General features: G+C 71.3%; 55 protein-coding genes and 2 tRNA genes (2 of these 57 cut by a window edge). 29 read left to right on the top strand and 28 right to left on the bottom strand.

The window, feature by feature from the left end; translation table 11 throughout:
- The 4 genes from AMETH_RS28120 to AMETH_RS42255 all read right to left on the bottom strand — a co-directional run.
- Nucleotides 1–176, bottom strand: the 5' portion of a protein-coding gene (locus AMETH_RS28120; protein WP_017984541.1) for an alpha/beta fold hydrolase. It extends 397 nt beyond the left edge of the window; only the first 176 of its 573 coding nucleotides appear in the window; the start codon lies at nucleotides 174–176; the stop codon falls past the left edge of the window.
- A 15-nt stretch (nucleotides 177–191) separates the two neighbouring features.
- Nucleotides 192–563, bottom strand: coding sequence for an ester cyclase (locus tag AMETH_RS28115; RefSeq protein ID WP_209436817.1), 372 nt, complete (start codon nucleotides 561–563; stop codon nucleotides 192–194).
- A gap of 77 nt (nucleotides 564–640) precedes the next feature.
- Nucleotides 641–1,369 carry an NADP-dependent oxidoreductase gene (locus AMETH_RS28110; RefSeq protein ID WP_017984539.1) on the bottom strand — a complete coding sequence of 243 codons (729 nt, stop codon included), beginning with the start codon at nucleotides 1,367–1,369 and terminating at the stop codon, nucleotides 641–643.
- A gap of 12 nt (nucleotides 1,370–1,381) precedes the next feature.
- On the bottom strand, nucleotides 1,382–1,567 hold the full coding sequence (locus AMETH_RS42255; protein WP_017984538.1) for a hypothetical protein: 186 nt from the start codon (nucleotides 1,565–1,567) through the stop codon (nucleotides 1,382–1,384).
- Between the two features lie 115 nt (nucleotides 1,568–1,682).
- On the opposite strand from AMETH_RS42255, the gene AMETH_RS28105 reads away from it, so the two are divergent.
- From AMETH_RS28105 to AMETH_RS28095, 3 genes are read left to right on the top strand one after another with little or no spacing between them, the layout of a single operon-like run.
- Complete coding sequence (locus AMETH_RS28105; protein ID WP_026153440.1) at nucleotides 1,683–2,327, top strand: TetR/AcrR family transcriptional regulator; 645 nt, start codon at nucleotides 1,683–1,685, stop codon at nucleotides 2,325–2,327.
- A gap of 53 nt (nucleotides 2,328–2,380) precedes the next feature.
- On the top strand, nucleotides 2,381–3,457 hold the full coding sequence (locus tag AMETH_RS28100; RefSeq protein ID WP_017984536.1) for an NAD-dependent epimerase/dehydratase family protein: 1,077 nt from the start codon (nucleotides 2,381–2,383) through the stop codon (nucleotides 3,455–3,457).
- 11 nt (nucleotides 3,458–3,468) lie between these two features.
- The gene (locus AMETH_RS28095; protein WP_017984535.1) at nucleotides 3,469–5,058 is read left to right on the top strand and encodes a phytoene desaturase family protein; all 1,590 of its coding nucleotides are present in this window, start codon (nucleotides 3,469–3,471) and stop codon (nucleotides 5,056–5,058) included.
- Between the two features lie 240 nt (nucleotides 5,059–5,298).
- On the opposite strand, the gene AMETH_RS28090 is transcribed toward AMETH_RS28095, so the two are convergent.
- Complete coding sequence (locus AMETH_RS28090) at nucleotides 5,299–5,739, bottom strand: SRPBCC family protein (RefSeq protein WP_026153439.1); 441 nt, start codon at nucleotides 5,737–5,739, stop codon at nucleotides 5,299–5,301.
- A gap of 57 nt (nucleotides 5,740–5,796) precedes the next feature.
- A complete protein-coding gene (locus tag AMETH_RS28085) occupies nucleotides 5,797–6,162 on the bottom strand; it encodes an STAS domain-containing protein (protein WP_017984533.1) in 366 nt (121 codons plus the stop codon).
- A 233-nt stretch (nucleotides 6,163–6,395) separates the two neighbouring features.
- On the opposite strand from AMETH_RS28085, the gene AMETH_RS28080 reads away from it, so the two are divergent.
- Nucleotides 6,396–6,827: an ATP-binding protein gene (locus AMETH_RS28080; protein ID WP_017984532.1), complete on the top strand. Its 432-nt coding sequence runs from the start codon at nucleotides 6,396–6,398 to the stop codon at nucleotides 6,825–6,827.
- Nucleotides 6,828–6,829: 2 nt separating this feature from the next.
- On the opposite strand, the gene AMETH_RS28075 is transcribed toward AMETH_RS28080, so the two are convergent.
- From AMETH_RS28075 to AMETH_RS28055, 5 genes are read right to left on the bottom strand one after another with little or no spacing between them, the layout of a single operon-like run.
- A complete protein-coding gene (locus AMETH_RS28075; RefSeq protein ID WP_017984531.1) occupies nucleotides 6,830–8,125 on the bottom strand; it encodes a PP2C family protein-serine/threonine phosphatase in 1,296 nt (431 codons plus the stop codon).
- Entirely contained in the window at nucleotides 8,122–9,120 is a 999-nt protein-coding gene (locus AMETH_RS28070; RefSeq protein ID WP_017984530.1) for a SpoIIE family protein phosphatase, read from the bottom strand. The genes AMETH_RS28075 and AMETH_RS28070 overlap by 4 nt, the downstream gene beginning before the upstream one ends.
- Nucleotides 9,117–9,542, bottom strand: coding sequence for an anti-sigma regulatory factor (locus tag AMETH_RS28065; RefSeq protein WP_017984529.1), 426 nt, complete (start codon nucleotides 9,540–9,542; stop codon nucleotides 9,117–9,119). The genes AMETH_RS28070 and AMETH_RS28065 overlap by 4 nt, the downstream gene beginning before the upstream one ends.
- Nucleotides 9,539–9,916: an STAS domain-containing protein gene (locus AMETH_RS28060; RefSeq protein ID WP_017984528.1), complete on the bottom strand. Its 378-nt coding sequence runs from the start codon at nucleotides 9,914–9,916 to the stop codon at nucleotides 9,539–9,541. Before AMETH_RS28060 ends, AMETH_RS28065 begins: the two co-directional genes overlap by 4 nt.
- Nucleotides 9,916–10,785: an STAS domain-containing protein gene (locus AMETH_RS28055; protein ID WP_017984527.1), complete on the bottom strand. Its 870-nt coding sequence runs from the start codon at nucleotides 10,783–10,785 to the stop codon at nucleotides 9,916–9,918. Before AMETH_RS28055 ends, AMETH_RS28060 begins: the two co-directional genes overlap by 1 nt.
- A 153-nt stretch (nucleotides 10,786–10,938) precedes the next feature.
- Here AMETH_RS28055 and AMETH_RS28050 point away from each other — a divergent pair, with 153 nt between their 5' ends.
- The 4 genes from AMETH_RS28050 to AMETH_RS28035 all read left to right on the top strand — a co-directional run bounded on the left by AMETH_RS28050 (nucleotide 10,939) and on the right by AMETH_RS28035 (nucleotide 16,383).
- Nucleotides 10,939–11,307 (top strand): STAS domain-containing protein, encoded by a 369-nt coding sequence (locus AMETH_RS28050; RefSeq protein ID WP_020422971.1) that lies wholly within the window; start codon nucleotides 10,939–10,941, stop codon nucleotides 11,305–11,307.
- A 154-nt stretch (nucleotides 11,308–11,461) separates the two neighbouring features.
- Nucleotides 11,462–11,887 carry a DUF6292 family protein gene (locus tag AMETH_RS28045; protein WP_223842957.1) on the top strand — a complete coding sequence of 142 codons (426 nt, stop codon included), beginning with the start codon at nucleotides 11,462–11,464 and terminating at the stop codon, nucleotides 11,885–11,887.
- A gap of 84 nt (nucleotides 11,888–11,971) precedes the next feature.
- Nucleotides 11,972–12,325, top strand: a complete 354-nt coding sequence (locus AMETH_RS28040) for an STAS domain-containing protein (RefSeq protein WP_017984524.1) — start codon at nucleotides 11,972–11,974, stop codon at nucleotides 12,323–12,325.
- 8 nt (nucleotides 12,326–12,333) lie between these two features.
- Nucleotides 12,334–16,383: a SpoIIE family protein phosphatase gene (locus AMETH_RS28035; RefSeq protein WP_017984523.1), complete on the top strand. Its 4,050-nt coding sequence runs from the start codon at nucleotides 12,334–12,336 to the stop codon at nucleotides 16,381–16,383.
- Nucleotides 16,384–16,683: 300 nt separating this feature from the next.
- Here AMETH_RS28035 and AMETH_RS28030 read toward each other — a convergent pair whose 3' ends face one another.
- Together AMETH_RS28030 and AMETH_RS28025 are read right to left on the bottom strand one after the other, a co-directional pair.
- Entirely contained in the window at nucleotides 16,684–18,453 is a 1,770-nt protein-coding gene (locus AMETH_RS28030; RefSeq protein ID WP_017984522.1) for a glycosyltransferase, read from the bottom strand.
- A 46-nt stretch (nucleotides 18,454–18,499) separates the two neighbouring features.
- Nucleotides 18,500–18,895, bottom strand: a complete 396-nt coding sequence (locus tag AMETH_RS28025) for a DUF3224 domain-containing protein (protein ID WP_017984521.1) — start codon at nucleotides 18,893–18,895, stop codon at nucleotides 18,500–18,502.
- A 61-nt stretch (nucleotides 18,896–18,956) separates the two neighbouring features.
- On the opposite strand from AMETH_RS28025, the gene AMETH_RS28020 reads away from it, so the two are divergent.
- The 4 genes from AMETH_RS28020 (at nucleotide 18,957) to AMETH_RS28005 (ending at nucleotide 22,083) form a co-directional block, all read left to right on the top strand.
- Nucleotides 18,957–19,760, top strand: coding sequence for a helix-turn-helix domain-containing protein (locus tag AMETH_RS28020; RefSeq protein WP_017984520.1), 804 nt, complete (start codon nucleotides 18,957–18,959; stop codon nucleotides 19,758–19,760).
- A gap of 76 nt (nucleotides 19,761–19,836) precedes the next feature.
- Nucleotides 19,837–20,736: a sugar kinase gene (locus AMETH_RS28015; RefSeq protein ID WP_017984519.1), complete on the top strand. Its 900-nt coding sequence runs from the start codon at nucleotides 19,837–19,839 to the stop codon at nucleotides 20,734–20,736.
- Nucleotides 20,736–21,491 carry an IclR family transcriptional regulator gene (locus AMETH_RS28010; RefSeq protein ID WP_017984518.1) on the top strand — a complete coding sequence of 252 codons (756 nt, stop codon included), beginning with the start codon at nucleotides 20,736–20,738 and terminating at the stop codon, nucleotides 21,489–21,491. Before AMETH_RS28015 ends, AMETH_RS28010 begins: the two co-directional genes overlap by 1 nt.
- Nucleotides 21,478–22,083 carry a bifunctional 4-hydroxy-2-oxoglutarate aldolase/2-dehydro-3-deoxy-phosphogluconate aldolase gene (locus AMETH_RS28005; RefSeq protein ID WP_017984517.1) on the top strand — a complete coding sequence of 202 codons (606 nt, stop codon included), beginning with the start codon at nucleotides 21,478–21,480 and terminating at the stop codon, nucleotides 22,081–22,083. Before AMETH_RS28010 ends, AMETH_RS28005 begins: the two co-directional genes overlap by 14 nt.
- Here the strand turns inward: AMETH_RS28005 and AMETH_RS28000 are convergent.
- Entirely contained in the window at nucleotides 22,070–23,146 is a 1,077-nt protein-coding gene (locus AMETH_RS28000; protein WP_017984516.1) for a carboxylate-amine ligase, read from the bottom strand. The genes AMETH_RS28005 and AMETH_RS28000 overlap by 14 nt on opposite strands.
- 128 nt (nucleotides 23,147–23,274) lie before the next feature.
- Between AMETH_RS28000 and AMETH_RS27995 the strand changes: the two genes are divergently transcribed.
- A complete protein-coding gene (locus AMETH_RS27995; protein ID WP_017984515.1) occupies nucleotides 23,275–24,288 on the top strand; it encodes an NAD(P)/FAD-dependent oxidoreductase in 1,014 nt (337 codons plus the stop codon).
- On the top strand, nucleotides 24,278–24,898 hold the full coding sequence (locus AMETH_RS27990; protein ID WP_017984514.1) for an SAM-dependent methyltransferase: 621 nt from the start codon (nucleotides 24,278–24,280) through the stop codon (nucleotides 24,896–24,898). Before AMETH_RS27995 ends, AMETH_RS27990 begins: the two co-directional genes overlap by 11 nt.
- Nucleotides 24,899–24,984: 86 nt before the next feature.
- Here AMETH_RS27990 and AMETH_RS27985 read toward each other — a convergent pair whose 3' ends face one another.
- From AMETH_RS27985 to acs, 3 genes are all read right to left on the bottom strand, one after another.
- Complete coding sequence (locus AMETH_RS27985) at nucleotides 24,985–25,614, bottom strand: class F sortase (RefSeq protein ID WP_017984513.1); 630 nt, start codon at nucleotides 25,612–25,614, stop codon at nucleotides 24,985–24,987.
- Nucleotides 25,611–26,213, bottom strand: a complete 603-nt coding sequence (locus AMETH_RS27980; protein ID WP_017984512.1) for an excalibur calcium-binding domain-containing protein — start codon at nucleotides 26,211–26,213, stop codon at nucleotides 25,611–25,613. The genes AMETH_RS27985 and AMETH_RS27980 overlap by 4 nt, the downstream gene beginning before the upstream one ends.
- Nucleotides 26,214–26,426: 213 nt before the next feature.
- On the bottom strand, nucleotides 26,427–28,238 hold the full coding sequence (acs, locus tag AMETH_RS27975; RefSeq protein ID WP_017984511.1) for an acetate--CoA ligase: 1,812 nt from the start codon (nucleotides 28,236–28,238) through the stop codon (nucleotides 26,427–26,429).
- 131 nt (nucleotides 28,239–28,369) lie between these two features.
- On the opposite strand from acs, the gene AMETH_RS27970 reads away from it, so the two are divergent.
- The 8 genes from AMETH_RS27970 (at nucleotide 28,370) to AMETH_RS27935 (ending at nucleotide 37,396) form a co-directional block, all read left to right on the top strand.
- Complete coding sequence (locus tag AMETH_RS27970; RefSeq protein WP_026153438.1) at nucleotides 28,370–29,575, top strand: helix-turn-helix domain-containing protein; 1,206 nt, start codon at nucleotides 28,370–28,372, stop codon at nucleotides 29,573–29,575.
- Nucleotides 29,576–29,653: 78 nt separating this feature from the next.
- Complete coding sequence (gene adh / locus AMETH_RS27965) at nucleotides 29,654–31,171, top strand: aldehyde dehydrogenase (RefSeq protein ID WP_017984509.1); 1,518 nt, start codon at nucleotides 29,654–29,656, stop codon at nucleotides 31,169–31,171.
- Nucleotides 31,171–31,530, top strand: coding sequence for a DUF779 domain-containing protein (locus tag AMETH_RS27960; RefSeq protein WP_017984508.1), 360 nt, complete (start codon nucleotides 31,171–31,173; stop codon nucleotides 31,528–31,530). Before adh ends, AMETH_RS27960 begins: the two co-directional genes overlap by 1 nt.
- Nucleotides 31,531–31,743: 213 nt before the next feature.
- Nucleotides 31,744–33,036 carry an NDMA-dependent methanol dehydrogenase gene (mdo, locus tag AMETH_RS27955; RefSeq protein WP_017984507.1) on the top strand — a complete coding sequence of 431 codons (1,293 nt, stop codon included), beginning with the start codon at nucleotides 31,744–31,746 and terminating at the stop codon, nucleotides 33,034–33,036.
- Nucleotides 33,037–33,334: 298 nt separating this feature from the next.
- The gene (locus tag AMETH_RS27950) at nucleotides 33,335–34,366 is read left to right on the top strand and encodes an AAA family ATPase (RefSeq protein WP_017984506.1); all 1,032 of its coding nucleotides are present in this window, start codon (nucleotides 33,335–33,337) and stop codon (nucleotides 34,364–34,366) included.
- A gap of 9 nt (nucleotides 34,367–34,375) precedes the next feature.
- Nucleotides 34,376–35,878 (top strand): VWA domain-containing protein, encoded by a 1,503-nt coding sequence (locus AMETH_RS27945; RefSeq protein WP_017984505.1) that lies wholly within the window; start codon nucleotides 34,376–34,378, stop codon nucleotides 35,876–35,878.
- Entirely contained in the window at nucleotides 35,875–36,750 is an 876-nt protein-coding gene (mftM, locus tag AMETH_RS27940) for a mycofactocin oligosaccharide methyltransferase MftM (RefSeq protein WP_017984504.1), read from the top strand. The genes AMETH_RS27945 and mftM overlap by 4 nt, the downstream gene beginning before the upstream one ends.
- A 31-nt stretch (nucleotides 36,751–36,781) precedes the next feature.
- A complete protein-coding gene (locus AMETH_RS27935) occupies nucleotides 36,782–37,396 on the top strand; it encodes a GPR1/FUN34/YaaH family transporter (RefSeq protein WP_017984503.1) in 615 nt (204 codons plus the stop codon).
- A 36-nt stretch (nucleotides 37,397–37,432) separates the two neighbouring features.
- Here the strand turns inward: AMETH_RS27935 and AMETH_RS27930 are convergent, their stop codons facing one another.
- The 3 genes from AMETH_RS27930 to AMETH_RS27920 are packed head-to-tail and all read right to left on the bottom strand — an operon-like array spanning nucleotide 37,433 to nucleotide 40,773.
- The gene (locus AMETH_RS27930; RefSeq protein ID WP_017984502.1) at nucleotides 37,433–38,080 is read right to left on the bottom strand and encodes a MadR family response regulator transcription factor; all 648 of its coding nucleotides are present in this window, start codon (nucleotides 38,078–38,080) and stop codon (nucleotides 37,433–37,435) included.
- Nucleotides 38,080–39,417 carry a MadS family sensor histidine kinase gene (locus AMETH_RS27925; RefSeq protein ID WP_017984501.1) on the bottom strand — a complete coding sequence of 446 codons (1,338 nt, stop codon included), beginning with the start codon at nucleotides 39,415–39,417 and terminating at the stop codon, nucleotides 38,080–38,082. Before AMETH_RS27925 ends, AMETH_RS27930 begins: the two co-directional genes overlap by 1 nt.
- A 3-nt stretch (nucleotides 39,418–39,420) precedes the next feature.
- Entirely contained in the window at nucleotides 39,421–40,773 is a 1,353-nt protein-coding gene (locus tag AMETH_RS27920) for an iron-containing alcohol dehydrogenase (RefSeq protein WP_017984500.1), read from the bottom strand.
- Between the two features lie 211 nt (nucleotides 40,774–40,984).
- Between AMETH_RS27920 and nicT the strand changes: the two genes are divergently transcribed.
- Nucleotides 40,985–42,052, top strand: coding sequence for a Nickel transporter NicT (gene nicT / locus AMETH_RS27915; RefSeq protein ID WP_017984499.1), 1,068 nt, complete (start codon nucleotides 40,985–40,987; stop codon nucleotides 42,050–42,052).
- Nucleotides 42,053–42,065: 13 nt separating this feature from the next.
- Here nicT and AMETH_RS27910 read toward each other — a convergent pair whose 3' ends face one another.
- Complete coding sequence (locus AMETH_RS27910) at nucleotides 42,066–43,595, bottom strand: TROVE domain-containing protein (protein WP_017984498.1); 1,530 nt, start codon at nucleotides 43,593–43,595, stop codon at nucleotides 42,066–42,068.
- 303 nt (nucleotides 43,596–43,898) lie between these two features.
- On the opposite strand from AMETH_RS27910, the gene AMETH_RS27905 reads away from it, so the two are divergent.
- Nucleotides 43,899–45,095, top strand: a complete 1,197-nt coding sequence (locus AMETH_RS27905) for a cytochrome P450 (RefSeq protein WP_017984497.1) — start codon at nucleotides 43,899–43,901, stop codon at nucleotides 45,093–45,095.
- A 209-nt stretch (nucleotides 45,096–45,304) separates the two neighbouring features.
- On the opposite strand, the gene AMETH_RS39420 is transcribed toward AMETH_RS27905, so the two are convergent.
- Nucleotides 45,305–46,270, bottom strand: coding sequence for a PEP-utilizing enzyme (locus AMETH_RS39420; protein WP_209436816.1), 966 nt, complete (start codon nucleotides 46,268–46,270; stop codon nucleotides 45,305–45,307).
- 407 nt (nucleotides 46,271–46,677) lie between these two features.
- On the opposite strand from AMETH_RS39420, the gene AMETH_RS39415 reads away from it, so the two are divergent.
- Together AMETH_RS39415 and AMETH_RS27895 are read left to right on the top strand one after the other, a co-directional pair.
- Nucleotides 46,678–47,013 (top strand): hypothetical protein, encoded by a 336-nt coding sequence (locus AMETH_RS39415; protein WP_209436815.1) that lies wholly within the window; start codon nucleotides 46,678–46,680, stop codon nucleotides 47,011–47,013.
- 289 nt (nucleotides 47,014–47,302) lie between these two features.
- The gene (locus AMETH_RS27895) at nucleotides 47,303–47,929 is read left to right on the top strand and encodes a TetR/AcrR family transcriptional regulator (RefSeq protein WP_223842956.1); all 627 of its coding nucleotides are present in this window, start codon (nucleotides 47,303–47,305) and stop codon (nucleotides 47,927–47,929) included.
- A 34-nt stretch (nucleotides 47,930–47,963) separates the two neighbouring features.
- Here the strand turns inward: AMETH_RS27895 and AMETH_RS27890 are convergent, their stop codons facing one another.
- Entirely contained in the window at nucleotides 47,964–48,524 is a 561-nt protein-coding gene (locus AMETH_RS27890) for a terpene synthase family protein (RefSeq protein ID WP_017984493.1), read from the bottom strand.
- Nucleotides 48,525–49,184: 660 nt separating this feature from the next.
- Here AMETH_RS27890 and AMETH_RS27885 point away from each other — a divergent pair.
- Nucleotides 49,185–50,405, top strand: coding sequence for a glycosyltransferase (locus AMETH_RS27885; protein WP_223842955.1), 1,221 nt, complete (start codon nucleotides 49,185–49,187; stop codon nucleotides 50,403–50,405).
- A gap of 15 nt (nucleotides 50,406–50,420) precedes the next feature.
- Here AMETH_RS27885 and AMETH_RS27880 read toward each other — a convergent pair.
- Nucleotides 50,421–50,493, bottom strand: a tRNA-Lys gene (locus tag AMETH_RS27880).
- A gap of 174 nt (nucleotides 50,494–50,667) precedes the next feature.
- Between AMETH_RS27880 and AMETH_RS27875 the strand changes: the two genes are divergently transcribed.
- Complete coding sequence (locus AMETH_RS27875) at nucleotides 50,668–51,858, top strand: L,D-transpeptidase (RefSeq protein ID WP_017984492.1); 1,191 nt, start codon at nucleotides 50,668–50,670, stop codon at nucleotides 51,856–51,858.
- A gap of 450 nt (nucleotides 51,859–52,308) precedes the next feature.
- On the opposite strand, the gene AMETH_RS27870 is transcribed toward AMETH_RS27875, so the two are convergent.
- The 4 genes from AMETH_RS27870 to AMETH_RS27855 form a co-directional block, all read right to left on the bottom strand.
- Nucleotides 52,309–52,384, bottom strand: a tRNA-His gene (locus AMETH_RS27870).
- A gap of 72 nt (nucleotides 52,385–52,456) precedes the next feature.
- A complete protein-coding gene (gene orn, locus AMETH_RS27865; protein ID WP_081617601.1) occupies nucleotides 52,457–53,065 on the bottom strand; it encodes an oligoribonuclease in 609 nt (202 codons plus the stop codon).
- 84 nt (nucleotides 53,066–53,149) lie between these two features.
- Nucleotides 53,150–54,070 carry a S1C family serine protease gene (locus AMETH_RS27860; protein ID WP_410468219.1) on the bottom strand — a complete coding sequence of 307 codons (921 nt, stop codon included), beginning with the start codon at nucleotides 54,068–54,070 and terminating at the stop codon, nucleotides 53,150–53,152.
- Nucleotides 54,071–54,151: 81 nt separating this feature from the next.
- Nucleotides 54,152–54,931, bottom strand: a complete 780-nt coding sequence (locus tag AMETH_RS27855; protein WP_223842954.1) for a ribosomal RNA small subunit methyltransferase A — start codon at nucleotides 54,929–54,931, stop codon at nucleotides 54,152–54,154.
- Between the two features lie 248 nt (nucleotides 54,932–55,179).
- Between AMETH_RS27855 and AMETH_RS27850 the strand changes: the two genes are divergently transcribed.
- Nucleotides 55,180–55,639 carry the beginning of a DNA-3-methyladenine glycosylase family protein gene (locus tag AMETH_RS27850; protein ID WP_026153436.1) on the top strand. 485 nt of this gene lie beyond the right edge of the window, so the window shows 460 of its 945 coding nt (coding positions 1–460); it begins with the start codon at nucleotides 55,180–55,182; its stop codon lies off the right edge, out of view.

The following is a 55,639-nucleotide window of genomic DNA, read 5'->3' as shown; positions in this document are numbered from 1 at the left end:
AGCAGCAGCCGCGCGACGTGTTCCGGCACCCGGTCGGCGGCCTCCCGGACGACGAAACCGGCGTAGCTGTGCCCGACGAGCACGACGTCGTCCAGGTCCGCCAGCAGGGCGGCCACCTCGGCGGCGTGCGTGTGCAGACCGGCTCCGGCGTCCATCGGCAGGTCCGGCGCGATCACGTGGTGACCCCGCGCTCATGCCACCTCCCGCCACTCGGTGAACCGCTTGCCCGCCTCATCGGTCGACAGGCCCAGCTGCTCGCACATCCAGTGGAAGTCGAAGAAGAACCGCTCGTGGGCGATCAGCCCGTCATGCACCTGCCAGTGGCAGGCGAACGGCAGCTCGAACGACTTCCCGGTCGGTTCGATCCCGGCCAGCGCACCGCGCATCGTGGCGCTGATCGTGCCTGCGCCGACCACGAGGTCCCCGGCGGTGCGCAGGTAGTCGGCGCGCACGCGGTAGTCGCGGAACGCGCGGAAGAACCCGGCGAACTGGCGCTCGGCCTCCGCGCGCCGTGCGCGACGGCCCGGAAGGGGACGGTTTCGATGACCACGTCGGGGTCGCATTGGGCCAGTGCGGCGCCGGTGTCGGCGCGGCTCTTGGCTTCGGCGTAGGCGCGGACTGCTTGTTCCACGGTTCCACCTCAGTCGGTGACGGTCAGGACGACTTTGCCGGTGGTGTGGCCCTCGGCGAGCAGGTTCAGGGCGCGCTCGGCCTCGGTCAGTGGGAACGTCTCGCTGACGTGCGGCGACAACTGTCCCTTGTGGACCAGGTCGGTGAGCGCGGCGAGCCCGGCGGCGTCCGGGTCGACGAGGTAGCCCACCGCGCGCACGCCGAGTTCCGCGGCGCGCTCGTGCAGCCCCGGCGTCCACGCGGACTGGCCGCTGACCAGCAGCCCGCCCGGGCGGAGGGCGCGCAGCGCGGTCAGGCCGTGCTCGCCGCCGAACATCTGCACCACCACGTCCACGTCCCGCGCGGGCGGCCCGGTCCGATGATCGGTCACTTCGTCCGCCCCCAGCGCGCGCACGAACTCGTGCTTCGGCGGGCTAGCCGTGCCGATGACGTGCGCGCCGCGGGCCTTCGCGATCTGGACGGCGAGGTGCCCGACGCCGCCCGCCGCGCCCGAGACCAGCACCCGCTGTCCGGCCGCCACGCCGGCGACCTCGGTGAGGATCTGCCACGCCGTCAGCCCCGCCAGCGGCAGAGCGGCCGCTTCGGTGAAACCGAGCCCGTCCGGCATCGGCGCGAGGTGACGGGCCGGGGCGGTCAGGTAGTCGGCGAACGCGCCGGCCGCGCGCGGGAACCACGGCATGCCGTAGACGCGGTCGCCGGGCGCGAACCGCGTCACGCCGTAGCCGACCTGCTCGACCACCCCCGCGACGTCCTAGCCGTGGGGGTGGGGCAGCGACAGGACCATGTTGTAGGCCTGGCCGATGGCGGTGTAGTGGTCGACGGGGTTGACGCCCGCCGCGAAGACCCGGACCAGGACGTCGCCGGGGGTGGGCCGGGGTGTGGGCACCTCGGCCACTTCGAGCGGGCCGCGCCACGCCCGCTGCAGTACCGCTCGCATGGTGTCTCCTCCAAGTTAGTGGACACGCGTACGGTAAGTTCGCGCGGTTGACAGTGGCAATTCTCCGCAGGGAATCGAGCAAGCGGTGGACGGCTGTCCGGGATAGACTGGCCGGGTGGCTGACGTGCATGTGGACAAGCGGGTGCAGCGCGGGCTGCGCTCGCGGCGGGCGATCCTGGACCGGGCGATGGACATCGCGTCCGTGGAGGGGCTGGAGAGCCTGTCCGTGCGGCGGCTGGCCACGGAGCTGGACGTGAGCAAGAGCGGGGTGTTCGCCCAGTTCGGCTCCAAGGAGGAGCTGCAGCTGGCGACGGTGCGCGCGGCCGTCGAGGTGTTCGTCGGCAAGGTCGTGAAGCCCGCGCGGAAGGCCCCGGCGGGGCTCCGGCGGGTGTGGGCGCTGGCCCAGTCGTGGCTGGCGTACGTGCGGCAGCCGGTGTTCGAGGGCGGGTGTTTCTTCGTCGCGACCGCGGCCGAGTTCGACGCCCGTCCTGGCCGCGTGCGCGACGCGATAGCCGCCGGACGGCGGGACTGGCAGTCGCTGTACCGCACGACGATCGCCGAGGCGCAGGAGCTGGGCGAGATCGACCCGGACGTGGACCCGGCGCAGCTGGCCTTCGAGCTGGACGCGCTCACCAGGGCCGCCGCCGAGGACGCCCTGCTGCACGACGACCCGTCCCGCTACGACTACGCCCGCACGGCGGTCCGCGCCCGGCTGGCGGCGGTGGCGACGCCGGACGCTCCCGCCTTGCCTGCGGACTGAGAAGTTCCGTGCCCCGGCGGTTAGCGAAGCCGCCCTCGTGGAACACGTCCGGCATGAAGGTCGTGGTCACCGGGGCGTCCGGCAGCATCGGCACCGCGTTTCTGCGTGCGGCCGCGCGCAGGCCCGGCTGGGAGGTCGTCGGGCTGGCGCGCCGGATCCCGGACGCCCGTCCACCGTACGACGGTGCCCAGTGGATCGACTGCGACCTCGACTCCGACACCGCCCCGGACGTCGTACCGAAGGTCTTCGCCGGGGCGGACGCCGTCGTCCACCTCGCCTGGGCCATCCACCCGGGTGCCGACGAGCCGCCGCGCAACCGGACCAACATCGAGGGTTCGCAGGAGATCCTGGCCGCCGTCGCCGAGGCCGGGGTGCCGCAGCTGGTCTGCGCGTCCTCGGTCGCCGCCTACACCCCGGCCCCGCGCTGGACCCGCGTGGACGAGGACTGGCCGCGCACCGGCGTCCCGGGCAGCGCCTACAGCCGTGACAAGGCACGCCTGGAACGCCTGGTCGAGCTGTTCGCCCGGCAGCACCCGGACGTGCGGGTCGCGGTGTTCCGGCCGTGCGCCGTCGCCCAGTACGACTCCGGCGCGCAGCTCGCGCGGTGGACGCTGAGCCCCCTTCTGCCGGCCGCGTTGATCGGCAACCGCCTGCTGCCGGTGCCGTTGTGGAGCGGGTTGCGTGCCCAGGTCGTGCACGCCGACGACGTCGCCGACGCGATCTGCCGCATGCTCGACCAGCGTGCCGAGGGCGCCTTCAACCTGGCCGCCGAACCGATCCTCGGCGTCAACGACCTCGCCGAGTTGTTCGGCGGTTTCCGCGTCCCGGTGCCGCGGCGGCTGGTCACCACCCTGGCCCTGCCGACGTGGCGGCTCGGGTTGCAGCCGATGCACCCGGGCTGGCTCACCCTCGCCGACAAGGCGCCGCTGGTCGACACCACCCGCGCCCGCGCCCATCTCGGCTGGGAACCGCGGCACGACGCGAAGGAGGCGCTGGCCGAACTGGTCGCCGGGATGCGCGACGGCAGCGGCACCGGCAGCGGTCCGCTCGCGCCGCGGGGTGCGGAATCGTGGCTGGAGCGATTGGCTGGGATCAGGCTGGGGCGGCCCAGTCGTCAGACGCAGGCCTAGAAGGGAGCGTCGTGACCGAAACCGTCGACGCGGTCGTCGTGGGGGCGGGCCAGAACGGTCTCGTGGCGGCGAACGTGCTCGCCGACGCCGGGTGGAGCGTGCTCGTGCTCGAGGCCGCGCCGGAGCCCGGCGGTGCGGTGCGCAGTGCGGAGGTCACCGCGCCCGGGTTCCGCAGCGACCTGTGCAGCGCGTTCTACCCGCTCGGCTACGCGTCGCCGGTGCTGCGGGAGCTGGGGCTGGACTCCTACGGCCTGGTGTGGAGGCACGCGCCGCTGGTGCTGGCCCACGTCCTGCACGACGACCGGTCCGTGGCCTTGTCCCGGGACCTCGACGAGACGGCCGCTTCGGTGTCGGCCTTCGCCGCCAAGGACGGCGACGCCTGGCGTGACGCGTTCGCGCAATGGGAGAGGGTGCGTGACGACCTGCTGGAATCGGTGCTGCGCCCGTTCCCGCCGGTACGGTCGGCGTCGAGGCTGGTGCGCCGCGTCGGGGTCGCGGAAACCCTGCGGCTGGTGCGGATGGTGACGCTGCCGGTGCGGCGGCTGGGCGAGGAGCTCTTCGACGGCGAGGGCGCGCGGCTGCTGCTCGCCGGCAACGCCCTGCACACCGATCTTGGTCCGGACAACGCGGGCAGCGGTGTGTTCGGCTGGCTGCTGGGGATGGTCGGGCAGGACGTGGGTTTCCCGGTGCCGGAGTGCGGCGCGGACCGGATCATCACGGCACTGGTGCGCCGTCTCGCCGACCGCGGTGGCCGGGTCGAGTGCAACCGGCGGGTCCGGGACGTGTTGATCGCGGGCAACCGGGCGATGGGTGTGCGGGACGAGCACGGTGAACTGGTGCGGGCCAAGCGGGCGGTGCTGGCGGACGTGCCCGCCCCGGCGCTGTACCGGGAGCTGGTCGGGGAGGAGCACCTGCCCGCCCGGTTGGTGTCCGACCTGGACCGTTTCCACTGGGACAACGCGACGATCAAGGTCGACTGGGCATTGAGCGGGAAAATCCCGTGGACGGCCGAAGAGGCGCGCCGGTCGGGCGTGGTGCATCTGGACGCGGACCTCGATGGGCTGACCGCGTACGGCGCGGACCTGGCGTGCAGCCGGGTGCCCGAGCGGCCGTTCCTGTTGCTGGGCCAGATGACGACGACGGACCCGTCCCGCTCCCCGGCGGGCACCGAGGCGGTGTGGGCGTACACGCACGTCCCCCGCGGCGAACGCTGGGACAGGGACCGGCTGGAACGCTTCGCCGACCGGATGGAAGAACTCATCGAGCGGCGCGCACCCGGCTTCCGCGGCCTGATCCAGGCGAGGTGCCCGCAGGGGCCGGCGGAGCTGGAAGCACTCAACCCGAGCCTCGTACAGGGCGCGATCAACGCCGGCACCGCCGCGATCCACCAGCAGTTCGTGTTCCGCCCAGTACCCGGCTTGTCGAGGGCCGACACACCCGTTGATCGGCTCTACCTCGCTGGCGCCTCGGCCCACCCCGGCGGTGCCGTGCACGGCGCACCAGGAGCCAACGCAGCACGAGCAGCCTTGGCACGCAACGGAATCACCGGCGGCCTATACGGAAGTGCGATGCAAGCAGCACAACGAGCCATCTACAGCTAGAAACCGCCGACCGGCAACGAAAAGCAAGCGACTACCCCAACCAGACCTCCCCCGCCCCCGATCCACAGCCGATCTCTAGTCGCCTGCTCGGCGACTGAACACAATCAGGCATCGGGGGCGGGGGGGCGAAAGGTGTTCGAGCGCCGTGAGGCGCTCCTGCGCGAAGCGCAGGAAAAAGATCAAAAGATAGTCCTCGCCGGACGGGCAGGCTCCGGGATGACCACCCAGCCCAGGTTTGGTTCAAAGATCGCGGTGCACCGCGATGTCCGCCAGGCGCTTCAGGCTTTCGGTGTTCCGTGGGGCCAGCATGGCTGCTTGCACGGGCTCGGGGAGCAGGCTGAGCGGGCCGCGCGCCAGCTTTTCCGCCATCTGCACCTCCGTGCCGCCCTCGGTGTCGGGCGTCAGGGTCAGCGTGATCTTCGCGGAGCCCATCGGCCACATGCGGGCCTCCAGTTCCAGGAGTTTGTTCTCCTCGACCGCGAGCACGCAGCTCACGTCCTGCACGTTGAACGGCCACGGCCCGACGCTGTGGTGGATCCGCGAACCGACCTGCGGCCAGTGGCTGTCCACCCGCCGGATGTGCGAGGCGCCCACGACCCAGCCCGCGTAGTTCCAGCCGTCGGCGAGGACGGCGAACACCTTTTCGGGCTGGACGGGAATCCGCTTGTTCACCACGATCATCTGTCGCTCCCCGGCTCGGTCCACCGGCAGCGAGTACCCCACGCGGGAGCGGGACAATCAGCTCGCTTCCGTCGCGGGCGGCGCCACGGCCTCCTCGAGCGACGACGTGATCCGCAGCTGTTCGTCGAGCCGGGTCACCTCCAGCGGCCGCAGCACGGCGCGGCTGGTGGCCACGACCCGCAGCTCCACCGAGTTCTCCTCGCACTTCTGCTGCGCGTTCACCAGCAGGCTCAGGCCGATCGACCCCAGGAAGGTCACCCCGGACAGGTCGACCACCAGCGGGCCCGGCGGCCGCGCTTCGGCGCAGGCGGTCTGCACCTCGCTCTCCAGGTCGGGCGCGCTGGTCAGGTCCACATCGCCGGCGGCGGAGATCACGATGGCCCCGTCGACGAGGCGTCGCGTGACACGCAACTCGGTGGTCACCCGAGATACCTCCTACAGTCGTCGTTCACCGCGTCCTGCCGTCGGCGGACCACAAGGAAGCTGCACCGGTACCCGAAGCCGCCACGGCAACAGGCTGGCGGCTCAACCGTCCGCCGATCCTAACCGGGCTTCACCGCGGGTGAGGATCGGGGCGGAAAGTGGTTAACCGGCCACGTCCGGGGAACCACCAACACAGCCGATACGCGAGCAAGGACCGCTGGCGGGAGGACACTGTGAGGACCGACGGCTCGCGCCGACCGACGAAGCACCACAGCAAGCCGTCGGTGTGGCGGCGCGCGGTGACGAGGTTGCCCGAGGAGGCGCCGGCCGTCGGCCAGGCCAGGGAGTTCGCCACCTCCGCCCTGCAGGCGTGGGAGGTGCCCGCGGACACCAGGGAGGACATCGTGCTCGCCGCGTCCGAGCTGGTCACCAACGCCGTCGAGCACGGGCAGGGCGAGGTCACGGTGGTGCTGCGCCAGAACGGCGACCGCCTGCTGCTGCGCGTGTGGGACGACGACGTGCACGTCCCGGTCCCGCGTCCGGCCGAACAGGATTCGGTGCGCGGCAACGGCCTGGTGATCGTCGAAGCGGTCAGCGAGTCCTGGGGTTACGAGACCGGCTCCGACGGCAAGTGGGTGTGGGCGGAGTTCGCCATCCCACGCTGAGCTCAACCGGGCGCCGGGATGTGCCGCGCGCCGCGGCTGGACGGGCGCTCCGGCTGCGCCGACCACCGGCACAGCAGCAGGCACACGTCGTCGTCGTGCTCGTCCTGGCCCAGCATCTCGGCCAGGATCCGGTCGCCTGCCTCGTCCGTGGGCAGCCCGGTGACCTCGGCGAACGCCCCGGTCAGCCTGGCCAGCCCGTCGTCGAGGACCTCGGCCCGCCGCTCCACCAGCCCGTCGGTGTAGAGCAGCAGGTCGCTGCCCGGCGTGATGGTCTCCTCGTACTCGGCGATGTCGAACGCGAACGGCACCCCCAGCATCGGCGCATTCGGCCGCTCCAGGTGCCGGACCCCGCCCTCGCCGCAGGCCAGGATCGGCAGGTGCCCGGCGCTGGCCCAGCGGATCCGGCCGGTCTCCAGCTCCAGGTCGGCGACCACCGCGGTGGCGAACAACGCGCTGTCCAGCCCGCGCAGCAGGTGGTGGGCCAGCCGCAGCGCCTCCGCCGGGCCGTGCCCTTCCGCGGTGTAGGCGCGCAGCGCGTTCTGCAGCTTCCCCATGACCACGGCCGCGTCGAGGCCGTGCCCGGTGACGTCACCCACGGTGAGCACGATCGTGCCGTCGGCCCTGGTGAACGCGTCGAACCAGTCGCCACCGATGTTCACGCCGGTCGCCGCGGGCCGGTAGCGGGCGCACAGCTCCAGCTCGTCCGGGGTGCTCAGGGTGGGCAGCATCGCGTGCTGCAGCCGCTCGGCCAGCTCGCGTTCCCGCTCGTACTCGCCCGCGTTGCGCAGGCCGACCGCGGACCGCGCGGCGACGGCGGTGAGGAAGGACACCTCGTCGCCGGTGAACTCGGTGTCCCGGTGCAGCTCGAGCACGCCCAGAAGGTGCGGGCCGACCGTCAGTGGGAGCAGCAGCCGCTTCGGCTCGATGTGCGCCTGGTGCCCGGTCCCGACGCGTTTCACGTCCGCGTCCGGCGCGCTGTCCGGCCGCGGCAGGCGATTGAGCTTGCGGGTCTCGTCCGTCACCAGCCACACGCCGGCGCAGTCGGCCAGGTTCTCCCGCTCGATGAGCCCGACCAGCGCCTCCACGACCTCCCGGCCGCGCAGCGAGGCCGACACGCTGCGGCTCACCTCGTCCAGGAACGCCGACCGCTGCCGCTGCAGCTCGACCTCGGCGTGCAGGGCCAGCAGGCCCGCGTTGGTCTGTTCCAGCTCCGACTGGTGCAGCCGCAGCTCACGCTCCTGCCGCGCGATGGTTTCGCGCAACTCGCGGAGGAGGTCCTCGGTGGTGGCTTTCGTCACCGTCCACCACCTCCCGCGATCACGACCACGCACGCGTCGTCCCGCCCGCGGCCACGTTGCCCCAGAATCCAGCCCGCGACGGTGGCCGGGTCGTGGTTGAACAGGCCGGGCCAGTCGGTGTTGCTCCACTTGTCCGAAATCCCGTCGGAGTGCAGCACCAGCCAGCTGCGAGAGGACCACGAGTACGCGGAGTCCGACGGCCGCGGCCGCGCGGCGACGCCGACGATGCCGTGGCGCGACACGATGCGCTGCACAGGCCCGTCCTGGTCCGCGTAGAACCGGGTGGACACGTTGCCCACCCCGCAGAACCGCATGCGTCCCTCCGCCGGACTCAGCTGCGCGACGGCGACGGTCGCGCCGCGGGTGGAGGCGAGGGACGGCTGCATCAGCTCCAGGATACGGGCCGGTCGCAGCTCGGGGTGCGCCGCGACGGTGGAGATCGCCGCGTCACTGGCCCGCGCCGCCAGGTGGCCGTGGCCCAGGCCGTCACTCACCGCGATGGTCACGCTATCGTCCGTGGTTTCCGCCGTCCAGCGGTCGCCGCATTCCACTTCACCCGGTGCGGTGAGGATCGCGCTGCCGATCCGCAGGCCACCGGGCAGCGGCGACGGGCCGGCGTGCCAGCGCGCGAGCACGGAAGTGCCCTGGCCACGCCTGCTGTAGACGTCGAACATGTCCGCGGCGCGGCGCACCGCGCCGAGGCCGCCGCCCAGCGTGCCGGTGGTCGAGTAGCCGTCGCGCATGCTGTCCTCGATCCGGCCGATCCCCGGACCGCAGTCGACGGCGACCACGTCCAGCCTGCCCAGCGCGGGCACCACGCTGAACACCCCGCGCCCGGCGTGTTTGAGCAGGTTGGAGGCCAGTTCGGTGGCGGCGAGCGACACCAGGTGTACCCGCTCCAGCGGCAGCCCGGCGCGGGTCGCGGCCGACGCGGCGACGATCCGCGCGCGGCCGACGTGACTCTGTTCGGTCACGATCAGGTCGTCCCGGGTCACGGTCCCGCGCTTCTGCGGACGGACATGCTGATCTCCACCCTCGTCCCGCGGCCCGGCGCCGAGTCGATCCGGAACTGGTCGGCGAGCCGTTTGGCGCCGCCGAGCCCGAGGCCGAGGCCGGAACCGGTGGTGAAGCCGTCCGCCATGGCCGCGTCGATGTCCGGGATGCCCGGCCCCTTGTCGGTGAAGGTCATCCGCACCGTCGGGTTGCCGCCGAGGTCCTCGACGGCGATTTCCGCCTGCCCGCCGCCGCCGTAGACCAGGGCGTTGCGGGCCAGTTCGCTGGCGGCGGTGACCAGTTTGGTCTGCTGCACGAGGCTGAACCCCGCGGTGGACGCCGCCGACCTGGCGGCGTGCCGCACATGCACGATGTCGTACTCGTCGTGGATGGCGACCGTGTTCGTGGAAGGCGCGCGTGTCACCGCAGCGCCGTCCGCGATGACCCCGGTTGCGGGGTGAGTAGTGACAAGCCCTCCTCGACGGAGAGCGCCGTGGACAGGCCGGGCAGGGTCAGGCCGAGTTCGACCAGGGTGATGGCGACGGCGGGCCGCATGCCCACCACCACGGTGCGCGCCGCCATCAGCGAGGTGATGGCCGCGATGTCGTGCAGCGTGCGGGCGAGGAACGAGTCGATGATGTCCAGCACGGACACGTCGATGAGCACACCCCGGGCGCGGGTCTCCACGACCTTCTCGGTGAGCTCGGACTCGAACTCGGCCACCGACTGGTCGAGGAGCTCCTCCTGGATGGTGACCAGCAGGACACCACTCAGGTTGACGATCGGGATGCCTGCCATCAGACCACGCCCGGTCCCGCGGACGAGCCCACCTGCAGTCCGAGCCGGTTGAGGGCGTAGGCCAGCGCGTCGGCCAGCCGGGCGCGGGTGGCGACCTCGCCGAGGTCGATGCCGAGCTGCACCATCGTGTTGGCGATCTGCGGGCGGATGCCGCTGATGACGCACTCCGCGCCCATCAACCGCGCCGCCATGGCGGTCTTGAGCAGGTGCTGGGCCACCATCGTGTCGACCGTGGGCACGCCGGTGATGTCCAGGATCGCGACCTTGGCCTGGTGGGTCATGATCGACTGCAGCAGGCTCTCGGTGGCGACCTGGCTGCGCATGCTGTCCAGGGTGCCGATCAGCGGGATCGCCAGCACCCCGTCCCACAGCTTGATGACCGGGGTGGACAGCTCGGTCAGCTGGTCGCGCTGGATGGCCAGGGTCTCCTTGGCCGAGGCGAGCGCCGACTCGACGAGCACCAGCCGCAGGGTGTCCACCGCGCTGGAGAGCAGCAGGGCGCCCGCTGTGAGCAATTCCGCATCCGCTGTCTCCTGCCACAGGCGCAGCAGCGGCTTCTTGAGGTCGCTCACCTCGACGGCGGTGCGCGGGCTCACACCCTCGTTGCCGTCGAGTTGCGAGGCGAGCGCGGTGAGCAGCGAGCGCAGGTCGTTGAAGCCGTCGGCGGCCGGGCTGTCCGCGTCACCGGCCGCGATGGCCCGGCGGATCCCCCGCAGGACCTCGGCACTGTCGCCTGCGGCCTGGTCGGAATCCTGCGCCACGGAGCGGAAGAAAGGTGAGTCGGCCCACTGCGTGACGATCGATTCCTTTTGGGCGTCAAGGAAATCGCTGACCACGGCGGTGATCTGGCGGTCGGAGGTTGTCGTCATCGCTCCCAGGCTCCAGCATGGTGGAAGGTCGTAGGCAGAACGATCCGCGGTGTTGCGCGGAGTTCGTTGGCTTGCGGCAAACTTATTGCACACGGTCGCCGGGCGACAACCGGGGCCGAAGCCGACGCCACGATTTTGGAGAGAGTTCGAACCATGACGACGGACGAAGGCGCGACAAGGTCCGCCACGGCTTCCGTGGTGCGCACGGAGGCCAGCGGCGACAGCGGACGTGTGCTGCTGCTCGGCGAGATCGACCACGGCGCGGTGGACCAGCTGGACCAGGCCGTGGAGAAGCTGCTCGGATCCGGCGTGATCCACCTGGTGCTCGACTTCGAAGGCCTCAACTTCTTCGACTCGGCCTGCATCAGCGCCCTGATCAGGGCGAAGACCAGCGCGGAGGAGCAGGGCGGCACGGTGAAGCTGGCCAACGTGGACCGCTACGCGCGGCGCATCCTGGACATCACCGGGCTGCTGGGCTCGTTCACCATCGAGGGTGAGGAGTCACCCAGCGCTCGTGCGTGAGGCAGCCCGCGCACACCCACCGTGAAATGGCTGGTTTGGGATTCGCGAGCCAGGGGTAGCCCGGCTGGGGCATGAGCGGTTTCAAACCCGTCAAGGGGCCGATTTCCGGCGAGGCGTCAAGCAGGGGCGCCCCGCCGGCTGTCTGGTGGGCGAAGTGCGAGGGCAGATGTACCTGGAATACGAGGACGCGCAGGCGCGGGGGCTGCGGCGGTACGTGCGACTGGTGACCGAGGCTCTGGGGCTGGGCGGCACCGCCTACTTCGTGCAGATCGACCCACCACCGGCAAACGCATACCTGGCGCTGGAGCGCCGCCTTCCCGAGTTCCCCGACCGCGACGCCGCCCTCCTCTGGAGCGAGGACACCGGGTGGTCGCTGGTCGTCGAATCGCACTGCGGCGAGGACCTGATCGTCCTGGCCTACCTCGGCGCCGACGTCCTGCCCGCGCCACGGGTGGTGGCGCGGTTCGCCGCGGACCTGTGCGACGGCGTGGCGGCCGGTGTCCTCGAACCGCCGGTGTGGGATCCGGTGGACGTCCGGGAGCGGCTGGCCGCGTATTCGGCGCCGGCGCTGGCGGGGTGACGAAGCTCGAGATCTGCCGACTTCCCGGCCCCGCATTAGGCTGAACGCACCGCAGGTGTCCCCACGCGTGTCCGGGAGGTTCCGTTGGCCGAAGAAGCTTTCGCGGTGCGTCACCGGGTGACCGGGGACGCCGTCGTGGTGACCGCGTCCGGCGGTGTGGACCTGTGTTCCGCACCGGCGCTGATCAGCGAGATGGACCAGGCCCGGCGCGCGGCCGTGCCGCCCCAGCCGGTGATCGTCGACCTGTCCCACGTGGACTTCCTCGGCTCCGCCGGGTTGTCCCTGCTCGTCGAGGCCGAGCAGCGGTGTGCCGAGGCCGGCACACCGCTGCGGCTGGTCGCGTCCAGCCGAGTCGTGTTGCGCGCGCTGGAGGCGGCCGATCTGCGGCAGGTGTTCACCGTTTCCGAAACTCTCGAATGCGCCCTGAGTGAGGGCTGACACGGTCGATGACGGATCCGGCTGACACGTCCTATTTGGACGCCGTGGGTGAGATGGGGGCGATGGTCGCCGCACGCGACTGGACGGCGACCGCCCTCGGCCCGATCGGGGAGTGGCCGGGTGAGCTGCACGCCGCGTTGCGCTTGGTGCTGTCGTCGCGGTTCCCGATGCTGGTGTGGTGGGGGCCCGAGCTCACCGTCTTCTACAACGACGCCTACCGCCCGGCGATGGGCGAGAAGCACCCGCGCTACCTCGGGCGCCCGGCTTCGGAGTGCTGGGCGGAGGCGTGGGCCGAACTGGGCCCGCTGACGCGTCACGTCGTGACCGGTCAGGGAGCCACCTACTCGGAGAACCAGCTGCTGTTCCTCGACCGGCACAACTACCTCGAAGAGACGTACTGGACGTTCTCCTACAGCCCGATCTCCGGTGACCGGGGCGAGGTGCTGGGCATCCTGGTCGCGGTCCAGGACACCACCGAGCAGGTGGTCCGCCAGCGCAGGATGGCGGTGCTCAACGATCTCGGCGAGGTGTCGGCGGCCGGGTCGGTGGCGCAGACCGCGCGGTCGGCGGTGTCCGCGCTGGGCCGGCACGGCGCCGATCTGCCGTTCGCGCTGGCGTACCTGTTCGACGAGGGGCAGGCGTCGCTGGCCGCCGCGTACGGGGTCGGTCCCGGGGAGCGCGCCGCGCCCGCGGTGCTGCACCGCGGTGGGGAACCGGTCTGGCCGTTGTGGGACGGCGGGACCCGGGTGTGCGACGGGCTGCGGAAGCGGTTCGGGCCGGACTTCGTGCAACCGGTGGTGGTCGGCACGGCCGCGCCGGACCGCGCCGTGGTGCTGCCGCTGGTCGCCGCCGGGCGGGCGGAGCTGGTGGGCGCGCTGCTGCTCGGGGTGTCGGCCTACCAGGCGCTGGACGCGGACTACCGGGCCTTCCTCGAACTGCTCGGCGGCCAGGTGTCGAGCCTGATCACCGACGCGCTCGCCTACGAGGGCGAGCGTCGTCGCTCGGAGGCGCTGGCCGAGCTCGACCGCGCGAAGAGCGAGTTCTTCGCCAACGTCAGCCACGAGTTCCGCATCCCGCTGACGCTCATCACCGGCCCGGCCGAGGACGCGCTGGCCGCCACCGCCGAGCCGTTGCCGCCCGGTCAGCGCGAGCGGCTGGAGCTGGTGCACCGCAACGCCGGTCGGCTGCGGCGGCTGGTGAACGACCTGCTCGACTTCGCCAAGCTCGAGGCCGGCCGGCTGCAACCGGACTCCGCGCCGCACGACCTGGCCGCGCTGACCACGGAGGTGGCGGAGAGTTTCGCCCCGGCCGTGCGGCGCGCCGGGTTGCGGTTCGAGATCGACTGCCCGCCGCTGTCCCGCGCGGTGGTCGTCGACCCGGACATGTGGGAGAAGATCGTCCTCAACCTGCTGTCCAACGGGCTCAAGTACACGCGGGAGGGCGGGGTCGCGGTCCGGCTGCGGGAGGTGGACGGGCACGCCGAGCTGACGGTCACCGACACCGGCGCCGGCATCCCGGCCGACGAGCTGCCCAGGCTGTTCCAGCGGTTCCACCGGGCGCGCGGGCGCGAGGGCCGCTCCCACGAGGGCGCCGGGATCGGGCTGGCTCTGGTGCAGGAACTGGTGCGGCTGCACGATGGCACGGTGTCCGCGGATTCGGTGGAGGGGGCCGGGAGCACGTTCTGCGTCCGGTTGCCGCTCGCGGCGGTCGCGCCCCCGGCGGCCGTCGATTTCGAGCTCACCGCCGCGCCCGCCTACCGCGAGGAAGCGCTGCAGTGGCGCGTCGACGCGGTAGGCGAGACGGCGCCGCCCGGCGAGCAGCAGGGGCCGACGCTGCTGGTGGTCGAGGACAACACCGATCTGAGCCGGTTCATCTCGCGGATGCTGCGCCCGGTCGGGCGGGTCCTGCTCGCGCGGGACGGTGTCGAGGGGCTGGAGCTGGCGCGGCGCCACCGCCCGGATCTCGTGTTGTCGGACGTGATGATGCCGCGGCTGGACGGGTTCGGGCTCATCCGGGCGCTGCGGGCGGAACCGGCGACGAAGTCGGTGCCGGTGCTGTTCCTGTCCGCGCGGGCCGGGGTCGAGGCGGCGGTGTCCGGTCTGGAGGCGGGCGCGGACGACTACCTGCCGAAACCGTTTTCCGGCGCGGAGCTGCTGGCGCGGGTGCGGGCGAACCTGGCGTTGTCCGGTCTGCGGCGGCGCGAGTCGGAGTTCCGCCGTGCGTTGTTCGAGTCGTTGCGGGAGGGCGTGTTCGTCGCCGACAGCGACGGCGTGGTGGTCGAGGTCAATCCGGCGTTCGCCACGATCACCGGGTACGGCGCGGAGAGCGTGCCGATGGCGTGGCCGTACCCGTGGCTGGGCGGGGAAGCCGAGCGCGTGCCGGCTGTCGATCTGGTGGGCTACCTGGGTGATGGGCACGAGGTGTCGGTCCGGGTGGAGCGCCCGGACGGGAGTGAGGCGTGGGCCGCCCTGACTCTCACGCGTGTCGCCGAGGACGACGGGCGGTCTTGGCTGGTCGGGACGCTGCGGGATGTCACGGTCGAGAAGGAGGCGGCGGACCGGGAGGCGGTGCTGGCCGCGTTCGCAGTGGACCTCGCGGCTGCCACCGATGTCGCGGAGGTGCTGAACGCCGGGGTGTCGGCGTTGCGGGCGATCCTCGGTGCGACGCGGGTGGTGGCGGCGATCTGGCCGACCGTGGAGAGCGGCGGGTTGCTCGCCGGCGATCCGGAGGCCGGTTCGTTCGACGAGCTGGAGCCGGAGCTGTACGAGCGGCTGGACCGCGCGCGCCGTCAGGCGCCGGGGCAGATCTGGCCGCCGGAGGCGAGCCGCGAACTCGGGGCGACGCTCGGCAGTGGTGATTCGGTGGTGTGGGCCGAGCGGGCGGACCAGGTGCTGGGCGCCGAGGACCGCGCGCTGTTCGGGATGCTGGTGGCGCAGCTCGCGCAGGCACTCGGCCGGGCCCGCAGCTACGACGAGGCGCGTGCGGTCGCGCTGACGCTGCAGCACGCGATCCTGGGCCCGACGGATCTGCCCGCCGGGTTCGCGGTGCGGTACGAGCCTGCGGTGCGGCCGCTGGAGGTCGGCGGCGACTGGTACGACGTGGCGCGGTTGCCGGACGGCCGGATCGCGGTGGTCGTGGGAGATTGTGTCGGCAGGGGGCTCGCGGCGGCGTCGGTGATGGGGCAGCTGCGCAGTGCGTGCAGTGCGCTCCTGTTGAGCTACGGCGACCCCGCGCGGGCGCTGGACCAGCTGGACGGCTTCGCCCGGCAGATCCCGGGCGCCTTGTGCACCACGGTGTTTTGTGCGGTGGTCGACCCGGTGGCCGGGATCGTGACGTACTCCAGCGCCGGTCACCCGTCGGCGGTGCTCAGCCACGCTGACGGCAGTGATCAGTTGTTGGACCAGGCGTTGTCGGTCCCGTTGGCGGTGCGCCGGTCGGCGGACCGTCCCCGTGCGACGGTGCCGTTGCGGCCGGGTTCGGTGCTGTTGCTGTACACGGATGGCTTGGTGGAGCGGCACGGCCAGCCGATCGACGAGGCGATCGAAGGCGCGCGGGTGGCGGTGCGCGAGGTGCCGCGCCGGCAGTCGGCGGAGATCACCGAGCACCTGCTGGACAGTTTGTTGCCGCCGTCCGGCCACAACGACGACGTGGCGGTGCTGGTCTACGTGCACCCGCCCGGCCCGATGCGCCTGGAGCTGCCCGCGGAGCCACGGAGCTTGGTCGACATGCGGCGGGAGTTGCGGCAGTGGCTGGCCCAGTCCGACGTCCCCGACGAGGCGGCCGCCGACGTGATCCTCGCCGTCGACGAAGCGTGCACGAACTCGATCGAACACGGCTACCCAGGCCGGGACGACGGCACCCTGACGCTGACCGCCACCGCCGACGAGGGTTCCGTGGAAATAGTGATCACCGACGACGGCAAGTGGCGCCCACCCCCAGCCGACAAGGGGATAAGGGGTCGGGGAGTAGGTTTGATGCGCGCACTGATGACCGAAGTGGACATCACCCCAGGGGAACAGGGAAGCCAAGTCCGCCTGATGCGAAACTGGAAAGACTGAGGCGCGACAGCGCTGTGCCCTTGATCTTTGAACCCAAGGTAGCTGGGTGGTCATCCCGTCGCCTGACACTGGACGATCACCTTGAGCCAGGGCCGCAACCGCGCCTCACGGCGCCAAAGGTCACCTTACGACCACCCCCGCCCCCGATGCCTGATTGTGTTTCAGTCGCCGAGCAGGCGTGTCAAGGCGGGAAAGAGTACCTTGACACGCCTGGTCGGCGCCTAAAGATCGGCTGTGGATCGGGGGCGGGGGAGATCTGGTTGGGGTAGTCGCTTGCTTTTCGTTGCCGGCTTCCTGTTCTTAGCTCTTGTTGAAGCGTTGTTGCCATCTGTCCTTTGTGGTCAGTTCTGGTAGTGCTGCCCGGTATCGTGCGGCCGTGTCCTCCGCGTCTTTGCGGAATCGCAGGAGGACCTTCGCTCCTTCGGTGGCCAGCTTGCTCGCCAATGCCCGGTCCCGCTGCCGAATCTTCACGCCCTCCTGCGACGGATCGGTCACCACCACCCGGTCGAACAGCGCCACATGCCACCAGTCGCTGTCCCGCGCCGAAACGGCCGCCTCCCCATGCGACTTTCCCAGCAGGTGCCATGCGATTCGCTTCGCCATGACCAGTCCTGGACGCGATGGCTCCGGTCCGGATCGGACGGTGCGCGTCTGGGCGGCCGACGATACCGGTCGCAACTGAGTCTCCGGGTGTTCCAGGCGTAGCTTCCGCACCGCCGCCACGGCTTGCGCGCCGCCGTCCGCGAGTACCTCCGGGCCGCGCAGGAAGTCCTCGATCGCCAGGATGAGCGTCGCGGCCAGGGCGTATCTCATCGATACCAGGTAGCGTGTCAGTTCACCCGCCAGGAAGGCCGCCGTGCCGTCAAAACCACCGTGCAGTGCGGCGACGATCAGGCCGTTGCGGACGCTGAAGTACCGCGGCCAGTCGTCCCAGTCCTTCCACCAGAAGTCGGCGTGCCAGACTCCGGCGCCGGCCAGCGTGATGCTCGGGTGGCCGGCGGCGCGGGCTCGCAAGCCGTACTCGATGTCGTCCCACTGGAAGAACATCGGCAACGGCAGGCCGGTCGACTCCACCACCTCGGGCGGCACCAGGCACGTCCACCATGCGTTGTACTCGCCGTCCACGTGCAGATCCAGCTTGTGTTCCCGCAGGTCCACGTCCTGGAAGGCGCCCGGCACCGGTCGGCCTGCCCGCAGGCGCGGCAGGTCCGCGTACTCGGCCGCCACCTGCAGGCGGTGCGGGTGCAGCAGTTGCAGCATCTGCGAACCGACGATCGCCGGGACGACGGTCAGCTCGGCGTACGCGATCAGGCGCAGCACCGTTTCCGGCTCCAGCACGATGTCGTCGTCCATCAGGACCACGTGCGGACGGCGACCGTCGGCGGTGGCCTCGCTCAACCCGCGCGCGAACCCGCCCGCGCCGCCGAGGTTCGGCTGCCGCACGTGCCGCAGCTTCCCGCCCAGCCCGGCGCGCTCGACGGGCGCCGGATCACTGCCCTGGTCCACCACGAACACGGCATCCAGCGCATCCAGGCACTCCCGATCGGCGGCGAGCGTCCGCAGGGTGGCGACGCACTCGTCCGGCCGGTTGTGGGTGCACATCGCGACCACCGCGCCGTGACCCCGGCCCGGGCCCGGAACCAGCCACCGGACGTCGTCGATCCGCAGCCGACGGTTCTCCGTCGCGGCCTCCAGCCACAATCCGCCACCGTCGGCGAAACGATTCAGCTCGGCCGTCAGTTCGGCGTATTCCAATTCCGCTGAATGGACGCGTGCGGAATCCACAGTGCGTTCCCGGCCAAGACTGTCGGACGCCATCAGGAAGAGCGTTCCGGAACCACGCGCCCGCACCCGCAGCGTCACCCGCGGCACATCGGTCCACCGCTGCCAGTGACTGGCCGGGAAGCGGCCGAAGTACGTGTTCGTGCTGATCCGCGCGTGTGGCTCCAGTGCGAACGCGGTGCGGCTCGCGGTGGCCGATCCGGCGACGATCTCCCGGTACAGCTCGGCCGGTTCCCGGTCCCGCGGCGGCGCGAAGAATGTGCGCTGCGCCGTTCGTTCTCCGATCATGGGCGTCACGTCCTCGGCGTCGAGAATTGCGACACCCTAACCGATTTCAGGGCAGCGTGTACTCCAAAACGAAGTGGTGGTCCGGCAGGATTTCCCCGTGGCCGCTGATCCCGGTCAGCTCGTCCCGGCCGGAGCCGGGCACGATGGCCCACTCGCCGCCGGTTTCCTCGCCGAGCGAGGTGGCGTTGTGGGTGAGCAGGAAGCTGCCCTTGCGCCCGTGCAGGCTGCATTCGAACCGCTCGACGCCGACGTAGATCGCGCCCGCCTCGCCACCCGGCGCGGGCTCGACCTGGAGCATGATCGCCTCGACGACGCTCGCGCCCTCCAGGTCGCCGGTGAACTCCTTCAGCCACCGCGTCCTGGCCATCGACCCGCCGGTCCACTCGCGCGGGGTGGTCTCGCTGTTCTCGCTGGTGAAGGTGCTTTCCGCGCGTGTCGTCATGCCCGCACGCTAGGCGAGCGCCGTCGGCCGGTCTTGAAGAAACGCGACTAGGCTCGGGCGTGTGGTCGAACCGGTCGAGCGGGACAGCCGCGGCATCCTGCACCCGAACGCGGGGCTGCGGCGGTTCGAGCTGACCCGGTACCCACCGTCGCCGGGGGTGGACCGGTTCGTCGACCGGTACTGGCTCGTGTCCTGGGACCTGCCGGACGTCCACGAGCAGCACATCCTCGTGCACCCTGTGGTCAACGTCGCGTTCGACGAGGGGCGTGGCATGGTCAGCGGCGTGCAGACCCAGCGCTTCACCCGCCGGCTGTCCGGGCACGGCCGGGCGCTGGGCGTGATGTTCCGGCCCGGCGGATTCCGCCCGTTCCTGGGCAGGCCGATGGCCACGATCACGGACCAGGTCCACCCGGTTGCCGACGGTTTCCCGGCGTTGCATCCTGCCGAGCCCGCGCTGGCCGAGGCGCTCGCGGGCGAGGCCGGTGGCGACGAGATCGCCGCGATGCTCGGCCAGGCCCTCGCCCCGCTGGTCCCCGGTGAGCGCCAGCCGTCGGAGGACACCACGGCCCTCGCCGAACTCGCCGCGCGCGACCGCGACCTGCGGCGCGTCGAGGACCTGGCCGCGCGCGGCGGGATGAGCGTGCGGCAGCTGCAGCGCGCGTTCGCCGACCACATCGGCGTGAGCCCGAAGTGGGTGCTGCGCCGGTACCGGATCTACGACGCGGCCGAGCGGGCGGCGCGCGATGAGTCCGTGGACTGGGCCGAGCTCGCCGCCGACCTCGGCTATGCCGACCAGGCCCACTTGACCCGCGAGTTCACCGCGGTGATCGGTGAGCCGCCGGGCCGCTACGCCCGCCGCTCCTGACCGCACCCCTGCCGCGCGGCCACCTGCTATATTGCAATGAGGACAACGGTATTGCAACATGTGCAACGGAGGCGGCGTGGACGTGCTGACGGTCGGCGAGACCATGGTCATGGTCACGCCCGAAGCGGGCGCCCGCCTGGTCTCGGACAGCCGCTTCCTGCTGCGGCCCGGCGGCGCGGAGTCGAACGTCGCCGCCCTGCTGGCCCGCCTCGGGCACAAGGCGGCCTGGGCGAGCGCGCTCGGTGTCGACCCGCTCGGCGACCTCGTGCTCGACGACCTCCAGCGGCACGGCGTCGACACGTCGCTGGTCCGCCGCGACGAGCGCCGTCCCACCGCGGTCTACTTCAAGGACCCCACCCCGGACGGAACCCGCGTCTACTACTACCGCGCCGGCTCCGCCGCCTCCGCGATCACGACCGCCGACATCGCGCACTGGACCGCGCAGCCGGCGCGGCTCGTGCACGTCTCCGGCATCACGGCCGCGCTGTCCGAGGAGGCCCGCGAAGCGACCCGCGCCCTCGTCCGCGGCCCGGGCCTGGTCAGCTTCGACGTCAACCATCGCCCGCGGTTGTGGCACGGCGACGCGCCCGAGGTCCTGCGGGAACTGGCCCAGGACAGCGACATCGTGTTCGTCGGCCGCGACGAGGCGGAGGCGCTGTGGGGCACGAGCGACGCGGAGAGCGTCCGCGAACTCCTCGACCGCCCGCGCTACCTCGTGGTCAAGGACGCCGCGATCGAGGCGGTCAGCTTCACGCCGACCGGGGTCCACCGCGCGCCGTCCACGAAGGTCGACGTGGTGGACGTGGTCGGGGCCGGGGACGCGTTCGCGGCCGGGTGGCTCAGCGGCTTCCTCGACGACCGCGACGAGGTGACCCGCCTCCGGCTGGGCCACTACGCCGCCGCCCGCGTGCTCGAATCGCCGTCGGACTTCGCCGAGCTGCCGCCGGCCGCCGACATCATCGGGAAACTGGGCTGATGTCCCAGACCGTCGCCCGCGCGATCGACATCGTCGCGTTCGTCTCCCGTCGCCACCGCACCCTCGGCGAGATCGCCGACCACCTCGGTGTCCACAAGTCGACCGCGCTGCGGCTCCTGCAGACCCTGGAGGAGGGCGGGTTCGTCCGGCGCGTCCCGGACAACCGCTACGCGATGGGGTTCCAGCTGATCGCCTACGGCCAGCTCGCGCTGGACCAGGTCGAGGCACGCGCCCTCGCCCGCCCGGTCCTGCAGGAGCTGGGCGAACGCTGCGGGCACACCGTGCACTTCGCGGAACTGGTGGGCGACCGGGTCGTGTACGTGGACAAGATCGACGGACGCGGCAGCGTCGCGATGGGGTCGCGTATCGGGCTGCCCGCCATCCTGCACACCGCCGGCGTGGCGAAGGCGATCCTGGCGCACCAGCCGGACCGCGAACGCTGGCTGTCCCTGTGCGACTACCAGCGCTTCACGCCCACCACGGTCGCCGGCCCCGCGGAGCTGTCCGCCGAGCTGGACCGCGTCCGCGAACGCGGCTGGGCCGAGGACGACGGCGAACACGAGGATTTCCTGAACTGCCTGGCACTGCCGGTGCGCGACGCGCGGGGCCAGGTGACGCACAGCCTGTCCGTCACCGCGCTCAAGGTCGTCGCGCCGCTGGCCGAACTGCGTGCACACCTCGGCGAGTACCGGACCGCCGCCCACCGGATCTCCCGGGCACTGGGCTGGGGAGGAGACGACCATGGATCCCGCTGACTTCTTCGCCGCACACCTCGGCCGCAACCCAGTGCTGGGCATCTTCCGCGGTTTCGATCCACAACAGACTGTGGACATGTGCGTGCGCGCCTGGGACTTCGGGGTGGAGCTGGTGGAGATCCCGGTGCAGACGCCGGACGCGATGCCGTCGCTGCGCGCGGCCGTGGCCGCGGCGGCGGAGCGGGGCAAGAGCGTCGGCGCGGGCACGGTGACCACAGTGGACCAGCTGCTTGCGGTGCGCGAGATCGGTGCCGAGTTCACCGTGGCGCCCGGGTTGCGCCCGGAGGTCGTGCAGGAGTCGCACCGGCTCGGCCTGCCGCACCTGCCCGGCGTGGCGACGGCGACCGAGATCGCGAGCGCGCTGGCACTCGGGAACACTTGGCTGAAAGCGTTTCCCGCGCGGCAGTTGGGCGCGGGTTGGATCGCGGCGCAGCTGGCTCCGTTCCCGTCGGTGCGGTTCGTCGCCACGGGTGGTGTCGATGCGGGCAATGCGGCGGACTTCCTGGCCGCCGGGTGTCGTGGCGTGGCGGTCGGTTCGGCGCTCGCGGACCCGGACGCGCTGGCCGCCTTGAAGGCGGCTACCGCAGGCTGAGCAGGTCCACCACGTCGGTGAGCTGCTCGTTCGCCGCGTAGGCGCGTCGCTGGCGTTGGGCGCCGTTGCCGTGCTCCCGCACCCAGGCCAGCGACTCCACCACGAAGTCGAGGTCGCCGGTCCCGGTGAGCGCCCCGCGGATCCGTTCCACCAGCTGGCTGATCAGCGCCGGGGCCGGAGTGAGGCGCCCAGTCTCCGGGTGCAGGGCCGAGCCGTCCAAGCCGTCGCGTGCCGCGCGCCACAGGTTGGCCCGCAACACCTCCCCGGGCACCGGTGGCGGCGGAGCGTCCAGTTCGGACATCGCGGTGAGCACGAGCCCGCGCACCACGGCCGCGAGGGTGGCCGCCTCCCGTGCTGTTGCCGCGACGTCGCTGATGCGGAACTCCAGCGTCGGGCGCTTCTCCGACAGCCGGATGTCCCAGTAAATCATGCCCCGGTCGAGCATCGCGCCGGATTGAAGCATCGCGGCGACGCGGGACTCGTACTCGTCGAGCGAGGCGAACACCGGCGGCGGGCCAGCGGACGGCCAGCGCGACCACAGCACGTGCCGCCAGCTGCTGTACCGGGTGTCGTGGCCGCTGTCGAACGGCGAGTTCGCGGTGAGCGCGAGCAGCACCGGCAGCCACGGCCGGACGTGGTTGCTGATCCGCACCCCGGTGCCCCGGTCCGGGATCTTCACGTGCACGTGGCAGCCGCACGTGGTGCCGGTGCGCGCGATCATGCCGAAGTGCTCGCCCATCCGCCGGTACCGCGGCGTCGGCGTGAGCGCCGGCGGGTGCTCCTCGGCAAGCGGCGGAGTCGCGCTCGCGAGCAGGCGCAACCGGCGCTTCGCCGCCTCGCCCGCGAGCCGGGAACGGAAGTGCGTGAGCTGGTCGAGGAGTTCGCCCGCGCCCCGGCAGACCTCGCTGGCCAGCTCCACCTGGCTGCGCGCGAGTTCCCGATGCACGTCGCCGTCGGGCCGGTCGAAGGCTTCGACCACCTCCGGACCGCGGTCCGACAGGTGCCCCCGATCGTCGACGAGCAGGAACTCCTCCTCGACGCCGAACGTCGATATCTGCTCCACCCTCGCCCTCCTCGTTGGTGGCCGCTGTTTACCCGCTCCCCGGCTCTTCAAGCCCTGCCCCGCCACGGGTTTGCCATCCCGGCAAAATTTCTTGTCACCCGCGGTCGGTCGCGCGGATAGTCGCGGTCATGGACGAGAAGTACGACGTTGTGGTGGTGGGTGGTGGAGCGGCGGGGCTGGCCGGCGCCCTCGCGCTGGCCAGGGCGCGCCGGTCGGTGCTGGTCGTCGACGCGGGCGACCCGCGCAACGCCCGAGCCGGACACGTGCACAACTACCTGGGCCGGGAGAGTACTCCACCGGCCGAGCTGGTCGCCATCGGTCGCGACGAGGTGACCGGGTACGGCGGCGAGATCGTCACGGGAACGGTCACCGGGGCCGAGCGGACCGCGGATGGTTTCGACGTGACCCTCGACGACGGCCGTCAGGTCCGCGCGCGCCGGCTGCTCGTGACCACCGGACTCGTCGACGAGCTGCCGGACATCGACGGTGTCGCGGATCGGTTCGGCCGTGACGTCCTGCACTGCCCGTACTGCCACGGGTGGGAGGCGCGCGACCAGGCGATCGGCGTCATCGGCGGGAACCCGATGGCGGTGCACGCGGCTCTGCTGTGGCGGCAGCTCAGCGCCGACCTGACGTTGTTCCGGCACCAGGCGCCCGAGCTGACCCACGAACAGCGCGAGGAACTGGCCGCCCGCGGGATCCGGGTGGTCGAGGGCGAGGTCGCGGCCGTCGAGGTTCATGATGACCGGTTGACCGGGGTGCGGATGCGGTCCGGCGAGGTCGTGCCGCGCCAGGTGGCCGTGGTCGCGCCCCGGTTCACGGCGCGGGCCGGGCTGCTCACCGCGCTCGGGCTCGAAGTGTCGGAGCAGGTCGTGCAGGGCCACGTGATCGGGAGTTACATCGCCGCGGACCCGACCGGCGCCACCACGGTACGGGGCGTGTGGGTCGCGGGGAACGTCGCCAACGTGACGGCGCAGGTGATCGTGTCGGCGTCCGGCGGACTGACGGCCGGCGCGGCGATCAACGCCGACCTGGTCGCGGAGGACACGCGTGCGGCGGTCGCCGCGCACCGGGCCGGGGTGTTCGCGGCGGAGGGCGACGTGAGCGAACTCGTTGGAGGGGCGCGGCGTCATGGGATCTGAGGAGTACGGCGAGGAGTTCTGGGAGGAGCGGTACCGCTCGCACACCGCGGTCTGGAGTGGACGGCCCAACCCGCAGCTCGTGGCGGAGGCCCGGGACCTGCCGCTGGGCACGGCGCTGGACATCGGCGCGGGCGAGGGAGCCGACAGCTGCTGGCTCGCGGAGCGCGGCTGGCGCGTGACGGCGCTGGACCTGTCGGAAACCGCGCTGCGACGCGGATCCGAGCACGCCGCGGCGGCCGGGGTCGGGGACCGGATCGAGTGGGAGCGGGCCGACGTGCGGACCTGGGACCCGGGCGACCGGCGGTTCGACCTGATCTCGGCGCAGTTCCTGCACCTGCGCAACACGGAGCTGCGTGACCTGGTCGGGCGCTTCGCCGGGTGGCTCAACCCGGGCGGCACGGTGCTGCTGGTGCACCACGACGCGCGCGACCTGCACACCACGATGGGGCGGCCGCACGTGCCCGAGCGGTTCAGCAGCGCGGAGGAGGTGGCGAGCTGGCTGCCCGGCGAGTGGCGCGTGGAGGTCGCCGAGGCGCGGCCCCGGGAAGCCACGGACCCGGACGGCAAGGCGGTGACCATCTACGACGCGGTGGTGCGGGCACGCCGTTGAAGTGCGCGTGGGCCCGGGCCGGCCCGCACCGAAAACCGACCGCGTCCGGCGATGCGCGCCGCCCGGCTCACGCCGCCCTGGCGTGATCAGCCCCGGTAGGCTTGCGACAGGCGCGCGTAGGCCACGACGTTGTCCGCGTAGTTGCGGGTCGAGCGGTCGAAGGCGCCGCCGCAGGTGATCATCCGCAGCTCCGGCCCCGCGGTGTCGCCGTAGACGTCGTCGGTCGGGAACTGCGACTTCGGGTACCGCTCGACTCGGTAGACGGTGAACACCGCGGTGGTCCCGTCGGCCCGGTGCACGATCGCCTGGTCGCCCGGCTTGGTGTCCTTGAGGCGGTGGAACGCGCCGGGCACGCGGTTGTAGTCGACGTGCGCGGCGAGCACCGCGGGCCCGGTCTCGCCGGGGGACGGGCTGCCGGTGAACCAGCCGGTGGTGACAGCGTCACCGGGGACTTCGAGCGTGCCGTCGTCGGCCAGGCCGAGGTCGATGATCGGGCCGGTGCTGACGCCGATCGACGGCACCTCCAGCTTGACCGGCCGGGAGTGCGGCAGGGGCCCGTCGACCGGGGCGGCGGCGGTGGTGGAGACCGGCGCCGGCAACGTCGAAGCCGGGGGTGCGGCCGGCGCGGGCTGCGGCTCGCTGGGCGAGCCGCAGGCGGTGAGGGTGGCGCCGACGGCCGCGATCGCGAGCCATCGGCGCCATCGCGCGGTGCTCATCGGCCGGCGCGCCGCCGCATGAGCAGCACGGTGCCGGCGCTGCCGCCGACGAGGACGAGCGCCCCGACCGCGACCGCCGGGCCGGCGTCGGTGCCCTGGTCGCCGCCGCCGGTGTCCACGCCGCCGACCGGCTTGACCTTCACCTGCGAGCCGCCCGTGCGGTTCTGCTCGCCGAACTTGGTCTCGCACGCGATGCCGTCGTGGTCGGCGTCCAGGCGGTGCGGGTCGCTGCGGTCGGCGTCGAGGACCGCCTGGGCCTGCGCCTGGGTTGCGAAGTCGGCGCAGTCGAGGTCCGCGGTGGTCGTCTCGGGCGGAGCCGTGACGGGCGGCGCCTGGGTGGCGGGGCTGGTGCTCGGGGTGGACGGCTGCTCCGACGGCTTGTGCGGCAGGCTTTCGCAGGCGATGCCGTCGTCGTCTTCGTCGAGGCCGTACGGATCGCCCGGGGTCTGGTCGAAAATGGCCTGCGCTTCTTCCTGGTAGGTGAAGTCGCCGCAGTCGTAGAGATCGGTCGGCTGAGCCGCGAAAACCGCAGGTGCCGGACCGAGCAGCGCGATACCCGCCACCGCGACCGTACCGAGAACGCGACTGATCATGCGCATGGGGACGTCCTTTTCGGAAGGAATTGATCTCGGGGCAATGCAGCCGCTTTGTCGTTCCGGAAAGGATGAACGTTACGCGCGCGGAAATAGGAATTTGTTGTCGAAATTACGGCGGTATCTGGGTGTTGTTCACCGTGCAAGGGTGGCGCGAAGATCGACCTCCGGGTGGCGGTGGCCGGCGACGGACATCCCTGCCGGCCGGCCACCACCGCACTACCGCTGCGAACTCACGCCACCCTTGAGGTGCGCCATCACCGTCGCGTCGGCGAGTGTTGTCACGTCGCCGATTTCGCGGTTCTCCGCCACGTCCCGCAGCAGCCGGCGCATGATCTTGCCCGAGCGCGTCTTCGGCAGCTCGGGCACGACCATGATCTGCCGCGGCTTGGCGATGGGCCCGATCTCCCGTGCCACGTGCTCCCGCAGCTCCTGCACGGACACCTCGGCGACGCCGCGCGGGATCACGAACGCCACGATCCCCTGGCCGGTCGTCGCGTCGGCGGCGCCCACCACCGCGGCCTCCGCGACCGCCGGGTGGGACACCAGCGCCGACTCCACCTCGGCCGTGGAGATGCGGTGCCCGGACACGTTCATGACGTCGTCCACCCGCCCCAGCAGCCAGATGTCGCCGTCGGCGTCGTACCGCGCGCCGTCGCCCGCGAAGTACGCGCCGGCGAAGCGCGACCAGTACGTTTCCCGGAACCGGGCGTCGTCGCCCCACACACCGCGCAGCATCGACGGCCACGGCTGGTCCAGCACCAGGTAACCGCTCTCGCCCGGGGCGACCTCCTTGCCCGCGTCGTCCACCACCACGGCGGAGATCCCGGGCACCGGGGTCTGCGCGGAGCCCGGCTTGAACTCCGCGGAACCGGGCGACGGCGCGATCATGATGGCCCCGGTTTCGGTCTGCCACCACGTGTCCACGATCGGCGCCTTGCCCGCGCCGATGTGCTCGCGGTACCACCGCCACGCCTCCGGGTTGATCGGCTCGCCCACCGATCCCAGCACCCGCAACGAAGACAGGTCGTATTTCGCCGGGATGTCCTCGCCCCACTTCATGAACGTGCGGATCAGCGTGGGCGCGGTGTAGTAGATCGACACCCCGTACTGCTGGATGATCTCCCAGTGCCGCCCCTCGTGCGGCGTGTTCGGCGTGCCCTCGTAGACCACCTGCGTCGCCCGGTTCGCCAGCGGCCCGTACACGATGTAGGAGTGCCCGGTGATCCAGCCGATGTCCGCGGTGCACCAGTAGACGTCCTCGCCCGGCCGGTGGTCGAACACCGCGGCGTGCGTGTACGCCACCTGGGTGAGGTAGCCGCCCGAGGTGTGCAGGATCCCCTTCGGCTTCCCCGTCGTCCCGCTCGTGTAGAGGATGAACAGCGGGTGCTCGGAATCGAAGGCCTCGGCGGTGTGCTCGGCCGGCTGCGGGTCGACCAGCTCGTGCCACCACACGTCCCGCTCGCCCATCGACACCGGCGTCCCGGTGCGCCGCACCACGACCACCTTCTCCACCGCGGACCCGGCCAGCGCCTCGTCCACCCCGGCCTTCACCGGCACGGCCTTGCCCCGCCGGTACTGCCCGTCGGCGGTGATCACGACCTTCGCCTCGGCGTCGTCGACCCGCGACCGCAGCGCCGACGGCGAGAACCCGCCGAACACCACCGAATGCGGAGCCCCCAGCCGCGCGCAGGCCAGCATCGCCACGATCGCCTCGGGGATCATCGGCAGCTGGATCGCGACCCGGTCACCGGCCCGCACTCCGAGCGAGACCAGCGCGTTCGCCGCCCGGCACACCTCGTCCCGCAACTGCGCGTACGTGATGTCCCGCGAATCGCCGGGCTCGCCCACCCAGTGGATTGCCACCTGGTCCCCGAAACCGGCCTCGACGTGCCGGTCCACGCAGTTGCGGGCCACGTTCAGCCTGCCGCCGACGAACCACTTCGCGTACGGCGCGCCGGACCAGTCCAGAACCTCCGACCACCGCACGTCCCAGTGCAACCGTTGCGCCTGCTCAGCCCAGAAGTCCATGCCGCGGAGCCTGACCGGCGAACGTTGGCACGACGTTGGGACCCTCCGTGCGGGTAGGTGCGCCCGCAGCGATCGTCAGGCATCATGGAGCACCATCGCGCCGGAAGCACGAGGACGACGAGGTCGCGGAAATGGCAGAGCGTAGTGCGCTCCACCAGCGCCGCGCGGCCCTGGAACGGGAATGGGCCCGCTGGGTGCCGGCTCAGGCACGCCCGGAAACCCTGGAACTGCGCAGCGAGGTGGCCGAATCCTGGGCACGTTCGCTGTCCATCGTGGATCCCGCACGGGACAGCGCGCCCGCGGCCGGTGACGAGGTGCGGTCCCGCTGGCGCGAGTCGCCGCTGCGGGCCCCCGTCACCGAACTGGCCGACGAGCTGCGCAGCATCGCCGACGACGCCGGTTTCGTCGCGGCCGTCACCGACGAGTCCGGCACGATCCTGTGGACCTGCGGTGGACGGGTCATGCGGCGGCGGGCCGAGCGCGTGAACTTCGCGCCCGGCGGCCGCTGGGACGAGCCGGACATGGGCACCAACGCGTTGTCGCTGGCGCTGCGCACCGGCCGCCCGAGCAGCGTCTTCTCCGCCGAGCACCTGGTCGCGGCCCTGCACGGCTGGGTCTGCTACTGCGCGCCGATCCGCGACCCGCGCGGCCGCCACCTCGGCGTCCTGGACCTGTCCACTACCTGGGACCGGTCGCACCCGCTGGCCATGTCGACGGTCCGCACGCTGGTCACCGCCATCGAATCGCGGCTGCAGGCCGTCCCGCCCGCTGCCCCGGGCATCCGGCTGTCCTGCCTCGGGTCCGGCAGCGCCACCTTCGACGGCGTCCCGCTGCGGTTGTCGCCGCGGCAGTTGGAGGTGCTCACCCTGCTCGCGCTCGAACCCGGCGGCTTCTCGCCAGACGGGTTGCGCGAAGCGCTGTACGGGGACCTGCCCGTGACCAGCACGACCCTGCGCGCGGAGGCCTCCCACCTGCGGCGCATGCTCGGCGGCGCGCTGGCGAACCGCCGCTACGCCCTGACGGCGCCCATCGACTGCGACGCCGTCGACGTGCTGACCGCGCTCAAGGCCGGAGACACCGCCACGGCTGTGCGCCGCTACGCCGGGCCGCTGTTGCCCGCGTCCGAGGCGCCCGGCATCACCCGCTGGCGGGACCACCTGGAGGTCGCCGTGCGGGAGGCCGTGCTGTCCTCGCGCGAGCCCGACCTGGCGCTGACCTACGGCGAGCGGCACCCGTTCGACCTGCAGGTCCACGAGCACGCGCACCGCCTGCTGAGCCCCGGCGACGGGCGGCGCGGCATCGCGGCGGCCCGCCTGCACGAGGCCCTGCGCGACTGAGCGCCAACGTTTCGCCAACCCGCGACGGGCACGGTGGCACCCATCACACCGATGTGATCGAGTGAATGGAGTGCTTCCATGGCCTACGCCAAGCCCGGTGCCGACGGCAGTGTCGTCAGCTTCGCCGCGCGGTACGACAACTTCATCGGCGGTGACTGGGTCGCACCGGCCGAGGGACGCTACTTCGGGAACCCGTCGCCGGTCGACGGCAAGGTGTTCTGCGAGGTGGCGCGTTCGTCCGCGGCCGACATCGACCTCGCCCTCGACGCGGCCCACGCCGCCGCCGAGAAGTGGGGCGCCACCTCGACCACCGAGCGCGCCAACATCCTGAACAAGATCGCCGACCGCATCGAGGACCACCTCGAAGAGCTCGCGGTGGCCGAGACCTGGGAGAACGGCAAGCCGGTCCGCGAAACCCTGGCCGCCGACCTGCCGCTGGCCGTCGACCACTTCCGCTACTTCGCGGGCGCCATCCGCGGGCAGGAAGGCAGCATCGCCGAGATCGACGCCGACACGGTCGCCTACCACTTCCACGAGCCGCTGGGCGTGGTCGGCCAGATCATCCCGTGGAACTTCCCGATCCTGATGGCCGCGTGGAAGCTGGCCCCCGCGCTGGCGGCGGGCAACTGCGTCGTGCTCAAGCCCGCGGAGCAGACCCCGGCGTCGATCCTCAAGGTGATCGAGGTGATCGCCGACCTGCTGCCGCCGGGCGTGCTCAACGTCGTCAACGGCTTCGGCATCGAGGCGGGCAAGCCGCTGGCGTCCAGCTCCCGGATCGCCAAGATCGCGTTCACCGGTGAGACCACCACCGGGCGGCTGATCATGCAGTACGCCAGCGAGAACATCATCCCGGTGACGCTGGAACTGGGCGGCAAGAGCCCGAACATCTTCCTGCCGGACGTGGCCGACGCCGACGACGACTACCTGGACAAGGCCGTCGAGGGCTTCGTGATGTTCGCGCTCAACCAGGGCGAGGTGTGCACCTGCCCGTCGCGCGCGCTGGTGCACTCGGCGATCTACGACGAGTTCATCGGCCGCTGCATCGAGCGCACCAAGGCCATCAGCGGCGGCAGCCCGCTCGACCCGTCGACCATGATCGGCGCGCAGGCGAGCAACGACCAGTACGAGAAGATCCTGTCCTACATCGACATCGGCAAGAAGGAGGGCGCCGAGGTCCTCGCCGGTGGTGGCGCCCGCGAGGTCGCCGAGCACCCGGGCGGCTACTACATCGAGCCGACGATCTTCCGCGGCACCAACGACATGCGGATCTTCCAGGAGGAGATCTTCGGCCCGGTGGTGTCGGTGACGACGTTCGACTCGGTGGACGAGGCGCTGAAGATCGCCAACGACACCCTGTACGGCCTCGGCGCCGGCGTGTGGACGCGCGACGGCAACGCCGCCTACCGGCTGGGCCGCGGCATCAAGGCCGGTCGCGTGTGGACGAACTGCTACCACGCCTACCCGGCGCACGCGGCGTTCGGCGGCTACAAGAAGTCCGGCATCGGGCGCGAGACCCACAAGATGATGCTGGACCACTACCAGCAGACCAAGAACCTGCTCGTCAGCTACTCGGCCAAGAAGCTCGGCTTCTTCTGATGGTGCAACGGGTCGCGATGACCGGGGCCGCGGTCGCCCTGCTGCGCCGGCTGATCGAGCAGCACGGACCGGTGATGTTCCACCAGTCCGGCGGCTGCTGCGACGGCAGCGCCCCGATGTGCTATCCGGACGGCGAGTTCCGGGTGGGCGACTCGGACGTGCTGCTCGGCCACGTCGGCGACGGCACGCCGTTCTGGATGAGCGCCGACCAGTACGCCTACTGGCGGCACACACACCTGACGGTGGACGTCGTGGCCGGGCGGGGCAGCGGGTTCTCGCTGGAGGCGCCCGAAGGCGTGCGCTTCCTGATCCGGTCCCGCCTGCTCACCGACGAAGAACTGGCCCTGCTGGACAGCTGAAAACCGCGAAGAAGGCCCGGACCCCGCGTCCGGGCCTTTTTCGCGTCCAGGGGCACCTGTCCGATCGGGCAGGTACGTTCCCCGCCGGTCGTGCGGAGTCGCGTGCCGGGCGAGGAGTATTGCGCCACAAGCGTTTCCGCGTCGTGCGTCGGGAGCTAGCTTCGGTGTGCGCGTCACCACAGTCGCTCGTCGCGCAGGAAGGAAAAGTGCGTCATGCAGGTCGACGAATTGCTGAAGCCGTTCCCCATCAAGGAGTTCCACCCGTTCCCGCGGGCGCTCCTCGGCCCCGGGGCCCACGAGATGATCGGCCCGGAGGCGCTGAAGCTGGGCTTCAAGAAGACGCTGGTGATGACGAGCGGGCTGCGCGGGTCCGACATCGTCCACAAGATCACCGAGTCGATGAAGTACCACGGGCTGGAGGTCGTGCTCTACGACAAGGTCGAGTCCAACCCCAAGGACTACAACGTCATGGACGCGGTCAAGCTGTACCAGGAGAACAAGTGTGACAGCTTCGTCTCCATCGGCGGCGGGTCCTCGCACGACGCCTGCAAGGGCGCCCGCATCTCGGTCGCGCACGACGGCCGCAACGTCAACGACTTCGAGGGCTTCAACAAGTCCGAGAACCCGCGCAACCCACCGCACATCGCGGTGTCCACCACGGCGGGCACCGGCTCGGAGACATCCTGGGCCTACGTCATCACCGACACCACCACCGACCCGGACAACCCGCACAAGTACGTGGCGTTCGACGACGCCTCGGTGGCCACACTGGCTATCGACGACCCGGTGCTGTACTACAGCTGCCCGATCGACTACACCGCGCAGTGCGGTTTCGACGTGCTCGCGCACGCGTCCGAGCCGTACGTGTCGCGGCTGAACTTCGAGCCGTCGCTGGGCAACGCGCTGCGGGCCATCAAGCTCACGGCGGAGAACCTGCGGCAGGCCACCTGGAACCCGTCCGAGCTGTCCGGCCGTGAGGGCATGATGTACGCGCAGTACATCGCCGCGCAGGCGTTCAACTCCGGCGGGCTCGGGATCATCCACTCCATCTCGCACGCGGTCAGCGCGTTCTACGACACCCACCACGGCCTGAACAACGCGATCGCCCTGCCGCGCGTGTGGGCGTTCAACATGCCGGTGGCGTACAAGCGGTTCGCCGACATGGCCGAGGCGATGGGCGTGGACACGCACGGCATGACCGACGTGCAGGCCGCGGACGCGGCGCTGGCGGCCGCGATCCGGCTGCTGCGCGACGTGGGCATCCCGGAGAAGTTCACCGACGTCACCCAGGACAGCTACTCGAAGAACCGGCTCGGCCAGGGCCCGACGAAGTTCTACGAGCAGGCGAGCGTCATCAAGGGCGACGACGAGGACGTGGACCGCATCACGAACCACGTCCTCGGCGACGCCTGCACGCCGGGCAATGCCAAGGAATGCACCTTCGAGACCGTGCGTCCGGTGGTCGACCACTGCATGAACGGCGACCTGGACGACCTGCTCAGCTGAAGGCGCGATCGCACCGGCTTGCGAGACGGTGCGGGTGGCGGAACCTCAGACACCCCTCGCTGTGGGATCGCCGACTCATGAATCCCCGCCCGCCAGCCCGACCACCACCCCTCACGGTCGCGCTGCGCGCGGCAGTGCCGATCACCACGTCGGCGCTGTCCTCGCGAGGAGACGTCTGAGAACCCGCGGCGGTGCCGGTTGACGGCCCACCGCAAGCGGCTCCGCCGCTTCACAACACAACGGCCGGGGGCGGGCTGGACGGGGCCGCCCCCGGCACCCCTACCGAGGAGGGTTTGGCGTGACCGCATTCGACTCCGTCGAGGAGGCGGGGAAGGCGCTCGCGGCGCAGGGTTACCTGACCGACGACCGGCTCGCGACGATGGTGTTCCTGATGACCAGGCTGGAGAAGCCGGTGCTGCTGGAAGGCCCCGCCGGCGTCGGCAAGACGGAACTGGCGAAGTCGCTCGCGGCCGCCACCGGTCGGCGGCTGCTGCGCCTGCAGTGCTACGAGGGCCAGGACGAATCCAGCGCGCTCTACGAGTGGGACTACGGCAAGCAGCTGCTCTACACCCAGATCCTCCGCGAGAAGATCGGCCAGCTCGTGGCCGACGCGCCGGACCTGCACGACGCGGTCGACCGCATCGGCGCGCAGGAGAGCGTGTTCTTCTCCGAACGTTTCCTCGCCGCGCGCCCGCTGCTGGAGGCGGTCCGCTCCGAGGAACCCGTGGTGCTGCTGATCGACGAGATCGACCGCGCCGACGAGGCGCTGGAGGCGGTGCTGCTGGAGATGCTGGGGGAGTACCAGATCTCGGTGCCGGAGATCGGCACGTTCACCGCCCGCAACCGCCCGTATGTGATCCTCACCTCGAACAACACCCGCGACCTCGCGGCCGCACTGAAACGGCGCTGCCTGCACCTGTTCCTCGACTACCCGTCGGCGGAGCGCGAGCTGGACATCGTGCGCAGCAAGGACACCGGCCTGCCCGAGGCGCTCGCCCGCCAGCTCGTCGAGATCGTGCGCGGCCTGCGTGAGCTGGAGCTGCGCAAGTCGCCCAGCATCTCGGAGACCATCGACTGGGCGCGCACGCTCGCCGTGCTCGGGGTCGACGAGCTAACCGCGCCGGTGCTGTCCGACACGGTGTCGGTGGTGGTCAAGTACGACAAGGACGTGCGCAAGGCCCTCGAAGCGCTGCCGCGGCTGGTCGACCCGAACGCCGAGGTGCCCGAGACGCTGCACGGCCACGGACACGGGCACGGACACGGCCACTCGCACGAGGCGCCGAAGGTCAGCGCCGACCGTGGCAGCCGGTCGTTCGGCCGGCGGTCCTAGGGACACGCGATGGAGGCCAGTCTGCACCGGTTCGTGCGGCTGCTGCGGCTGCGGGACGTCCGCATCTCGGTGCCGGAGACCATCGACGCCCTGCGTTGCGCGGCTGAGCCTGGCATCCTCGCCGACCGGGCCGTGCTCAAGGAGGCGCTGCGGCTCGCGCTGGTCAAGGACCACCGCGACGACCCGGCGTTCGACGAGGTCTTCGACGCGTTCTTCGCACTGGTGCGGGTCGGGCCGTCCGAGCACGGGCACGGCCACGGGCACAGCCACGACGACCTGTCCGACACCGGCGAGCTGGAGAGCTTCACGCTGTCCGAGGAGCCGAGCGAGACCCCGCAGCAGGGGCACGAGCACGGCAAGCCCAGCGACATCCGGGACTACTTCGACCAGTCGGACCTGGCCCAGCAGTACAACCTGCACCAGGAGGCCAACAAGGTCGACCTCGCGTCGATGACCGACGAGATCGTGTTCTCCACGGACAACGCGGTCGCCGGCGACGCCGGGTACCGGGTACAGCTGGACACCGACCGCCTGCACGGCGCGGGCGTGCCCGGTCGCTTGTCCCAGGAGACCGGCACGAAGGTCGACGCCGAGTTGAGCATCGCCGAGCAGGACGCGCTGCTGGGCTGGCTCGAGCAGGCCGCGGACGGCGACGAAGACGACGCCGCCCAGTTGCGCCGCCGGCTCGCCGGGGTGCTGGACAACCTGCCGGAGGCGTTGAAACGGCACCTGGAAGCGTTGCTGGAGCTGGAGAACACGGTCGTCGAGACGCGGGAGAAGCGGGCGGCCCACGTCGACCAGGCCGGGGAGAGCGAGCGGGCCGAACTGGAGGAGTCGTTGCGCCGGCTCGCGTCGTCGCTGCGCGGCGCGCTGACCCACCGCAGGCGCATCGCCAGCGCGGGCCGCGTCGATCCGGGCCGGACCATGCGCCGCAACATGCGCTTCGACGGCATCCCGTTCAGCCCGGTCACCGTGCGGCGCGCGGAGGACCGGCCACGGCTCGTCGTGCTCGCCGACGTCAGCCTGTCCGTGCGGGCCACCGCGCGGTTCACCCTGCACCTGGTGCACGGCCTGCAGAACCTGTTCGCGCAGGTGCGCTCGTTCGCGTTCGTCGACGACATCGCCGAGACCACGGAGCTGTTCGCCGAGCACCCGGTGGAACGCGCACTCGGCCTGATCTTCGGCGGCGACGTCCTCGACGTGGACGCCAACTCCAACTACGGCGCCGCGTTCGGCGAGTTCCTGGCCGAGCACTCGTCGGCCGTGACCCGCCGGACCACCGTGCTGGTGCTGGGCGACGGGCGGGGCAATGGCAACGATCCGAACCTGGGCGCCTTCGCCGAGATCTCCCGCCGCGCGCGGGAGACCATCTGGCTCACCCCAGAGCCGCGCTACTCGTGGGGCCTGGGCGGCTGCGACCTGCCCGCCTACGCCGAGTACTGCAGCAAGGTCCGGGTGGTCCGCGATCTGTCCGGATTGGACCGTGTCGCGCTGGACCTGGTGACGCGATGACCGCCGCACTGGACCCGCTCGCGCCGTTCCCGGTCGCCGAGTACCTCGACGACCTGGTGCGCGTCGTGCGGGCCGAGGACGACGGGCGGGCGGCGGTGGTGCGCACCGAGCACTTCCGGCTGCACCGGGCCGGGCGGCGCATCGAGGTGAGCCACTGCCTGCGTCCCGACCAGCTGCACAACGGCCTGACCGGGCTGTTGATCAACGAGCTGTTCACGCCCGGATGGCTGTGCGGCCAGGACATCTTCGAGCGCGTGTTCTGCGGCGTCGTCCGCAGCACGGTGCCCGACCCGGCCCGCGCCTGGGAAACCTTCTACGCCAACACCCTGGAGCACCTGCGCGATCCCCGCACCGCGCCGGAACTGATCGCGGGGATCGCGCCGGTGTACGCGCGGGTGCTGCGGCTCGTGCCGCCGGGCAGCGTGCTGGATCTGGGCTCGTGCTTCGGCTTCCTCGCGCTGATGCTCGCGCAGCGGCCGCGCACGACCGTGATCGCCTCCGACATCGTGGCCGGAACCATGCGCGTGCTGGCGACGGTCGCCGCCGCCTGGGAGACGCCGCTGCGCACGATGGTGTGCGACGCGGCGCGGGTGCCGCTGCCGGACCGGTGCGTCGACACGGTGACGGTCGTGCACCTGCTGGAGCATCTCGATCCCGCGACCGGCGCCGCGGTGCTGGCCGAGGCCCAGCGACTGGCCCGGTCCCGGGTCGTCGTCGCCGTCCCCTTCGAGGAGGTCCCCAACGCCGACTACGGTCACGTGCGCCGCTTCGACCTCGCGACGCTCACCGGACTCGGGTCGGCGAGCGGATGGCGCCACCGCGTCTCCGGTTTCCACGGCGGCTGGCTGATCCTGGACCGCCGTCCCGCCTGACCGCGTTTACCCGCTCAACGAGGAGCACACGATGACCACTGCCGTTGCCACCGAAGCCCCTGCCCGCACCGGGATCACGGGCGATCCAGCCCTGATCGGGGTGCCCACCTTCATCGTCGGCGCGATCGCGCTCGGCCTGGTGCTGACCGGGTACGTCCCGGCCGGCGCCGTCGGCGCGTCGATCGCGATCATCCTGCCCGCCACCGGGCTCGGCCAGCTCGTCGCCGCGGTCTGGGCGGCCGCGCTCGGCCAGAACGCCGTGGCCGCCGTCTTCGGCGTGTTCACCGGGTTCTGGCTCAGCTACGCCGCGCTCGTGCTCGGCCTGATCCACGGCTGGTTCGGCATCACCGCCGACGCCGCGGTCGCGACGCAGGGCCTGTTCCTGATCGCCTGGCTGGTCACGGTGGTCCTGCTGACGCTCGGGACCCTGCGCCTGCCCGCCGCGTTCACGCTGTTGTTCACGCTGATCGACATCGCGCTCGCGCTGGTGCTCTACGGCACGGTGAGTGGTTCCACCTCGGCCACCACCGCCGGCGGGTACGTCGTCTTCGCCTTCACCGTGGTCGGCGTCTACCTGTTCGCCGGTGCCCTGTCGGCGGCGACCGGCGGCCGTGGTCTGCCGCTGGGCCGTCCGGTCCTGCGCTGACGCCGGGGCACCGGGCGGGCCACCCCGCCCGGTGCCTCAGATCAGGCCCCGCTTGCTCGCCTCGTACACCACTTCCGCGCGGCTGGAGGCGTCGATCTTGCGCATGATGTTGCGGACGTGGAACTTCACCGTCGTCTCGGAGATGAACAGCCGCGACCCGATGTCCCGGTTGCTCAGCCCGCGCGCGAGCAGCTCCAGCACCCCCTGCTCGCGGCTGGTCAGCACCGGCTCCTCCGGCGCGGTGCGGATCGACCGGACCATCGCCGAGGCCGACCGCGAGTCGAACGCGCTTTCGTTGCGCGCCACCGCCCGGATCGACGACACCAGCCCGGTCGTGTCCACGTCTTTGATCACGTAACCACGCGCGCCGCGGTGGATCGCCTCCACCACCAGTGCGTCGTCGAGGAACGTCGTCAGCACCAGCACCCCGAGTTCCGGGTACCGCGCGGTCAGCTCCGAGCAGATCTCCAGGCCCTCGGTGTCCGAGCCGGTGGACAGCTTCAGGTCGAGCAGCACGATGTCCGGCCGGGTCCGCTCGACCACCGCGCGCGCTTCGGCCGCCGTGGCCGCCTCCCCGATGACGGTGATGTCCTCCTCGCGCTCCAGGATGGACCGCAACCCCTGCCGGACGATGGCGTGGTCGTCCACCAGCACGATCTTCAACGTCCGCTCACCCGTGATCATCACGCCGCCTCCGTGTCCAGCGGCAGCGGTATCTCCAGCAGCAACAGGATCCCCCCGATCCGGGACCGCCGGATCGACAGCGTCCCACCCAGTTCCTCGGTACGGGCCCGCATGTTCGCGAGCCCGCGGTGCGCACCCGCCAGGTCCGTCGCCGAGGACAGCCGCAGCATCCGGCGCAGCTGCGCCGGATCACCGTCCCCGTCGTCGGCGATGGACAGCCGGATGGAGTCCGCGCGGTAGTCCAGCCGGATGCGGGCGCGGGCCGCGTTGGTATGCATCACGGTGTTGAACAGCGCCTCGCCGGTGATGCGCAGCAGCGAGTGCTCGGCCTCGCCGGGCAGCGGGACCGGCTCGCCGTGCACCGACACGCTCACCGTCAGGTCCGTCGGCAGGTGCACTGTGGACAGTCGTTCGAGCAGCACCGGCAGCGAGCCGGACGGCTCGGACTCGGAGTGGTGCAGCGCGTAGATCGCGGCGCGCAGCCGTTCCACCGCGTGCCGGGTCAGGTCCTTCGCGCCGGTCAGCTTGTCCCGCAGCGCGTCGAGGTCTGCGCCCGGTTCGGTCATCTCGGCCCGGCAGATCTCGATCATCATGCCGGCCGACAGGACGTCCTGCGTGACGCTGTCGTGCAGCTCGCGCGCGATCCGGTGCCGCTCGTCGTCGAGCGCCTGCCGCTGCATCACCTCGATCAGCCTGCGCTGCGTCTCCTGCAGCTCGGCGTTGCGGGCTGCGAGATCCCTGGCCTGCTGCTCGGCCGCTTCGGACAGCGCCTCGGTCCGCCCGCGCAGCTGCATCGTGGCGTGCACCAGGTAGGAGTTGTGCAGCGCGACCGCGGCCTGGTTGGCCAGCACGCGCAGCACCGCGAGGTCGGTGTCGGCGATGTCCATGCCCGGCGCGGGCCGCGCGGCGATCCCGCCGACGGGCTCGCAGTCCAGGGTCATCGGCACCCGAACCCCGGACTCGGCGGGGTCCCCGGCCTCCCACGGCCTGCTCCGCAGGACCCGCAGGTGCGCGAGCGCGTCCGGCGGGAACAGGCGCTCGTCCTCGACCAGGTCGCCGCCGGTGAGCAGCAGGAACCGCGGCCGCGCCGCCCGCAGCGCGCCGTCGGCGACCGCGAACAGCAGCCAGTCCGCCTGCACGTGTTCCGCGGCCGCGCGCACCACGGCCTCGACCAGCGCCCGCGGACCCTCACCGGTGCGCACCAGCGCGCGCGAGATGCGGTCGAGGGCGCCGACCGCGCGCTCCAGCCGCTCCGCCGTGCGCACGTACTCCGGGTAGAAGGACCGCTTGCCCGACCGCACACCGGTCAGCGCGCCGAGGTAGTTCTCCGCCGTCATGGTCTACAGCGCCTGCCGGAAAAGAGCCGCCACGTCCGCCGCGCTCGCCTCGCGCGGGTTGGTCGCCAGGCACGCGTCCTGCAGCGTGGTGCGGGTCAGGGTGTCGATGTCGGCTTCGGTGACGCCGAGCGCGGCCAGCCCCCGCGGCACGCCGACGGCGTCGGCCAGCTCCCGCACCCGGCAGGCGAACAGCTCGGCCACCTCGGCCGCGGGCTTGCCCGCCACGTCGATCCCGGTGGCCGCGGCGAGCGGGACGAACCGCTCCGGCTCGGTGGCGGCGTTGAAGCGGATCGCGTGCGGCAGCAGCACGCCGTTCAGCACGCCGTGCGGGGCGTCCAGCAGGCCGCCGACCTGGTGGCTCATCGCGTGCGTGATGCCGAGGATCGCGTTGGTGAACGCCATCCCGGCCTCCAGCGCGCCCTGCGCCATCGCGATGCGCGGGTCGGCCGCCCGCGGGTGGACCATCGTGTGCAGCAGGTTGCGGGTGATGAGCGTGGCGGCGTGGAGCGCGTGCTGGTCGGTCAGCGGGTTGTGCGCGCGGGACACGAACGACTCGACCGCGTGGGTGAGCGCGTCCAGCCCGGTCGCCGCGTTCAGCTCGTCCGGCATCGTGATGAGCAGGCGCGGGTCGACGATCGAGATGTCCGGGACCAGCGTGCGGCTGATGATCGTGATCTTGGTGTGCTGCGTGGTGTCGGTGACGACCGCGAACTGGGACACGTCCGCGCCGGTTCCGGACGTCGACGGGGCCATGACCAGCGGCGGGATCGGCTGCACCACCTTGTCCACCCCGGCGTAGCCGAGGATCGTGCCGCCGTTGCCGGACAGGATCGCCACGCCCTTCGCGGCGTCGATGCACGACCCGCCGCCCACCGCGATGATCACGTCCGCGCCCACCGAGGCGTACTGCTGGTAGGCGGCCTCGATCTCGTGGTCCTTGGGGTTCGGGGTGACGCCGGAGAACACGACCGGCCGCAGCCCGGCCAGCCGCAGGTGGCTCTCCGCCTCGTCGACCCAGCCGGCCTCGATCAGGCCCGGGTCGGTGACCACGAATGGGCGCCGGGCGCCCACCCGCAGTGCGGCGTGCCCGAGTTCGGCGAGCGACCCCGGCCCGAACACGACCTCGGGCACGTGGAACTTGGCCAGCTCCGTGGGCTCGGACCGGGACCGCGCGACGCACGGTCCGGTGAGGCGCTCGGACTTGTCGAGGACCCTGCCCGTCACGGCGACCTCCCGCGGTTCACGGTCCCCGCGGCGGCGCGGCGACCGCTCCCACGGTACGTGACGGGGGCTGTCCGCGAGAACACCACCGGCCACGGCGCCGGGCAGTTTCGGCAGGTCGGACAGTCGTGGCATGGGGTGCTCCTCGTCCTTCGACCGCCTCGACGCTACCCCCTGAGGTGACGGCCGACACACTGTCCGGGTGGCTGCCCGCACCTGTCCGATCGGACAGGTTCTCACCCCTTGACCGGCGCCGTCCCCTCCGATCGGGCAGTGCCGCCGTCGGCGCCCGGCTGCGACGGTGCTGGTACCGGCGACGAGGCCGGCGCGGCGGAGGGAGCGGGACATGGCGGTCCTCGACCGGCAGGGCAGGCGCAGCATCACCGGGATGGCCGTGACGGTGGCCCTGTTGCACGTGATCGGCTGGGGCACGCTGGTGCTGCTGGTGGTGCCCGGCCACTACGCGATCGGGCAGGCGGGGGTGTTCGGCGTCGGCCTCGGCGTCACGGCGTACACCCTCGGCATGCGGCACGCGTTCGACGCCGACCACATCGCCGCCATCGACAACACCACCCGCAAGCTGATGATGGACGGCAGGCGACCGCTGTCGGTCGGGTTCTGGTTCTCCCTCGGGCACTCCAGCGTGGTGTTCGGCCTGTGCCTGCTGCTCGGGCTGGGGGTGCGCACGCTGGCAGGCCAGGTCACTTCGGACTCCTCGACGCTGCACGCCGTGACCGGCCTGATCGGCACGCTCGTGTCCGGCGGGTTCCTGCTGCTGATCGGCGTGCTGAACCTGGTGGCGCTGCGTCACATCGCCGCGGTGTTCCGGCGGATGCGCGCGGGCGACTACGACGAGGCCGAACTGGAGCGGCGGCTGGACGAGCGCGGTTTCCTGAACCGGATCCTGGGCCGGGTCGCGCGGTCGGTGCGCAAGCCGTGGCACATGTACCCACTGGGGCTGCTGTTCGGGCTCGGGTTCGACACCGCGACCGAGGTGTCGCTGCTGGTCCTCGCCGGTGGGGCGGCGGCCTTCGACCTGCCCTGGTACGCGCTGCTGACGCTGCCGGTGCTGTTCGCGGCCGGGATGAGCCTGCTGGACACCGCGGACGGGGTGTTCATGAACTTCGCATACGGCTGGGCGCTGGTCACGCCGGTGCGGAAGGTGTTCTACAACCTGACGGTGACCGCGTTGTCGGTCGCGGTCGCCCTGGTCATCGGCGGTGTCGAACTGCTCGGCCTGCTCGCGGAGCGGCTGAACGTGACGAGCGGACCGCTGGCCTGGGCGGCGAGCATGGACCTGGCCGACGTCGGCTACCTGCTGGTCGGCCTGTTCGCGGTGACCTGGCTGATCGCGCTCGTGGTGTGGCGCGCCGGGCGGATGGGGCAGCGCTGGGCGCCCGAGGCCGCCGAGTGACGGCGGCCCCGGGTCAGAACGGCCAGCGCGCGGCGCGGCCGGCTTCCAGCAGCGGGATCATCCGGAACGCCGCGTCGGTCAGCCCGCCGAACGTGTGCCGGTTGCCCAGCCCGGACGGCGTGCCGCCGTAGCGGTACCCGGCGACGTTCCACACGTAGAGCGGAACCCGGCGCGGCAACCCGGCCGACGCGTCCGTCGTCGCGGACTGCTCGTCGGTCAGGAGGACGACCCGGTCGTGGCGGCGGTAGTGCCTGCGCACCGCCGCCGCGGTGTTCGTTGCCGAGTACATGTCGAGGCTTTCCACGAACGGCAGCAGCGCGCCGTCGCGCGGAACCTCGACCTCGCGGCTGTCCCAGCCGAACACCACGACCGTCGGCTTCTCCGCCCGCACCGCCAGCGCACACCCGAACACGGCGGCCTGATCGGCGAACGTGACGGCCGACCGCCCGTCCCGCATCCACATGGAGGCGGACCGGTCGATCAGGATCAGCGTCCGCCCCGGCAGGGACGGCACGCCGGCCAGCGAGGCGTCCAGGGCACGCTCCAGAGCCGTCCCCCACCGCGACGCCCGCGCGGAGCGGTAGGCGGACAGGAACCGGAACGGAAACTGCCGCGACCGCGCCACCTGACCCGGATCTGCGAGCCGCGCCGCCACCCGGTCCGCCACCTCGTCCGGGATGCCGGCCTGGTCGAAGTTGCGGACGTTACGAAGGAGCGCCATGTACCCCATGCCCGGGATGACGGCCTGCCAAGCGTCGGCGTCCAGCGGACCTTGCAGCCACCCGGCGAGCGCCTCCCACGTCATGCCCGCCGCGCGCAGTTCCGCCGGGTCCAGTGCCGCCCGGCGCTGGTCGACCGGGAGCGCCATGAGCGCCCGCCGCCGGGTCAGCACGGTCAGCTCCGGCGGCGGCGGACCGCCCCGCAGGATGTGCTCGAACAGCGCGTCCTGCACGGCGTCCCGCGGCGCCGGGTGCACCAGCCGCAGCACGTCGGCGAACCGCACGCCGCGGTTGCCGCTGTCCCACTTCAGGAAGGACCGCTCGTCGTACAGCGCGCGCACGGCGTCGGCGACCCCGCGCTTGACCGGCTTCGGCAGGCGGCGGCCGTACCGCGCGAACCAGTACGCGATGAGCTCACCCGGCTCGTCCGCGCGTTGCACGACGCTCGCCAGCACGGCGCGGTTCGACAGCCCGTCGTTCACGCGGTTGCCCAGGCGTGCCTTGACGAACTCGGCCGCGCCGACCAGCGACGCGGAGCGCATGTTCGCCTCGGTGCGCAGCCACCGCAGGAACCGGGAAGTCCACGGTGGATCCTCCACTGCGACGCGGCGGACCAGCTCGGCGTACCGGCTGTCGCGGTCGTCCGCGGCCTCGTAGAAGGTGTCCTCGCCGACCATGTTCGCGACCGCGAGCAGGAACAGCTCGGACTTGGCGTCACGGACGTGACCGGCGCCACCCTGGTGGTTGACGACGCCGGGCACCGCGGCCGTGACGATGGGGGACCGGTTCGCCGGTCTTCGGCGGAGCAGGTTCAACTTGGACATGCCGGCCTCGCAAGGGAAGGGGAGAGCCGGCGACCTCGGACAGGCCCGAGAAGGAGTCGGCGAAGGTTTCCACCTCCCGAGGGGAGGGGCAGGAGTCGAACCTGTGGGCCGGAAGCAACCCTCACCTGCGCACCGGGCCTGTCCGAAGTGGCCGGCGTGCGGAGATCAGGATACGAGCCCGTCGCCTGATCGCGAACCGGTTTTCCGCGCCCGGTGACGCTGCGTGCGCAGCGGTGGATCACACTAGTCCGGATGGAGGCTTTTCCTTGCCCCGAGCTGGGCGAGTGTGGATTGTTGAGCGACGTGAGCCAGTCCAGTGATCCGGCGTGGGACCGTGCCCGGACCTTCGACCACCTCGACCCGGCCCAGGCCGCCACGATCCACGAGACGCTGGCAGCGTTCCGGAAGGCGTGCCCGGTGGCGCACAGCGAGGCGCACGGCGGGATGTACGTGGTGACGCGGTTCGACGACCTGCGGCACGTGGCCCGGCACGGCGACACCTTCTCCTCCGCGGCCGAGGTCGGCGCCGTGGTCGTGGCGCCGGAAACCGGTGGCGTGATCGCGCCGCTGTTCGAGCAGGACCTGGAGGAGCACGCCGGCTGGCGCCGCCACCTGCAACCGTTCTTCACCCCGCCCGCCGCGGCCGGGCACGAGGACTACATCCGTCGCGTGGCGCGGGAAGTCGTGGCCGGTCTGGCGCCGCGCGGGCAGGCGGACCTGGTGCCGGACCTGTGCGCGAAGATCCCGCCGCTGGTGATCGCGTCGCTGCTGGGACTGCCCGAAGAGCAGCGGCCGACGCTGGCCGCGCTGGTGCATGGCCTGGCGGCGGCCGACAGTGCGGCGGCCGCGGAGGCGATCGGCCGCGAGTACACCGAGTTCCTGCTGGCGCACATCCGGTCCCGTCGCGGCAAGACCGGATCGGACGTCCTCACGTCGGTGGTCAACAGCGAGATCAACGGCAGGCTCGCCAGCGACCACGAGCTGCTGAAGTTCGCGTTCCTGCTGATCGCGGCCGGCAACCTGACCACGACGGACCAGCTCGCCAGCATCCTGCTCGAGCTCGCGCAGGACCCCGCCCTGCGCCGGCGGGTCGTCGCCGAGCCGGGGCTGATCCCGCAGCTGGTGGAGGAAAGCGTGCGGCACGAGTCCGCCGTCGCGGCGACCGGCCGGACGGTGGTGCGGGAGACTGAGCTGGCCGGCGTCCCGCTGCGCCCCGGTGACCGGATGTTGCTGACGTGGGGGTCGGGCAACCGCGACGAGGAGCACTTCCCGGACGGCGACGAGTTCCGGCTGGGCCGCCCGCGCCGCCCGCACCTCGGCTGGGGCGCGGGCGCCCACCGCTGCCTCGGGCTGCACGTCGCCAGGGTCGAACTGCGGGTCATCTGCGAGGAGTTCCTCGCGGCGATCCCGGAGTTCACGCTCCCGGACGGCTTTGTGCCCGAACGGACCTACGGCGTCATCCGCGGTGTGAAAGCGCTTCCGGTGACCTGGCCCGTCTGAGCCGGCCGGAGCGGGAGTCGACTTTGACGCACCCCGGTGGGGTTGCCGGTGGGCGCGCGGACCCGGATGTAGCCGCGCGGCAACCTCATCCATCCACAAAGGACGATTCTCAGGCGGTTCTTCCGCCTGCCGTGAGCGGCCCAGCGTGATGAAGAAGCACTCGTGGCACTCGAACCAGATGTTGTGGTAGGAGTCGACGAGCACTCCCGTCAGGTGGCTGTCCGAACCCGCCCCGAAGGCCTCCCGTGCCCGGTGAACCGTTCGCTGTACCCGGCGAAATGCGCGTTCGCGGTGTCCACCGTGGTGTGCCGGGACTTCCTCGCCGGCGGTGACCCCGTGCTCGACGCGGTGTGGGCCGAAATCCGTGCGTTGGCACATGCGCAGGATCTCCCCGTACTCCCGATCCGCGGAGATCTACGACGAGGAGGTGCCCCGGCGACCAGGAACAGGGACACCCAGCTGGGATCGGTGGTCTCGCAGACGAGGATGTCGCCGTCGTCCAGTTCGGTGGCCGCCGGGTCGCGGACCACCCTGGCGCGCCCTTCGACGCCGCCGCCGCTGGCCGCCACCCCGGTGATCGTGGTGCCCACCGGGGCGTCCGACGCGGCGTCACCGACGATCTCGATCAGCTCGGGCATCCCGGCCCACGCCTGTGGGAGCCGGTAGCGCAACCGGTCCTCGTACTGGGCCCGTCGGTGCCGCACCAGGTCGCGGCGGTCGGTGGCGTCACCGGAGACGACCTCGTCGAAGGTGAGGTGGAAGACGTCGGCGGCGTCGTCGAGGAGTCCCCGGTCCACCAGGTCCGCCCCGATCCGGCGGGCCGCGGCGCGGGCGACGTCGAAGGTGAGGAGGTAGCCGGCCTTGCCCTGCTCCCGCAGCGCGAGGAATCGGGCCGAGAGGTTGGTCAGCAGCGTGATCGACCGGCGCTGGAACGGCGACACCGCCTTCTTGAGCTCCTCGGCGGCCGCGTGCCGGATGCGGGTCTGCGCGGCGGCGCGGTTGCGGGGCGCCCGCGGATCGTCTTCGGCCACCGCGCGGCAGTCGGCGAGGCGGGCCAGGATCGGTGCCGGGTCCTCGCGCCACGAGGTGCTGTGCAGGTGGCCCTCGTGCGGGCCGTGATAGCCGTGCCGGTCCAGGAGGTCTGGAGATCGATCCGCTCGTGCGCGAGCAGCCACGGTCCTGGGCGACCTCGTTCTCGTCCGAGCCGACACCCGACAGCAGCCGGGATTCCAGGCCGGGCACGTCCGCGGCGGCGACCATGGCGGCCAGCCGGTCGGCCAGGCCCGAGCTGACGAACGCCACCAGCAGGTGGAGGATCATGATCCGCTCGAAGCGTTCCCTGGCGTCCTGCAGGATCGCCAGGCTGTCGGCGACAGACCCGCCGGGGATCGTGGGCAGGGTCGCGAGGCGCCACTCGCGGAGCTCGGCGAACATGCGGTCGCGCTTCTTGGGCAGGGTGAAGACAGCGCGAGGCGTCTTCACCCCGATGATCGGGTACCGGCGCATCGAGTTCTCGTCGACGGTGCCTTCCCGGACGTAACCGAACAGCTGTTGTTCGATGGCGGTCGCCGAGGTGCCCGGGATGAGGCTCGGGACGGTGCGGAACTGGTTGATGTTGGCCGCCGCGCGTCCGGCGGAAGGCGGTCCAGAACTGGTCCTCGATGCGCTCGGGCACGGCCAGCGCGGCCTTCCCGAAGACGCCCATGCCGCGGAACATCTTGCGGAACGACAGCTCCGTCGGGCGGTGGATGAAGGTGAAGCCGAGCGCCGTGGAGACGCCGGGAAAGGCTTCGGCGACGTTGCCGGTGGTCCAGGTCGCGCCGGGATCGCAGGCCGCGTTGTCGAGCGGATCGGATCCTGGTGTGGGAGGAAGCACGAGCGACACCAATCATCGTTCGGTTTAGGCGAGCCCGGGTGATCTTAGACCCGCTCGGGGTGACCGCATAAGGCTGCGACTAAGCCAAAATTTCCTGCCCGGCTCCAATTCGGCAAGAACCCGGCAACGCACGGTTAACTGCGGTATGATGTGGCGCCATCGGCCCTGGTCAGCGGTGCGGCCCGCGGCTGGTCACCGCGCACGGCGGGTTGGCTGATTTTCCGGAATGTTGATCGCCGTTCTACCGGGAGAGGCGATTTATCACCCGGCCGGGTATCGAGCGGTGTTGACTTATAGTCACGGCGTGGTGAGACCCAAGGTTCCGTTGATCTTGAGGCGAAGGGCGCTGGAGGCCGCGCTCGAGATCATCGACGACGGCGGGCTCGAAGCGCTGAGCATCCGGCGCCTCGCGGCCGCGCTGGGGGTCAACGGCGCCTCGCTGTACCACCACTTCAAGAGCAAAGAGGACATCCTCGTCGGCGTCGCGGACCTGGTTCTGGAGGAGGTGCGCGACATCGGGGAGCCCGACGCCTCCTGGCGGGAGTGGCTGCCGGACAACGCTCGCACCCTGCGCCGCGTGCTGCTCGCCCATCCCGCGCTGCTGCCGGTCATCGTCGCGTCGCGGTCGCACGGGTTCGGGGCGCACCTGCTCGACACCTCCGCCGCCCGGCTCATGCGCGAGGGTGTGCCGAGCGCAGTGGTGATGCCACTGCTTGACGCGCTCGCGGCGTTCGCCGTCAGCAGCGCTCTGCACGAGACCCGCACCGACGGGCCGGGCGCGAGCGCCGCAGGGGAGTACCCGGCGCTGGCGAAGGCGGAGGCCGATCGGGGATTGAGCGCGGACCAGATATACGACCTCGTGATCACGAGCATCCTGCAGGCGATCGACACCGCGGTCGAGCAGCAGCGCGCACGGTGGCTGAGCTCGATCCCGGTTCCGGCCGACGAACCGCGGTAGTGTGACGGTCCTTCGTGGACGCACGTGCCGGCCGTCAGGCGCTCGGCGTCGTCGCGTAGCGGGCGGTTCCGGCCATCCAGTGCATCAGCCCGGAGGTCAGTGCCCGTACGCCGTCCGCGTACCGGGCCGCCGGATCCGGCAGGGCGGCCGCCGCGTCGCACAGGAAGTCCAGGGTGAGCAGTTCGGCGTTGACCAGCTCGACGATCTTGGTGACCGCCTCGTCCTCGGTCAGGCCCTCGTGCGTCGTCAGCACCACCGCGAGGTTGGCGCCGGTGCCGTGCGCGGCTTCCCGCTGGTACGAGAACAGGTCGTTGGCCCACGTGCTCGCGTTGCTGAGCCGCAGCGCGAGGTCGGTGATCTCCGGGCGGCCGGACAGGTCCTCCGGTAGCCAGGCTTCGTTCGCCAGCTCGACGAGCGCGGCAGCGTAGAACATCCCTCCGTTGTAGTGGCGGGAGGTCACGTACCGCGCCGTCGTCGACACCGCGCCCGCCGCCCGGAGCGCGCGTTCCGCCATGCTCGTTTCCAGGTATGCCAGGTGGATCCGCGCGGCCCGGGCCAGCCAGTGTTCGGTGCGACCGACCGGGTTTCGGTCCACAGCGAGTCCAGGAGCACCGCCAGCGGCCCGGCCGCCACCGCGGCCGGGGCGGACTTGTCGTTGAGGATGTCGGCGATGAGGCCGACCACGTGGGCGGCGTGCTCGTCCTGGTCGGGGCCCCAGATCTCGTCGAGGAAGTCTCCAAGCAGGACATGTGGGTCAGCAGCCGCCCGGCCGGCCAGAGCCCGGGGTATTCGGCATCGGGCCACATCCGCGCGTGTTCTTCGGCGCCCTGGTGGCGGAGGAACTGTCTGGTGAGGCGGTCCGCGTCCGCGTGCCGGGAAAACACGCCCTGTTCGACGAACCGCCTGCTCCCCGGGCCGGCGCACCGCAGGAGTCCATTGGGTAGCCATCACAGTGAGAATCCCGTCCGCCGCCGGGCATCCACCGGGATGCCGGTGTTCGATGGAAGTGGCCGAAATGGCCTACAGGGCAGTGTGAGCGTTTCCGTCGGCGCCGAATCCGATCTTCCGACCATAGCGGTAGCCGGGGAGTCGATCAACCTCCTGTTCACCTCGTCCACTTAGGACTGATCGGCGGAATTCCGGCGTACGCCGGTACGTCTTCGGCCGGTGGGAGCAGCCGGTGGGCCTCCACGGAACTCGGTGCACTTCCCTGGTACAAAGGCACGGCGTTTTTCGCGCGGAGATCGGGGCCTGGATGCGCGTGCTCATGACGTGCCAGCCGTTCTACTCGCACCTCGTGCCGGTGCTGGCGCCTGCGGCGAAGGCGCTGCAACGCGCCGGGCACGAGGTCGCCGTCGCCACGGCGCCGGTCATGGCGACCCACCTCGCCCGCGCCGGGATCGAGCACCTGCCGCTGCCGAACGTGCTGACGCTGACCGAACTGGTGGCCGATCCCGCCGCAGTGCCGGAAGGTGACGTGCGGGAGGCGTCCAGCACGCTCACGATCGCCTTCGCCGGTTCGCTGGCGGGCGCCTTCGCGCGGGACGTCCTGGCGGTGGCCGGGTCCTGGAAGCCTGACGTGCTGGTGCGGGAGTGCAAGGAGTTCGGTGGCTACCTCGCCGCCGGGAAGCTCGGGCTGCCGCAGGCGGTCCTGGACACTTCTCCTTGTTCGGCGCTGAACCTGGCGCTGGTCCGGGACGCGCTGAACGGTCAGCGGGCCGAGTTCGGGCTGGACACCGTCGACGAGCCGGGGCACCCGGAGGGCTTCCTGCTCGCCGGGGTGGTGCCGGCCGCGTGGTACCCGGAGGAGCTGCGGATGTCCTCGGCGCGCTACTACCGGCCGGATCCGTCCGCTGGCCCGCTCGACGCGTCGCTGCTCGATCTGCCGGACGACCGGCCGCTGGTCGTCGCGGGGCTCGGCAGTGTCGCGCGGGCCTTCGTGCCGGGGACGCCCGCGGTGCTGGAGACGATGGTCGCCGCGCTGGGCGATCTGCCGTGCACCGCGGTGGTCACACTGGGTGCCGACCCCGGCGAGTGGACCGGTCCGAGGCCCGGCAACGTGCGGCTGATGTCGTTCGTACCGCACCCGCTGCTGCTGGAGTCCGCGGATCTCCTCCTCGCCCACGGCGGTTTCGGCAGTGTCGCCGCGGCGATTCGCACGGGGACCCCGATGGGGCTCCTGCCGATGTTCTCCGACCAGTTCCACAACGCGGCGCGCACGGCGGCACTGGGCCTAGGCATCCAGCTCGACGTCGGTCCCCTCAACCCGGCCTCCCTGAGCGAGAGCTGCGCACAGGCCCTGCGAGCCCCGTCCCCCCCACCGCGCCGCGGCGATGTCCCGGAAGTCCCGCGCCTGGCCCGGCTTCGACCAGCTCGCGGACGACGCGGCCGCACTGGTCTAGCCGCCGCGCGCATCGAGAACCGCCGGGTCTCCTCCGAGGGGGCGCCGATATCAACAAAAAACCCCAGGCCCTAGGACCTGGGGTGACTGTGCGCCATCAGGGACTCGAACCCCGAACCCGCTGATTAAGAGTCAGCTGCTCTGCCAGTTGAGCTAATGGCGCTTGCTCCGGCCGCCTGGTCTCCCTGGCGACGAACAAAAGATTAGCACGCCTTCGAAGACCCCCTTCACGGAGGGTCCCCAATCACGTTTCGGCAGGTCTGACCCCTGCGGGCGCCGAGATCGGGCAGACTGGGAGCAGGAGTACGAAGCGGGCGATCTTCACCTGATTGGGGGCATGATGCGGCGTTCGGTGATCGCGGGGAGATGGGCGTGCCTGGTGCTGGCGGCTGGGCTGCTGGCCGGCTGCACGACGGAGCCGGGTGGTGGCGGTCGGGGTGCGCCTGCGTCGCAGTCGGTCGAAGCCGCCCGTCCGCCGTCGCTGGCGGTGGTTCCGTCGTCGGGCGCCGCCGACGTCGCGCCGGGGGAAGCCGTCTCGGTGAAGGTGGCCGACGGCAAGTTGACCGAGGTCACGCTGCGCAACCCCGAGGGTGAGCCGGTGCCGGGCGCGCTGTCGGCGGATGGTTCGTCGTGGGAGTTCGCCGACGGGCTGGGCTACGGCAAGCAGTACACGTTGACGGCCGTGGCGGTGGGTGCCGATGGCAAGCAGGTGACGTCGACCTCGACGTTCACCACGGTCGCGAAGCCGCGGAAGACCATCTCCGTCTCGTTGAACATGCAGGACGGGGAGACGGTCGGGGTCGGGATGCCGTTGATCTTCACATTCAACTCGAAGGTGGCCGACCGGGCGGCGGCGGAGCGGGCGCTGAAGGTGGTGACGGAGCCGGTCACCGAGGGCGCGTTCCGCTGGATGAGTGACAGTCAGCTGATCTGGCGGCCGAAGGACTACTGGTTGCCAGGCACGAAGATCTCGGTGAACGCCGCGATCTACGGCAAGCCGCTGGGTGGCGGCGGGTACGGGCTGGAGGACCGTGCGGCGAAGATCACGGTGGGCGACCGGGTGGAGGTGCTCGCCGATGGTGGTTCGCACCAGGCGAAGGTGTTGGTGAACGGCGCCGAGGTGCGGTCGTTGCCGATCTCGATGGGTAAGCCGGGGAACACCACGCCGGTGGGGACGTACACGGTGATGAGCGAGCACGTGGGCTACACGATGGACTCCGGCACGTACGGCGTTCCCGCGGACACGCCTGGTGGTTACCGGACGTTCGTGCAGTACGCGGTGCGGTTGTCGAACAGCGGGATCTTCTACCACTCGGCGCCGTGGTCGGTGGGTTCGCAGGGGCGCCGGAACGTGAGCCACGGCTGCATCAACTTGTCGACGGCCAACGCGAAGTGGTTGATGGATCTGTCGAAGAAGGGCGACCTCTTCACGGTCGCCAACAGCGGAGGCCAGCCGCTGGAGCCGACGGACGGCTGGTCGGTCTGGCAACTCCCCTGGACAGCCTGGACAACCCCCACAACCAGCTAAAAGCCCACTTAGGCCCAGCCCCACCCACCGCAGGTGGGGCTGGGGCCAGGACTGCCAGTCCCTCCGGACGCACCGCAACCCTCCAGCGGCAGGCGACCCAACTCACCAAGCCCCACGAGGTCGCCCCGCGACCGAGTACGGGCACACGCTGGTCGCCGCTTTCGTGCTCAGCGCTCGCCAAGGTGAGGAGCTCGCATCGTGGGGGCCTGGGGGCTCGGCCCCCCGGGCGCAATGATGAACCCCACCCGGCGAGGCCGCGTAGCGACCGAGCAGGGTGGGGGCAGGGTGGGGCCATTAGGGGAGTAGGGGCACACGCTGGTCGCCGCTTTCGTGCTCAGCGCTCGCCAAGGTGAGGAGCTCGCATCGTGGGGGCCTGGGGGCTCGGCCCCCGGGCGCAATGATGAACCCCACCCGGCGAGGCCGCGAAGCGACCGAGCAGGGTGGGGCCATTGGGGTGAGTGACGGGACTTGAACCCGCGACTTCCTGGACCACAACCAGGTGCTCTACCAGCTGAGCTACACCCACCACGTGGGGCGTCTTGCGATCGCCACCAGCCGGGATATCGTAGCGTGCCCGTCCCGGGGGTCTCGCGGGGGGTCAGTTGCTGTGTTTGAGCTGCACTTCGGCGGCCGCGGCGCGGGCTTCGTCGCTGCTGGGTCCTGGCATGGGCACGAACGCGGTGCGCCGGTAGTAGTCGAGTTCGCTGATGGATTCCTTGATGTCGGCGAGTGCCCGGTGGGCGAGGCCTTTCTCGGGCTTGGCGTAGTAGACGCGTGGGTACCAGCGGCGGACGAGTTCCTTGACCGAGGACACGTCGACCATGCGGTAGTGCAGGTGGGCGTCGAGTGCGGGCATGTCGCGGGCGATGAAGCCGCGGTCGGTGGCGATGGAGTTGCCTGCGAGTGGCGCGCTGTTGGGTTCGGGGACGTGGGCCCGGATGTAGTCGAGGACGCGTTGTTCGGCTTCCTCGAGGGTGGTGACGGAGCGGCGGACTTCGTCGGTGAGCCCGGATTTGGCGTGCATTTCCCGCACGACGTCGGGCATGCCGGCGAGGGTGTCGTCATCGGCGTGGATGACGATGTCGAGGCCGTCGCCGAGGATGTTGAGGTCGGCGTCGGTCACCAGGGCGGCGATTTCGATCAGGGCGTCCTTCGCGAGGTCCAGCCCTGTCATTTCGCAGTCGATCCAGACAAGACGGTCGGTCACCGGGAAACCCTAACGCGGGCGGCGCGCGGGGACCGTCCGGCTCGGCGGAACGGGCCGCCCCGACCGCGGCCCGTTCCGGTTGTGTCAGTTGTTCTCGATCTGATGGATGATCGTTTTGGCGTCGTTGATGGGGATGGCGAAGCCGATGCCGACCGATCCGGCGGAGGTCGACGAGGGGCTGTAGAGGGCGGAGTTGATGCCGATGACCTCGCCGTTCATGTCGACGAGCGGGCCTCCGGAGTTGCCCTGGTTGATGGACGCGTCGGTTTGGATGGCGGTGTAGCTGGGGCTGTCGCTGGTGGTGTTGGCGGTCTGCCCGAAGGGGGTGTTGGGTTCGCCGCTGGAGATGTCGGAGAGGTCGCGGTTGAGGGCGCTGACGATGCCCGAGGTGACGGTGTTCTGCAGGCCGCCGGGTGAGCCGATGGCGACGACCTCTTCGCCGACCTGCACCTTGCTGGAGTCGCCGAGGGTGGCGGCGGTGAGGTCGCTGGCGCCCTGGGCCTGCAGGACGGCGATGTCGGCCTTGGTGTCGGCGCCGACGACGCTGGCCTGGTACTTGGTGCCGTCGGACAGGGTGATGGCTACGTAGCCGACGGCGTCGGACACGACGTGCGCGTTGGTGAGGATCTTGCCGTCGGAGCTGAGGATGACCCCGGATCCGATGGCCTCGCCCTGGCGGGTGGTGACGTTGACCTGCACGACGCTGGGCAGCACCTTGGCGGCGACGGCGCTGACGTCGGTGTTCGTGGTGCTGGACACAGTGGTGGCGGAGGTGGCCGAGCCTGTCGGCGTTCCGCTGTCGAGGCCCACGATGGCGGCTCCGCTGACGCCGCCGATGACCGCCGCGGCGAGGGTGCTGGCGGTGACGAGCGCGGCGACGCGCTTCTTCTTGGGCCGCGGGGGCGTGAGCACCGGTGCGGCCGCGACCGGCTGCTGGTAGTAGGGGTGGCTGTAGGTCGGCGGGACCCCGCCGGCCTGGCTCGCCCGGAACTCGTTCTCGTTCATGCCCATGAGGTTCGTCTCCTTCCTTGTGAGAATCCTGTGGAGTGACCCAGAAATCCCCTGAGAAGAATTTCCTGAGAGTTCTCAGTCGCGGATCCGTTTCGGCAGGGCGGGCCAGGTGTGGCCGGGCGACAGGTCGCGGGCGAGGTGCGCCCAGCGCTGTGGCGGGACGGTGCCCGCGGGCTCCGCCGGCCGGATTCCCGCGCGGCGCAGGGCGCGCCGGTCGAACAGCAGGTGCGCCGGAGCGGTGGGGTGGCTGTAGGCGGCGGACAGGACCGTCCACAGTGCTCGTTCGGCTGATCGGGGGAAGTGGGTGCGGCGGATCGTCAGGTGTGCGGAGTCGACGCGGGGTGGCGGGGAGAAGTGCCGCGCGCCGATCCGGGACACCAGTTCGAGGTCGAAGCGGGCGGCCCACCACGCCTGTTCAAGCCGGCCGGGCACGGTGGCGCAGATCCGTTTGGCGAAGCCCCATTCGACGAGCAGCGCCGCGCGGTGGAGCGCGGTGTGGCCGGTCAGGACGCGGCGGAGGATCGATGTCGACAACGCGTACGGGATGTTGGCGACGAGGTGGAACCGCCGTCGCGGCAGGGGAATGTCACGGGCGTCGGCGTGCATGACGCGAACGTTCGACCGATCACCGAATCGGGTGGTCAAGCGGCGCACGAAGTGTTCATCTCGTTCGACGGCGAGAACGCGTGCGCCGGTGGCGGCGAGGTGGCGGGTGAGGGCGCCCTGGCCGGCGCCGATCTCCAGGACGAGATCGTCGCCGCCGATGGCGCAGGACTGGACGAGCTGTGCGGCGATCGCCGGTGTGGCAAGGAAATGCACGCCGGCGGACCGCCCGGCACGAGGTGCCGAGGGCATGGGTACTCCACGTCATGAGAGCGGGCAGGAGCTCATGACGCAGCGACTGGCGTTGTGGTGGCTGGAAAAGCCGAAATGTGCGGGGCAGCCGCTGCGTTCAGGCGCGCCGCAAGCGGGCGAACGCCGTGCAGGACTGCGACAAGGTACCCATGGCTCCACCGTAGCGGGGCCGGCAACTGCTTTTCCCGGAATTGTCGGTGGCTCCCGCTACCGTCGTCCCATCATCGTCCGACCGAAGGAGAGCAACGATGACGAGTAGTGTGACGGGCACCGTCGAGATCGCCGTGCCGGGTCCGTTCCACCTCGCGGCGGCGGCCGGGTTCCTGGAGGGGTTCGCACCCGCGTCGCGACCGCATGCGGCGGAGGAGCCGGGCACCCTCCGGTTCGCCTTCCCGTTGCCGGGCGGGTGGGTGCACACCGGCGTGCGGGTACGGCAACGAGCGCCCGGATCGGTCGAAGTGTCAGTGGTGGCAGGGGAAGCCGACGTCGCCGAGGCCGCGCGGCACGTGGCGCGGATCCTGTCGCTCGACGTGGACGGCTCCGGTTTCGCCGCGGTCGGCGAGCGTGATCCGGTGGTGGTTGCGTTGCAGGCGCGGTATCCCGGGTTGCGGCCGGTGTTGTTCACGTCGCCGTACGAGGCCGCCTGCTGGGCGATCATCGGGCAGCGGATCCGCTTCGCGCAGGCGGCTCTGTTCAAGCAGCGGGTCG

Source organism: Amycolatopsis methanolica 239, from assembly GCF_000739085.1.
GTDB classification, from domain to species: domain Bacteria; phylum Actinomycetota; class Actinomycetes; order Mycobacteriales; family Pseudonocardiaceae; genus Amycolatopsis_E; species Amycolatopsis_E methanolica.
This window is presented reverse-complemented; position numbering and strand designations above follow the sequence as displayed.

Coding starts and splice junctions, on each gene's coding strand:
- AMETH_RS27855 (WP_223842954.1), bottom strand. CDS start 54,931: ATGCCCTCGGCACCTCGTGCCGGGCGGTCCGCCGGCGTGCATTTCCTT.
- AMETH_RS27875 (WP_017984492.1), top strand. CDS start 50,668: ATGATGCGGCGTTCGGTGATCGCGGGGAGATGGGCGTGCCTGGTGCTG.
- AMETH_RS39415 (WP_209436815.1), top strand. CDS start 46,678: ATGAGGCTCGGGACGGTGCGGAACTGGTTGATGTTGGCCGCCGCGCGT.
- AMETH_RS28115 (WP_209436817.1), bottom strand. CDS start 563: ATGCGACCCCGACGTGGTCATCGAAACCGTCCCCTTCCGGGCCGTCGC.
- AMETH_RS28010 (WP_017984518.1), top strand. CDS start 20,736: ATGTCCCAGACCGTCGCCCGCGCGATCGACATCGTCGCGTTCGTCTCC.
- AMETH_RS27970 (WP_026153438.1), top strand. CDS start 28,370: ATGGCAGAGCGTAGTGCGCTCCACCAGCGCCGCGCGGCCCTGGAACGG.
- AMETH_RS27920 (WP_017984500.1), bottom strand. CDS start 40,773: ATGCCACGACTGTCCGACCTGCCGAAACTGCCCGGCGCCGTGGCCGGT.
- AMETH_RS28055 (WP_017984527.1), bottom strand. CDS start 10,785: ATGACGACAACCTCCGACCGCCAGATCACCGCCGTGGTCAGCGATTTC.
- AMETH_RS28005 (WP_017984517.1), top strand. CDS start 21,478: ATGGATCCCGCTGACTTCTTCGCCGCACACCTCGGCCGCAACCCAGTG.
- mftM (WP_017984504.1), top strand. CDS start 35,875: ATGACCGCCGCACTGGACCCGCTCGCGCCGTTCCCGGTCGCCGAGTAC.
- AMETH_RS27985 (WP_017984513.1), bottom strand. CDS start 25,614: ATGAGCACCGCGCGATGGCGCCGATGGCTCGCGATCGCGGCCGTCGGC.
- adh (WP_017984509.1), top strand. CDS start 29,654: ATGGCCTACGCCAAGCCCGGTGCCGACGGCAGTGTCGTCAGCTTCGCC.
- AMETH_RS27885 (WP_223842955.1), top strand. CDS start 49,185: ATGCGCGTGCTCATGACGTGCCAGCCGTTCTACTCGCACCTCGTGCCG.
- acs (WP_017984511.1), bottom strand. CDS start 28,238: ATGGACTTCTGGGCTGAGCAGGCGCAACGGTTGCACTGGGACGTGCGG.
- AMETH_RS42255 (WP_017984538.1), bottom strand. CDS start 1,567: ATGCGAGCGGTACTGCAGCGGGCGTGGCGCGGCCCGCTCGAAGTGGCC.
- AMETH_RS27910 (WP_017984498.1), bottom strand. CDS start 43,595: ATGTCCAAGTTGAACCTGCTCCGCCGAAGACCGGCGAACCGGTCCCCC.
- AMETH_RS28035 (WP_017984523.1), top strand. CDS start 12,334: ATGACGGATCCGGCTGACACGTCCTATTTGGACGCCGTGGGTGAGATG.
- AMETH_RS28100 (WP_017984536.1), top strand. CDS start 2,381: ATGAAGGTCGTGGTCACCGGGGCGTCCGGCAGCATCGGCACCGCGTTT.
- nicT (WP_017984499.1), top strand. CDS start 40,985: ATGGCGGTCCTCGACCGGCAGGGCAGGCGCAGCATCACCGGGATGGCC.
- AMETH_RS27980 (WP_017984512.1), bottom strand. CDS start 26,213: ATGCGCATGATCAGTCGCGTTCTCGGTACGGTCGCGGTGGCGGGTATC.
- AMETH_RS27960 (WP_017984508.1), top strand. CDS start 31,171: ATGGTGCAACGGGTCGCGATGACCGGGGCCGCGGTCGCCCTGCTGCGC.
- AMETH_RS27860 (WP_410468219.1), bottom strand. CDS start 54,070: ATGAACGAGAACGAGTTCCGGGCGAGCCAGGCCGGCGGGGTCCCGCCG.
- AMETH_RS27935 (WP_017984503.1), top strand. CDS start 36,782: ATGACCACTGCCGTTGCCACCGAAGCCCCTGCCCGCACCGGGATCACG.
- AMETH_RS27945 (WP_017984505.1), top strand. CDS start 34,376: ATGGAGGCCAGTCTGCACCGGTTCGTGCGGCTGCTGCGGCTGCGGGAC.
- AMETH_RS28060 (WP_017984528.1), bottom strand. CDS start 9,916: ATGGCAGGCATCCCGATCGTCAACCTGAGTGGTGTCCTGCTGGTCACC.
- AMETH_RS28050 (WP_020422971.1), top strand. CDS start 10,939: ATGACGACGGACGAAGGCGCGACAAGGTCCGCCACGGCTTCCGTGGTG.
- AMETH_RS27930 (WP_017984502.1), bottom strand. CDS start 38,080: ATGATCACGGGTGAGCGGACGTTGAAGATCGTGCTGGTGGACGACCAC.
- AMETH_RS27995 (WP_017984515.1), top strand. CDS start 23,275: ATGGACGAGAAGTACGACGTTGTGGTGGTGGGTGGTGGAGCGGCGGGG.
- AMETH_RS27990 (WP_017984514.1), top strand. CDS start 24,278: ATGGGATCTGAGGAGTACGGCGAGGAGTTCTGGGAGGAGCGGTACCGC.
- AMETH_RS28030 (WP_017984522.1), bottom strand. CDS start 18,453: ATGATCGGAGAACGAACGGCGCAGCGCACATTCTTCGCGCCGCCGCGG.
- AMETH_RS28090 (WP_026153439.1), bottom strand. CDS start 5,739: ATGATCGTGGTGAACAAGCGGATTCCCGTCCAGCCCGAAAAGGTGTTC.
- AMETH_RS28025 (WP_017984521.1), bottom strand. CDS start 18,895: ATGACGACACGCGCGGAAAGCACCTTCACCAGCGAGAACAGCGAGACC.
- mdo (WP_017984507.1), top strand. CDS start 31,744: ATGCAGGTCGACGAATTGCTGAAGCCGTTCCCCATCAAGGAGTTCCAC.
- AMETH_RS27925 (WP_017984501.1), bottom strand. CDS start 39,417: ATGACGGCGGAGAACTACCTCGGCGCGCTGACCGGTGTGCGGTCGGGC.